This window comes from Streptomyces ardesiacus (assembly GCF_003112575.1).
In the GTDB taxonomy this organism is placed as follows: domain Bacteria; phylum Actinomycetota; class Actinomycetes; order Streptomycetales; family Streptomycetaceae; genus Streptomyces; species Streptomyces ardesiacus.
The window spans coordinates 509,595-566,356 of the sequence record NZ_BEWC01000005.1 but is presented as its reverse complement, the minus strand read 5'-3'; the positions used below and the strand labels follow the sequence as shown (position 1 = coordinate 566,356).

Here is a 56,762-nt window from a genome sequence, read left to right as displayed (position 1 = left end):
ACAGCACCGGACTCAGGTCGTCGCCCACCGCGGAGCCTCCGAGGAGGCCCCGGAGCACACCCTGGCCGCGTACCGGAAGGCGATCGAGGACGGGGCGGACGCACTCGAGTGCGATGTCCGCCTGACCGCCGACGGCCACCTCGTCTGCGTCCACGACTGGCGCGTCAACCGTACGTCGAACGGCCGCGGCGCGGTGTCCGCCCTCGAGCTCGCCGACCTCGCCGCCCTGGACTTCGGCGCCCGCCGGACCCGGGAGTTCTGGCGCACGCGCGACGAGCAGCCCGACTGGGAGCACCGGCCCGAGGACCGGGAGGAGACCTCGGTCCTGACCCTGGAACGGCTGCTCCAACTGGTCGCCGACGCGGGACGGCGCGTGGAGCTGGCCATCGAGACCAAGCACCCCACGCGCTGGGCGGGGCAGGTGGAGGAGCGGCTGCTGCTGCTCCTGAAGCGGTTCGGGCTCGATGCCCCGGCCTCGGCCGAGGAGTCCCCGGTGCGGGTGATGAGCTTCTCGGCCCGGTCGCTGCACCGGGTACGGGCCGCCTCGCCGACGCTGCCGACGGTCTATCTGATGCAGTTCATCTCGCCCCGGCTGCGCGACGGACGGTTGCCCGCCGGTGTCCGGATCGCGGGCCCGTCGATCCGGATCGTGCGCAATCACCCCGCGTACGTCGAGCGCCTGAAACAGGCCGGTCACCAGGTGCACGTGTGGACGGTGAACGAGACGGCCGACGTGGACCTCTGCGTCGGCCTGGGCGTGGACGCCGTCATCACCAACCGGCCGCGGGCCGTCCTGGACCACCTGGGCCGCTGATCCGCCGACCGCCCGGCCCGCCGGCCCGTCCGCGGCCGTCGGCCGGCAGCCCGGCCACGCTTCCGGCGACCGGCCGCCGCCCGCTTCCACCCCCCGGCCTCACCGTCCGGATCCAGCCATGCGACTACAGGGAGTGCTCCGGCGCGTTCGGTGCGTGTTCGGTCGTGTCGAATGCGTCACCGGAGGAGGATCGGCCGGTTTCCGGCTCCGAGCGAGGGGGCATCCACTCCGTGGCGTGGGGCAAAGGAGGTCTCGGGGGTGGCGTTGGTGGTGGCACAGGAGGTGCCCACGTCGTCGAGCATGGCCGTGCCCCATGGCCCTGCGGGCGTGGGGCGAGCAAGGCACCGTATGCGTGATCAGTTGCGCAGAAACGGCGTGGCGGAATCGGTCATCGACGACGCTGTACTGGTCCTGTCCGAACTGTTGAGCAATGCCTGCAAGCACGGTCGGCCGCTGGGCGACGCCCTGGCCGGGGACGGCGACGTCCGCGCCGCGTGGCAGGTGGACGCGGGCGGCCGGCTGCTCGTGGAGGTCACGGACGGCGGCGGCCCGACCCGCCCGGCTCCGGCGACCCCCTCGGTCACCGCGCACGGCGGCCGCGGGCTGAACATCATCACGGCGCTCGCCGACGACTGGGGCGTACGGGACGACGCCCGCGGAGAGGTCACGGTCTGGGTCGTCGTCCACGACGACGTGCACGACCCGGACGCCGGGCACCGGCGGGACGACTTCGCCTCCCGCATCTCGGCACCGGCGGTCTCGGAGATCCCCGGCCTGGACTTCGCGGACGCCTTCGACGACCTGGGCTGATCCCCGGGCCGCTCCGGCGGCACGCGCCCGGAGCGGGCCGGGACAGGCGGTACGACCCGGCAGCCGACGGCGAGTTGTCCACAGGCGGCCCCGTCGTCCACAGCTTCCCGTCGGCCGGGGCCGGAGCGGCTAGGCTCGCGCCCGTACGAGTAGAGCCGTAACCGGGAGACACCCACGATGGCCAAGAAGCGACCCCAGACCAAGGCCAAGCGGCCCCAGCTCGACGATGCCGAGGTCCCGGTCGTCGGCGCCCGCGAGCCCTGCCCCTGCGGCAGCGGCCGGCGGTACAAGGCCTGTCACGGCCGGAATGCCGCGCAGGCCACGACCGCGCTGGTGCAGCGCCCGTTCGAGGGGCTGGCCGGCGAGTGCGACTGGGTGGCGCTGCGGGAGCTGGTGCCGGCGGCGACGGTCGAGCTGACCCTGCGGGACGGCCTGCCCGAGGGCGTCCCCTCCGTCACGCTGGCCACGGTGCTGCCGATGGCCTGGCCTGCCCTGCGCCGCGACGACGGCTCGGTCCTGCTCGGCCTGCAGAACGACACGGCGTCGGGCGACATCAGCCGCGACCTCGCCGACACCCTCGCGCGGGCGCTGACCGCCAAGCCGGGCACCCCGGTGCAGGGGCGCCGCGCGCCGGCCGACGGGCCCCGGCTGCAGGACCTGCTCGCACCCGAGGGCGCCTTCGAGCCGGAGGTGCGCTCGGGATTCGAGTTCTGGGTGCCGGACCCGGACAACGCCACACCGGACGTCACCGCCTCCCTGGAGCGGGCCAACGCCGCGGCCATCCCGACCGTCCGGCTGCAGGGCGTCGACGCCGCCTACTGGTGCGAGACGCCGGACAAGAACCACCTGCGGTGGGTCATGCCGCACGAGGAGGAGCGCCTTCTGGACGCCCTTGCCCGGCTGCACGCCGCGGGCGGGTCGTCCCTCGGCGAGGGCACCCGTCTCGTCGGCTCGTTCCGGGCCCACGGGCTCACCGTGCCGGTGTGGGACCTGCCGAGCGGGGTCACCGCCCAGGACATCGAGAAGCCGGCCGCGGAGTTCGCCGAGCGGCTCGCCGAGGCGCTGGCCGCTGAGGCCCCGCTCACGCACGACGAGCGCCGGGCACGCGGTGGTCTGACCAACCGCCAGGTCACGCTCAGCTGACGCACGGCCCCCGGGGCCGCCGCCCCCGCTGACCGACCGGTCAGCCGGAGCGGCGGCCCCGGGCGCGTGATACCGGTCACAACTCCCCCCGAAGACAGGCCAGTCGGTGACCGGAAACAGGAGATCGAATTTGCTAACCGCCGATCTCTTGTTACCGTTCCAGTAGCCCGGTTGCTGGTGCATCCCCCGTCGCCAGCAACCGGGTCTTTCCGTGCGCCGGATCGTGCACTCACCGCAGTCGCCCGTCAACGCGCCGTTTGCACAGGTGAGTTGCTCCCGGCGCCACCGCCGCTCCCGGCCCCTCCACCGCTCCCGGCACGCAGCAGCAGCGGCCCGTACCCGGCCCGGCGCGCGAACTCCGCGACCGCCGTGTACCCCGCCAGTCCGCCCCTGGCCCCGCTCCCGGTGTCCGGCGGCGTCTCGCAGAGGTCCGGCGCGTCCTCGGCGCTCACCGCACAGCGCATCCGCACGCTGCGCCCCTCGGGACCCATGAGGCTCAGTACGGACTCGATCGGGCCGCCGGTGGCGTTGCGGTAGGAGGTACGCGCCCAGGTCTCCGCTCCCCTGGCCAGGACACAGGTCTGCGCCTCTACGCCCGCGGGGGAGGTGAGTTCCGGGCCGCAGCGCGCGGCGAGCGCGGGTCCGGGCGGCAGCGCGGACGGGGCGGGCCCGTCCTCCGCCGTGGCCGGGGACGCGGGCGCCTTGCCGTCACCGCCGCGCGCCAGGAGCGGCACGGTCTCGGGCGACGTCCCGCCCCCGTCACCCGGGGGCCCCGCGGATGCCACGGCGAACGGCAGTACGGCCGCGCACACGACGACGCCCACGAGCCCGTACAGACGGATCCGCGGACGGTCCGGCCCGGCGCGGCGCGACCGGGCGCGGCGCGGTCCGACGGCACGGTGCTCCCCCGCGTGAAGCGGCGCATGAAGCGGCATGGGGCGGACGATAACGGCGCCGAGCGGGCCCGGGCCCGGCGCGCGCCGGACGCCCCCTACAACTCGGGCGCGCTCACACCCGTACGAGTGAGGACGTCGACCACCGCGTCCACCACGGCCTCCACGTCCGGCACCCAGGGCGCGGCGGAGCCGGGCAGCGGCGCCCGCTCCCAGCGGACGGCGCCGGCACCGGTCTCGGACGGGGGCAGTGCCAGGTAGCCGCCCTCGCCGTGGAAGCGCAGGGAGCCGGGGACGAAGTCCTTGGCGTAGAGCAGCTCGCCCAACTGCTCCATGGAGTACGGCCTGACCAGCAGCGCCCAGCGGTGGGGCGAGGCGACGACCGGGCCGAGCCGCATCCCGGCGCGGTCGAGCGCGGCGAGCGCGCGGGCCGCCGGCAGGGCGGGCAGGGAGACGGCGCACGGGGCGGCGCCCCCGGTGGCCAGGACGATCGGGGCGGCCGGCCGGTTGGCCCACCACCAGCGCACCATGCGGCCGTCGGTGGTCGCCGCGAGGAGACCGGGGTCGAAGGGATGCGCGCCCGGCACCGTGCACTCGGGGTCGGGGCAGGCGCAGCGCGACCGTGCCCGCGGGTCGGCCGCCGCGCCCGGGAGTACGGGCCACTGCCATTGCGTCGCGTAGGTCAGGGCCGCGCCGATCAGCTCAGGCCGCCCGTCGTCGTGCGGGGACAGCAGCCTGCGTCGCCTTCCGAGGATCTCGCGCATGAGCGCTCGTTCCTTTCCGTTGCACGCCTGGCAACACCGTGGTCACTTCACACCATGTGTCGATCACTTCGCTGTGCGTTGCTGGTGGCGCATCACACCCCTGCCGGGAAACGCCCCCGCGGGGGGATCCCCGGGAACACCTCCGCCAAGGGCAAGGGAAACCCCTGTGGGTCGAGCACTGACTGCGTCCGTGACGGTCCGGCCACCGCGTCTGTCACAAGCATGGGAGTGGCGCGGGGGTGGCGAAGTATGGCGTTTGTCGTCGCGCGTATTTCTCTCCGCCTCCGCCACGGGAGGATGGGGCACGGTCGTCGGTGGATAGGACGCCCGGGTCCGTCGCCAGGTTCCCAGGTGGCCCCCAACCACCCCCGGCCTTCTCCGAGTACGTACCCATCACGACCGCTGTGACGCTCCGTGAAGCACCCCCAGTCGACCGCAACAAGCCGTCCTCTGGGGCAGTTTCAAGCCAATTTCGCATTTCCGCAAGAGGTCGAGGAGGAGTCCGCTCCCACCTCACGGACACCAGGAATCCCCGCAGGACAATGCTGGACATCCCCTTACGAGTGCGTGTACATGTGGAGACACTGCCGGCGGCGCAGAAGGACATGGGGGTTTGCGATGCTTTTGAGCAGTAAGCGCCGGTCGAACGGCCGGACGCCATGACCGCCCCGCACCCTGCGAAAGTGGCCGGAATCGATTCAACGGTTCCGTCCCCCGCACACACTGTCGCGTCCACCGCCGCGGACACCTCCCCGGCGACCGGACCCCCCACGACGGACGCCGCCGCCGGCGCGGACACCTCCTGCGCCCCCGGCGCCCTGCTCCAGGACCGCCTCGCCGGCTGGGTCTCGGACCTGACGACCCTGCACGAACTGACCGAACGCCTGGTCCGCACGGACACCCTCGCCGACGGCCTCCAGGAACTGCTGCGCGCCGGAGCCGCCCTGGCCGGCGCCCGGCGCGGACTCGTCGTGCTGGAACCGGCCGACGGACTCGGCCCCGACACCACCGTCGGCCTCGGCCTCGCCCGCGCCGACCTCGGCCACATCGAGACCGTGCCCCGCGGGTGCCTGCCCCACGGGCGGATCCTGGACGGACTCCCGGTCGACGAGGACGGCATCGCCGAACCCGACCTGCTCGCCGAGAAGACCCTCGACCCGCGCCACCGCGAGGTCGCCGCCCGCCTCGGCTATGCCGCCAGCTACACCCTCCCCCTCCGCGCCGAGGACACCGGGCGCCTCGGCGCCGCCGTGTGGCTCTACGACGAGCCCGCCGAACCGGGCGAGCGGCAGCGCCACCTCGCCGGGCTGTACGCCCGCCACGCCGCGCGGCACCTGACCCGCCTCCTGGAGGTCGAGCGCACCCGCGCCGCCATGGCGACGATGACCGAGGAGCTGCTGCCCTCCCGCCTCCCCCGGGTGCCCGGTGTGCAGCTCGCCGCCCGGCACCGCACCGGTCCGCGCGGCGGGGGCGACTGGTACGACGCGCTGCCGCTGCCGGACGCCGCCCTCGGTCTCGCCGTCGGCTCCGTCACCGGGTCGGGGCCCAGCGCGGTCGCCGCGATGGGCCGGCTGCGCGCCTCGCTGCGGGCGTACGCCGTGATGGAGGGCGAGGACCCGGTCGCCGTCCTGTCCGACCTGGAGCTGCTGCTGCGGCTCACCGAGCCCGCCCGCTCGGCCACCTCGCTGTTCGGCTACTGCGAGCCCGCGCTGCGCCGGATCACCCTCGCCGGTGCCGGGCACAGCCCGCCCCTGCTGATCGGGGAGCGGCGCACGGAGTTCGTCGAGACCTCCCTCTCCGCGCCGCTCGGCATGCTCGCCTGCTGGGAGGCGCCCAGCGTGGAACTGCAGGCCGACCCCGGAGAGACGGTTCTGCTCTACACCGACGGCCTGCTGCACCGCACCGGCGACCCGGCCGACCGCGCCTTCGCCAGGCTGCACGCGGCGGCGGCCGGTGTGCCCCGGGCCGCGCGCCAGGACCCGGACGCGGTCGTCGAGCACGTCCTGCGCACCGTGCTGCCCGGCGGGAAGGCGGAGGCGGACTCCGAGGAGGACGTCGTCCTGCTGGCGGTCCGGTTCGATTAACGGACGCCCCGGCGCTCCTGACGCCCCGCACGTCACGCATAACGGACGGTAGTGCGTTCGCGTAACAGGCCCTTCGCCCCTGGGCCCCCTTCCGTACGACCGTACGATGGACGTGGTCCAGTGCCGTATCTAGGAGGATGACCGTGGCGGAGGAGCTCAACCCGGCAGTATCTGATCTTGCTGCTGACGCAGCGGGCCCGGAGACCGAGACCGAGGAGCCCATCAAGCAGCGCAAGAACGGCCTGTACCCGGGCGTGTCCGACGAACTGGGCGAGAACATGAAGTCCGGCTGGGCCGACACGGAGCTGCGCGACCTGGAGCCGATCGCCCAGGCCGCCGAGACCGCCGCCCGCCGCGCCGCGCTGTCGGCCCGCTTCCCCGGCGAGCGCCTGGTGATCCCCGCGGGCAACCTGAAGACCCGCTCCAACGACACGGAGTACTCCTTCCGCGCCTCGGTCGAGTACGCCTACCTGACCGGCAACCAGACCGAGGACGGCGTCCTCGTCCTGGAGCCCCGGGGCGAGGGCCACACCGCGACGATCTACCTGCTGCCGCGCTCGAACCGCGAGAACGGCGAGTTCTGGCTGAACGGGCAGGGCGAGCTGTGGGTCGGCCGCCGCCACTCCCTCACCGAGGCCGAGAAGCTGTACGGCATCCCCGCCTCCGACGTGCGCGAACTGGCCGACGCCCTGCGCGAGGCCACCGGCCCGGTGCGTGTCGTGCGCGGCTACGACGCCGGCATCGAGGCGGCCCTGGCCGACAAGGTCACCGCCGAGCACGACGAGGAACTGCGCGTCTTCCTCTCCGAGGCCCGCCTGGTCAAGGACGATTTCGAGATCGGCGAGCTGCAGAAGGCCGTCGACTCCACCGTGCGCGGCTTCGAGGACGTCGTGAAGGTCCTCGACAAGGCCGAGGCGACCAGCGAGCGCTACATCGAGGGCACCTTCTTCCTCCGCGCGCGCGTCGAGGGCAACGACGTCGGTTACGGCTCCATCTGCGCCGCGGGACCGCACGCCTGCACCCTGCACTGGGTCCGCAACGACGGCCCGGTCCGCTCCGGCGACCTGCTGCTGCTCGACGCCGGCGTGGAGACGCACACCTACTACACCGCCGACGTCACGCGCACCCTGCCGATCAACGGCCGCTACAGCGAGCTGCAGAAGAAGATCTACGACGCCGTGTACGACGCGCAGGAGGCCGGCATCGCGGCGGTGAAGCCGGGCGCCAAGTACCGCGACTTCCACGACGCCTCCCAGCGCGTGCTGGCCGAGCGGCTCGTCGAGTGGGGTCTGGTCGAGGGTCCCGTCGAGCGCGTCCTCGAGCTGGGCCTGCAGCGGCGCTGGACGCTGCACGGCACCGGTCACATGCTCGGCATGGACGTCCACGACTGCGCCGCGGCGCGCGTGGAGTCGTACGTGGACGGCACGCTGGAGCCCGGCATGGTGCTCACCGTCGAGCCGGGGCTGTACTTCCAGGCCGACGACCTGACCGTGCCCGAGGAGTACCGGGGCATCGGCGTGCGCATCGAGGACGACATCCTCGTCACCGCCGACGGCAACCGGAACCTGTCCGCCGGCCTGCCGCGCCGCTCGGACGAGGTCGAGGAGTGGATGGCCGCGCTGAAGGGCTGACCCGTCGTACGACGGCCGGGCACCGCGTGGTGCCCGGCCGTCGGCGTTCCCGCGCGGCTGTGCCCGTCAGACCGCCACCAGCGGCGCGTTCTCGCGCCACTTGAGGATCTTGTCGAAGCTCACCACGGCACCCGCGCGCCCCGGCGCACTCCCGATGTGGACGTGGTCGGCGAGCTCCCGGATGAGACACAGACCCCGTCCGCTCTCCGCCTCCGGGGCCGCCGGACGGGCCGCCTCCTGCGGACCGCCCGGTGCGGCGGCGGGGAAACCGGGGCCCGTGTCGGCGACCTCGATACGGCACAGTTCGCCGTCGAGGTAGGCCGTGACGCGGTACGCCTCGCCGGGCCCGTCGTCCCCGCCGTGCTCGACGGCGTTGGCGCAGGCCTCGCTCAGCGCGACGGAGAGGTCGAAGGAGATGTCCGGGTCGACGCCCGCGGTCTCCATGGTGCCGATCAGCAGGCGGCGGGCCAGGGGCACGCTCGCAGCCTCGCGCCGCAAATGGAGTGACCACCAGATGCTCATGCTCCAGCCTCCCGGCCGCGGCTCGACATACCGATACGTATTGCCCCTCGCCCCCGGGTGTAAGCACACCGCGGCCGTGACACCGCTCGTCCGGCGGATGCGTCGGTGCCGCCGATCGGTGTATGCGGAGGCGGCACACGACAGAAGGTGACCTTCGGTGCCGTTCCCCACCTTCCGGTCGTACGGCATCTTGTGGACCTGCCGTACGGCGCGGGGGCCGCGGGTGCGATGATGAGCCCGCCATGACTGCCCCCCACCCGCCATCGGCGCGCTCCGGGAACGATCTCCGGATGCTGCGGGCCGCGGTGTTCGCCGCGGTCTGCGTCGTGCTGGCCGCGGCGGGGCACACCCTCGCCTCCTGCGCCAGCGTCGCGCCGTGGTCGCTGGGCGCGGGATTCCTCGGGGCGGTCCTGGTCGCCGTGCCGCTCGCCGGACGCCGGCGTTCGCTGGCCGGCATCGTGACGCTGCTGTCCCTCGGGCAGACCGCGCTGCACATCCTGTTCGGGCTGGGCCAGCACGGCAGCGCCGTCGCCGCCCCGGCCACCGCGTCCGGCGCCGGGACGGGCGCGCTGTCCGACGCCTCGCTGGTCCAGCAGGCCGCACGGCTGGTCTGCGGGACCACCGCGGCGGCGATCAGCCCGACCCAGGCCCAGCGCATCCTCTCCGACGCGCGGATCGCCCCCGACGTCACCACCGGCGCGGCGCACCACCCGGCCGACGCCCTGTCCACCGCCGGCGCCTCCGCCGCGCTGCTGCCGTCCCTGCCGATGCTGCTCGGCCACGTCCTCGCGGCCCTCGCCGCGGGCTGGCTGCTGCGCCGCGGGGACCTGGCGCTGGCCCGGCTCGTCGAACTGTCGGCGCACTCGGCCCACTGCGTGGCCGAAGCGGCGTTCGTACGCGCCCTGCGCGCCGCGCTCTTCCTGGTGCGCGCCCTGCACGCCGGGCTGGCCGGTGCCCCGGGCACGGGCCCGCGTCCGCCGCGCCCCGCTCTGTGGGTGCCGCCGCGGCCCCGGACCACCGCGCTCCAGCACACGGTCATCAGGCGTGGTCCGCCGAGCGACGCGTTCGCCCTCGCCGCCTGACACGACGCGACCACCGTTCCGCCTCGCGGGAGAGGCCGCCGTCGTGCGGCACGCGCGCGTGCGCGCATCCCTCCTGTCATCCGGCACCGGCCGAGCGCCGGTGTCCACACGAAGCGGAGTACTCCGTCCATGAAGGCTTCCCGTATCGCCGCCGCCGGCGCCGTGTCCGGCCTCGCCGTCCTCGCCCTGTCCGCCCCCGCCTTCGCCCACGTCGGCGTGCAGCCGGAGGGCGCGGCCGCCAAGGGCGGTTACGCGGTCGTCGACTTCAAGGTCCCCAACGAGCGCGACAACGCCTCCACCACCAAGCTGGAGGTCACCTTCCCCACCGACCACCCGCTGGCGTCCGTGATGCCGCAGCCGGTGCCGGGCTGGACGTCCGAGGTCACCAAGGCCAAGCCGGCCAAGCCGCTGGAGTCGCACGGCAAGCAGATCACCGAGGTCGTCACCAAGGTGACCTGGACGGCCGACGGCAAGGGTGTCGAGCCCGGCTACTTCCAGAAGTTCCCGGTCTCCCTCGGCGCGCTGCCCGAGGACGCCGACCAGCTGGTCTTCAAGGCGGTCCAGACGTACTCCAACAAGGAGGTCGTGCGCTGGATCGAGGTGCCGCAGGAGGGCCAGGAGGAGCCCGACACCCCGGCGCCCGTGCTCAAGCTGACCGCGGCCGAGGACGACGCCCACGGCGCCTCGGGCGCCTCGGACGCGAAGGCCGACGACACCGAGGCCGCCGCGAAGAACACCGCCGCCGACTCCACCTCGTCGGACTCCGGCTCCGGCACTGACACCACCGCCCGGGTCCTCGGCGTCGTCGGCATCGTCGTCGGTGCGGCGGGCGTCGGCTACGGCGTGCTGGCCGGCCGTCGGCGCACCTCCGGCGCGGCGTAACAGCGCCCGTGCCGGTGCGTCGGCGTGACCTCGCCGGCGCATCATCTCGTCCGGTGCGCGCCGGGCACCACCTCCGTCGGTCCGTCCGACGGGGCCCGGCGCGCACCGGAGCACCTCACATCTGGGACATTTTTCTATGCGCAAGAAGACGTTCGCCCTGGCCGCCGTGCTCGCCGCCGCCTGTCTGACCCTGTCCGCCTGCGGCGGCGGCGCCGACAGCGACAAGCCCGTGACCGTGGTCTCCGAGGACAGCAGCCGACAGGCCGCCACCGTCCTCGACAAGCCCTTCGAGAAGCCCGACCTGGTCCTCACCGACACCCGGGGCAAGAAGTACGACCTGCGCGAGCAGACCGCCGGCAAGCCCACCCTGATCTACTTCGGCTACACCCACTGCCCCGACGTCTGCCCGCTCACGATGAACAACGTCGCCGTGGCCAAGAAGCAGCTCTCCCAGGCGGAGCAGGACGGGCTGCGGGTCGTGTTCGTCACCACCGACCCCGAGCGCGACACCCCGGCCGCGCTCGGCAAGTGGCTCAAGGGCATCGACCCGCAGATCGTGGGCCTGACCGGCGACTTCGACACCATCCAGGCGGGCGCCCGCACCCTCGGCATCTCGATCGACCCGCCGACCAAGGACAAGGACGGCAAGGTCGTCTCGACCCACGGCACCCAGGTCGTCGCCTTCTCCCCGAAGTCCGACGCGGGCTACGTCCTGTACGGCGAGGACGCCACGGTCGACGACTACACCAAGGACCTCCCCAAGCTGATCAAGGGGGAGAACCCGTGAGGCGCCCCGTGCTCGCGGCCGTCGCGGTGGCCGGTGCCCTGGTCCTCGCGGGCTGCGGCGGCTCGGACTCGGGCTCCGCGGCCTCCGGCGCCGAACTCTCCGTCGACGCCGCCTACATACCGCAGCCCGTCTCCGACTCCATGGCGGCCGGGTTCCTCACGATCACCAACGAGGGCGACGCCGCGGACCAACTGACCTCCGTCACCAGCGAGGCCGGCGAGGTCACCGTGCACGAGACCGTCGGCGGAACCATGAAGGAGGTCGACCGTCTCGAGGTCCCCGCCCACGGCCAACTCGTGTTCAAGAGCGGCGGAAACCACCTGATGTTCGAGAAGCTGAAGCACCGGCCGAAGCAGGGACAGTCCGTCGCCGTCGAACTGCACTTCGCCCACTCCGACCCCGTCACGGTCAAGATGCCCGTGAAGGCGGCCACCTACCAGCCGACCACCGGACACTCCGGGCACACCGAAGACTCCGGACACTGAGGGAGGGACCACCTTGACGCAGACCATCGCCCCGCGCGTCCGGACCCTGGTGCTGCTGCTCCTGGCCGCGGCCTGCGCACTGCTGGCCGCCGCCGGACCGGCCTCCGCGCACGCCGCGCTGACCGGCAGCGACCCCCGGCAGGGGGCGGTGGTCGACAAGGCTCCGGCCCAGGTGTCGCTCACCTTCTCCGAGTCGGTCTCCATGGACGACGACTCGCTGCGCGTCCTCGACCCCAAGGGCAAGCGCGTCGACGACGGCAGCCCGTCCGGCACCGGCGGCACGACGTACTCCGTGAAACTCCACGCCGGGCTGCCCGACGGCACCTACACGGTGACCTACCAGGTCGTCTCCGCCGACAGCCACCCGGTCGCCGGCGCCTACACCTTCTCCGTCGGCGCCCCCTCCGAGACGTCGGTGTCCGTCTCCGCGCAGGCGGCGGGCGGCGGGTTCGTCGGCGGGCTGTACGGCGTCGGACGGTACGTGTCGTACGCCGCCTTCGCCGTCCTGGTGGGCGGCGCCGCCTTCGTGCTCGCCTGCTGGCCGCGCGGCTCCGGGGTGCGCGTCGTGCAGCGGCTCGTCGTCTCCGGCTGGCTCGCGCTGACCGCCGCCACCCTCCTGCTCCTGCTGCTGCGCGGCTCCTACACCGGCTCCGGGAAGGTCGCCGACGTCTTCGACCTGGGCCTGCTCGGCGAGGTGCTGCAGACCAAGTCCGGCGCCGCGCTGGTCTCCCGGCTGCTGCTGCTCGCGGCGGCCGCGCTGTTCATCGCCGTGCTCTTCGGCGCGTACGACAAGAGGGACGACGAGGAGAGGCGGGACCTCACCTTCGGGCTGGCGGTCGGCGGCAGTGTCGTGGCGGTGGGCCTCGCGGCGACCTGGGCCATGTCCGAGCACGCCTCCGTCGGCCTCCAGGCCGGCCTCGCCATGCCCGTCGACGTCGTCCACCTGATCGCCGTCGCGACCTGGCTCGGCGGTCTCACCGCGCTGCTCGTCGCCCTGTACCGCGGCCCGGCGGACACACCGGTGCCCACCGTCGCCGTACGCCGGTTCTCGCGGCTCGCCTTCGGAAGCGTGGTCGCGCTGGTGGCGACCGGCGCCTACCAGTCCTGGCGCCAGCTCGGCTCGTGGACGGCCTTCACCGACACCCGGTACGGGCAACTGCTCCTCGTCAAGATCGGGCTCGTGGTGGTGCTCGTCGGCGTCGCGTACTTCTCCCGGCGGTGGACGGCGCGGTTGGCGGATGCGGTGCCGGTCGTCGCCGGGCAGCGGAAGAAGGAAGCCGCGGTCCCGCCGGGCGGTGGCAAGGGCGACAAAGTGAAGGCCTCGCAGAAGAGCGGAGCCGCAGGAAAGAACGGGGCCGGGGGGAAGAACGGAGCCGGGGGCAGGACCGGGGCCGCGGGGAAGGGCGGGGCGGGAGCCGCTGAGCGGGCCGGAGCTGCGCGGCAGGCCAAGGCCGGCGGAAAGGCGTCCGGCGCGGGGAAGGGCTCCGGGGAGTCGCAGCGCGCCGCGCAGCTCGCCCGGCAGCGCGCGGCCGTGGACGCCGCCCGGCAGAAACGGCAACGGGATGCCGACCCGCACCGCTTCGGACTGCGCCGCTCCGTGCTCGCCGAGGCGGGCGTCGCCGTCGTCCTTCTCGTGGTGACCACCGTCCTGACCCAGACCGAGCCGGGCCGCACCGAGGAGGAGGCCAAGGCGGCCGGAGCGTCCTCCGCCGCCAACGCGGTCCCCGCCACCGGCGCGGTGACCCTGGACATGCCCTTCGACACCGGCGGCCAGAACGGCAAGGGCGTCGTCCGGGTCGAGCTCGACCCCGCCCGGGTCGGCGCCAACGACCTGCACCTCTACGTCGAGCGCCCGGACGGGACCGCCTTCGACATCCCCGAGGTGAAGGTGGCCCTCACCCAGAAGGCCAAGGACATCGGGCCCCTGCCCGTCGCCCCCGACCACATCACCACCGGCCACTGGTCGGCGAGCGGAGTACAGATCCCGATGGCCGGAGACTGGGAAGTCGCCGTCACCGTACGGACCTCCGACATCGACCAGGTGACCCTCTCCAAGAACGCGCAGATCGGCTGAACCGCACCATGGCTGACCACTCCACCCCGGAGGCCCACAACCCCGAGACGACCCGCGAGGGCCTCTCGCGGCGCCGGCTGCTCGGCACCGCCGGTGCCACCGGGCTCGTCCTCGGCGCGGCGGGCGCCGCCGCGGGCTACGCCGCCGCGCCCTCCGCCGCCGCCACGCCCCTCACCTCGCTCGGCAGCGAGCGGGCGATGTTTCACGGGAAACATCAGCCCGGCATCACCACGCCCCTGCAGGCCCGCGGGCACCTCGTCGCCTTCGACCTCGCGGCGGGCGCCGGCCGCAAGGAGGCAGCCGCGCTGCTGCGCCGCTGGTCGGACACGGCCCGTCGGCTGATGGCGGGCGAGCCGGCCGGGAGCCGGGACACCGACGTGGCCCGGGACGCCGGTCCCTCCTCGCTGACCGTCACCTTCGGCTTCGGCCACAGTTTCTTCGGCCGCACCGGACTGGAGAAGCAGCGCCCGGCCGCGCTCGACCCGCTCCCCGACTTCTCCTCCGACCACCTCGACAAGAACCGCAGCAACGGCGACCTGTGGGTGCAGATCGGCGCCGACGACGCCCTGGTGGCCTTCCACGCCCTGCGCGCGATCCAACGGGACGCGGGGACGGCCGCCCGTGTCCGCTGGCAGATGAACGGCTTCAACCGTTCGCCCGGCGCCACCGCCCACCCCATGACCGCCCGCAACCTCATGGGCCAGGTCGACGGCACCCGCAACCCGAAGCCCGCCGACGCCGACTTCGACGAGCGCGTCTTCGTTCCCGAGGAGTCCGGGTCCGGGAAGGGCGGGCCGGCCTGGATGGCGAACGGCTCCTACGTCGTCGTACGCCGCATCCGCATGCTCCTCGACGACTGGGAGAAGCTGTCGCTCAAGGCGCAGGAAGAGGTCATCGGGCGTCGCAAGTCCGACGGGGCGCCGCTGTCCGCAGGGAGCGACGCGACCGAGACGACCGAGATGGACCTGGAGAAGACCGACGGGTCGGGGAAGCTCGTCGTCCCGATCAACGCCCACGCCCGGATCACCCGCCCCGACCAGAACGGCGGCGCGGCGATGGTGCGCCGGCCCTTCTCGTACCACGACGGCTTCGACGCCGACGGCGTTCCGGACGCCGGCCTGCTCTTCATCTGCTGGCAGGCCGATCCGCTGCGGGGGTTCGTGCCCGTGCAGCGCAAGCTGGACCGGGGCGACGCGCTGTCGCAGTTCATCCGGCACGAGGCGAGCGGTCTGTTCGCGGTGCCGGGTGGTGCCGCGGAGGGAGAGTACGTGGGACAGCGGCTCCTGGAGGGGTGAAACCGGCGGCGCGTCACCCCGGCGAGGGGTGGTGCGAGACGCGTGGGCCCGGGTGCCCCCGGGCCCATTAGGGTGAGGACATGCCAGCCAGTTACGCGTATCTCGGCCCTGAAGGCACCTTCACCGAAGTCGCCCTGCGCACCCTCCCGGAGACGGCGACCCGGGAACTGGTCCCGTACGTCTCCGTGCAGTCCGCGCTCGACGCGGTGCGCACCGGCGAGGCGGAGGCGGCCTTCGTGCCGATCGAGAACTCCGTCGAGGGCGGCATCACCACCACCCTGGACGAGCTGGTCGCCGGCCAGCCGCTGATGATCTACCGCGAAGTGCTGCTCTCCATCACCTTCGCGCTGCTGGTCCGGCCCGGCACCAAGCTGTCGGACATCAAGACGGTCACCGCCCATCCGGCCGCCCAGCCCCAGGTGCGCAACTGGCTCAAGGCGCACCTGCCGGACGTCGCCTGGGAGTCGGCCGCCTCCAACGCGGACGGCGCCCGCCTGGTGCAGGAGGGCCGGTACGACGCGGCCTTCGCCGGTGAGTTCGCCGCGGAGCGCTACGGCCTGGAGGTGCTGGAGGCCGACATCCACGACGCGGAGAACGCCCAGACGCGCTTCGTGCTGGTGGGCAGGCCGGCCCGGCCCGCGGCACCGACCGGCGCGGACAAGACCTCCGTCGTGCTGTGGCAGCGCGACGACCACCCCGGCGGCCTGCGTGATCTGCTGGGCGAGTTCGCCACCCGGGGCATCAACCTCATGCTGCTGCAGTCCCGGCCCACCGGTGCCGGTATCGGCAACTACTGCTTCTGCATCGACGCCGAGGGGCACATCTCCGACCGGCGGGTGGCCGACGCGCTGATGGGCCTGAAGCGGACCTGCCTCCAGGTGCGCTACCTCGGGTCGTACCCGCGTGCGGAGGTCGGGCCGGCGGACCTGGACGCACTGCGGCCGGGCACGTCCGACGAGGCGTTCGTGGCGGCGGCGGACTGGGTGGCGCGCTGCCAGGACGGCCGGTTCTGACCGCCGGACCAATCGGCTTGCGGCCGCCGGACCTATCGGCTGATTTTCGCCGCCTCTCGTTGTCCACAGAAGTTATCCACAGGTCCGCTTCTCGACCTGGGGACAAGTCGACAACGAAGCGGCATTCAGTCGACAAATCACCCTACGACACCCCACTTCGCCCACAGAGGTGCAGGTCACCCTTCGTCCACCTGTTTCTTGCCCGCCATCCTCCGGAGTGACACCGGGCGTCCCCTTTCCACTCGAAAGGGGAGCCCTGGAGGGTTTGGACCGGCCACTCACAGCAATGGGGAATGATCGCTTCCGTGAGTCCACAGATCTTTCGCACACCCTGTGGATAACTTTTCCGAGCTGTGGATTGCTGTGGACGGACCCGGCCCCAAGTCCCGTTCTCCACAAGGGGATCCGGTCAACGTGATGCCCCCGAGGCGTCTCGTTCCGGGGAAGCGGGCAACGCCTCATTGACCGGTCGCGCTGAAGGCGGGGCCCCGTCCGGCAATAGTGGGTCGAGAGCCGGTACCGCGCACCGGTAGCCTTGACCGCGTGATTGACCTTCGCCTGCTCCGTGAGGACCCCGACCGTGTGCGCGCGTCGCAGCGCGCCCGTGGAGAGGACGTCGCGCTCGTCGACTCCCTCCTGTCCGCCGACGAACGGCGCAGGTCGTCCGGCGTCCGCTTCGACGAGCTGCGCGCCGAGCAGAAGGGCCTCGGCAAGCTGATCGGCAGGGCCACCGGGGACGAGAAGGCCGAGCTGCTCAAGCGGGCCGAACAGCTCAAGACCGACGTCAAGGCCGCCGACACCGAACGCGACGCGGCCGACGCCGAGACCCAGGAACTGCTCCAGCGGCTCGGCAACCTCGTCCACCCCGACGTGCCCGTCGGCGGCGAGGAGGACTTCGTCACGCTGGAGACGCACGGCACGCACCGCGACTTCGCCGCCGAGGGCTTCGAGCCCAGGGACCACCTGGAACTGGGCCAGTTGCTCGGCGCCATCGACGTGGAGCGCGGCGCCAAGGTCTCCGGCTCGCGCTTCTACTTCCTGACCGGCGTGGGCGCCCTCCTGGAGCTCGCCCTGGTCAACGCGGCGATCGCGCAGGCCACGGCGGCCGGCTTCACGCCGATGCTGACCCCGGCGCTGGTGCGCCCGCAGTCGATGGCCGGCACCGGCTTCCTCGGCCAGGCCGCCCAGGACGTCTACCACCTCGACAAGGACGACCTGTACCTGGTCGGCACGTCCGAGGTGCCGCTCGCCGCCTACCACATGGACGAGATCCTGGACGCCGAGCGCCTGCCGCTGCGCTACGCGGGCTTCTCGCCCTGCTTCCGCCGCGAGGCGGGCTCGCACGGCAAGGACACCCGGGGCATCTTCCGCGTGCACCAGTTCGACAAGGTCGAGATGTTCTCCTACGTCCTCCCCGAGGACTCGCAGGCCGAGCACCAGCGCCTGCTGGAGTGGGAGAAGCAGTGGCTGACGTCGCTGGAACTGCCGTTCCGGGTGATCGACGTGGCCTCGGCCGACCTCGGCTCCTCGGCCGCGCGCAAGTACGACTGCGAGGCGTGGATCCCGACCCAGGGCAAGTACCGCGAGCTGACCTCGACCTCGGACTGCACCGAGTTCCAGTCCCGTCGGCTGTCGATCCGCGTCCGTGAGGGCAAGAAGGTGCGTCCGCTGGCCACGCTCAACGGCACGCTGTGCGCCGTCCCGCGCACCATCGTGGCGATCCTGGAGAACCACCAGCAGGCCGACGGTTCGGTCCGCGTGCCCGAGGTGCTGCGCCCCTACCTGGGCGGCCGGGAGGTCCTGGAGCCGGTGGCCAAGTGACCGACACCGGCACCGCCGCGGTCCCCGGCACCGGCCCCGCCGGGGACTTTCCCTACCGGCTGATCGCGACCGACCTCGACGGCACGCTGCTGCGCGGCGACGACACGATCTCGCGGCGCACCCGTGACGCACTCGCCGCCGCCACCGCGGCGGGCGCGGCCCACATCGTGGTCACCGGGCGGGCGGTGCCGTGGACCCGGCACATCCTGGACGACCTCGGCTACGACGGGCTCGCCGTCTGCGGCCAGGGCGCGCAGGTCTACCACGCCGGGGAGCACAGGCTGCTGACCTCGGTCACCCTGGACCGGCAACTGGCCGGGGTGGCACTGGCCAAGATCGAGGCGGAGACCGGCCCGCTGTACCTGGCGGCGAGCCGGGACGGTCTGGACGGCGACGTCCTGGTCGGCCCGGGGTACGAGGTCGGGGGCGACCTTCCCGCGCTGCCCTTCACCGACGCCTCGGACCTGTGGTCGGCGCCGCTGAACAAGATCTACATCCAGCACCCGACCCTGTCGGACGACGAACTGGCCGAGGTGGCCCGGCAGGCCGCCGGCGGCTTCGTCACGGTGACCATGGCCGGCGCGGGCGTCGTCGAACTGCTCCCCCTCGGCCTGTCCAAGGCCACCGGCCTGTCGCTGGCGGCACGCCGGCTCGGACTGAAGGCCGCGGACACCATCGCGTTCGGCGACATGCCCAACGACGTCCCGATGTTCGGCTGGGCGGCCCGGGGCGTGGCCATGGCCAACGCCCACGAGGAGCTGAAGGCGGTCGCCGACGAGGTGACGTCCTCCAACGACGAGGACGGCATCGCGGTGGTGCTGGAGCGCCTGTCGGCCTGACCCGGGCCCCGGCCCCAGGGTCCCGGCCCGGGATCGGAAGACGGCTCGGGGGCCGGCACCTCGTCGGAACCCTGCCGCACGGTCCGGACAGCGTCGGCGTCCCCGTCGGTCGGCCCACGCGGGGCATCCCGCGTGCTCGAAGCGGCCTTCCGTTGCGCCGACGCCGTCCGGCCTCGTGCATCCCCCACAGTGCCCCGGCGGAAAGCCGGGCGCCACCGATTAAAAGGGGACGTAGGCCGCGTTACCGACGGCTCGCGTGCCACCGTGTCCGGCACGGACTCCGTGCCCAGGTCCGGGCGCCTCGCTCACTCCTCCCCGGCGAGGGTCAGGGACCGCAGCTTCTGGCCGGCGTACCAGGTGGCGAGCACGGTCACCGCGACGAGCAGCACCGTCGCGGTGGGCAGGCCGACGTCCGAGGTCACCAGGTTCCCGTCGGCGACCTTCTCGGCCACCGCCAGCGACCACTGCTGGACGCTCAGCGTGCGGGCCCCCGGCACCAGCGAGCCGAACAGGGCCTCCCACACCAGGGCGTAGACGAGCCCGAAGACCACCGCGTGCCGGGACACGGTGCCCAGCAGCAGGAACAGCGCGGCGTAGGCGATGGAGGCGACCAGCGTGGCGATCGTGTAGGCGACGGCCACCTGCTGGCCGTTGCCGTTGAGGATCAGACCGGCGAGGAGGGTGGGCACGGCGGAGAAGACCATCGTCACGGCTATGGCGACGATCAGCTTGGTGAAGATGATCGTCGGCCGCTTGATCGGCTTGGACAGCAGGTAGACCACCGAGCCGTCGTCGATCTCGGGGCCGATGGCGCCGGTGCCCGCGATGACGCCGATGATCGGCACCATGGTGGCGAGGGCGAAGCCGCCCAGCACGTCCGCGGCGGTCTGGTCGTCGGCCCCGGCCAGCGCCCGCACCGCGACGGCGATGACGAGCAGCAGCAGGGGGAGCGCGCCGAGGATGAGGGCCCGGCGGCGGCCGAGCAGGGCCCGGTAGGTGAGCCGGGCGACTGTGGGGTCGTACATTCTTCGGCCTCCTACGCCGCGACGAGATACGAGAAGACGGACTCGAGGGACTCGTCGGAGGGCGAGACCGTGAGGAGTCGGATGCCGTGGTCGCGGGCGACCTTGGGCAGCAGGGCCGTGAACCTGCCGAAGTCGACGGCCTGGATGCGCAACGCGCCCTCGGCGTGGTCGACCTCGATGCCGGACGTCGACGGGTCGGCGATCAGCGCTGCCGCGAGAGCCCGGTCGTCGCTGGAACGCACCAGGTAGCGGTGCGGCCGGTCGGTCATCAGGCGGCGGATCTTGCGGAAGTCGCCGCTGGCCGCGTGGCGTCCGGCGACGATGACCTCGATGTGCCAGGCGAGCTGCTCGACCTCTTCGAGGATGTGCGAGGAGAACAGCACGGTGCGGCCCTCGTCGCCCATGCGCCGCAGCAGGTCCATGAGCTGCATGCGCTGGCGCGGATCCATGCCGTTGAACGGCTCGTCGAGCAGGAGCAGCGACGGCTGGTGGACGAGGGCCGAGGCCATCTTCACGCGCTGGCGCATGCCCTTGGAGTAGGTGGCGATCTTCCGGTCCTGGGCATAGGCCATCTCGACCGTGGCGAGCGCCTCGTCGGCCGCCTTGGCGCCCAGGCCGTGCAGTTCGGCGTTGGCGAGGACGAACTCGCGGCCGGTGAGGAAGTCGTACATCGCCTCCCGCTCAGGGACGATGCCGATGTGCTGGTAGATGTCCTCGTTGCGCCAGACCGGCTGCCCGTCGAGGGTGACGCTGCCGGTGGAGGGGGCGAGGAAGCCGCCCATCATGTTGATGAGGGTGGACTTTCCCGCGCCGTTGGGGCCGAGCAGGCCGGTGACACCGGGGCCGATCGTCATGGTGATGTCGTTGACGGCGACCACGTTGCCGAACCAGCGGGAGACGTGGTCGATGTTCAGCGTGGTCACAGTCCCACCTTCTTGTAGCGGCGCACCAGCAGGCCGTAGGCGCCGGCGATCAGGCCGAGGGTGACGAGGACGTAGACGGCGCCCTCACCGTTGCTCGGGCCGACCCCGCCGGGGAAGGCCGAGGTGGCGCCCAGGAAGGCGGACTGCACGCCGTCGATGAGGGTGATCGGCGAGAACAGGCCTATCCAGGCGACGGCTCCGGAGCTGCCCTGGACGTCCGCGATGGCCTGGAGCGTGGAGACCGCGCCGTAGGTGATGGTCAGGACGGCGATGACGGCCGCGATGCCGAAGCCGCGGCGCGGGGTGACCGCGGCCACGACCAGGCCGAGGCCGGCGAAGAGCAGGGAGAGCAGTGCCACGGAGACCAGCCCCTGGGCGAACCCCTTGGTCTGGTCCGCGAAGTCGAGTTTGGCGAGCAGTGCGCCCACGTAGAGCACCAGCAGGGGCGCGGCGGTGAGGATGAAGAGGGCCGAGGCCAGCGACGCGTACTTGGCGCGGACGTAGTCGGAGGTCTCGATCGGCCGGGAGAAGTACAGCGGCACGGTCTTGAAGCGCAGGTCGCGCGAGACGGACTGCGGGGCCTGGGACGCGACGTACAGGCTGATCACGGCCTGCAGGACGATCGCGTAGCGCGTGTAGTCCAGGGGCAGGTCGTTGGCCTTGGTGGCGACGGCGACCGCGACCATGATGGCCGCCGGGAGGCACATCACCACGAACAGCAGCATCGGCAGCACCTTGGACTTGACCGAGCGGCCGAGTCCGTAGGCGCCGCGCAGGGACTGCGAGTACAGCGAACGGCGGGCGTAGGCGCGGCCGAGGCGGGGGCCGTCGTAGCTGCGGTAGCCGATGTTGTGGATGCGGGTCTGGTCACCCGGGACCGTGGCTGCGGGCTGTTCAACCGCCATGGCCGACCGCCTCCTTCCGTTCTGCGTCGCTGTCGGTGAAGACCTCCGAGATGTGGTGCCGGCGCTGCTCCATGCGGACCAGGCCGAGGCCGAGGTCGGCTATGACGTCCCGGACGAGGTCGTAGGTCTCCTCGCCCGCCGCGGTGAGCAGCAGGACGTGGCCGGCACCGGGCAGGCCGCTGCCGTCCTGGACGCTCACCCCGCGCGCGTCCAGCGCGTCGCGCACCGCGCGGGTGCCGTCGGGGTGTTCGTCGGTGTCGGTGACCTCGATCGCGAGGGTCGTGGTGGTCTGGGTGAAGTCCGTGGTGGAGCTGGAGCGCAGCAGCTTGCCGCCGTCCACGACGACGACGTGGTCGCAGGTGCGTTCCAGTTCGCCCAGCAGGTGGGAGGTGACCAGGACCGAGATGCCGAAGTCCGTGTGGATGCGCCGGATGAGGCCGAGCATCTCGTCGCGGCCGACCGGGTCGAGGCCGTTGGTCGGCTCGTCGAGGAAGACCAGCTGGGGGTCGTGGACGAGGGCCTGGGCGAGCTTCACGCGCTGCTTCATGCCCGTCGAGTAGCCGCCGATGGGGCGGTAGCGCTCCTCGTAGAGGCCGACGTGGCGCAGGGTGTCGGCCGTGCGCTCGCGGGCGGCGGTGGGCGGCAGGCCGGACATGCGCGCCATGTGGACGACGAACTCGGTGGCCGAGACGTCGGGTGGCAGGCAGTCGTGTTCCGGCATGTAGCCGACCCGCTCGCGGATCTCGGGGCCCTTGGTGGCGACATCGAGTCCGAGCACTTCGGCCCGGCCCTCGGTGGCGGGGGACAGACCCAGCAGGATCTTGATCAGGGTGGACTTGCCGGCGCCGTTGGCCCCGACGAGTCCGGTCACACCGGGTCCGACGTCCACGGACAGCCGGTCGAGCGCGGTCACCCGGGGGAACCGCTTGCTCAGGCTTTCGGTCGCGATCACAGTCACATCCACGACAGTAGTGACGGGCGCCACCGCGGTCGTCAGACCGCAGAGCCGTCTTCGCCTCAGACTCGAGTAGTACGCGCCCGTAGGGGATGCCGTACCTGAGAGCCACGGCACGGCTCTCGGGCCCGCTCACGTCGCCCTGCGCGCCTCCCTATTGACGATGGGTCTAACAACTGGGAGATTCGGCGGCGTCACGTTACGGACGAGTAGCAGGGGAAGCGCCTTCAGGCTGGACGACGGGCTGCCGCACGAGCGGCGCCGGGCGGAGGAGGAATGACGGTGCTGGACGGAGCGCGGGAGCGCTGGGTGCGCTCGGGCGGGGTCGATCTGTGCGTCGTGGAACTGGGCAACCCGCAACGGCCCACGGTGGTCCTGGTGCACGGCTACCCGGACAGCAAGGAGGTCTGGTCCGAGGTCGCCGCCCGCCTGGCCGGCCGGTTCCACGTGGTCCTCTACGACGTCCGCGGCCACGGCCGGTCCACCGCGCCGAGTCCGCTGCGGGGCGGGTTCACGCTGGAGAAGCTGACGGACGACTTTCTGGCCGTGGCCGACGCGGTCAGCCCGGACCGTCCGGTGCACCTGGTGGGCCACGACTGGGGCTCGGTCCAGTCCTGGGAGTTCGTCACGGTCAAGCGCACCGAGGGCCGTATCGCCTCCTTCACCTCGATGTCCGGCCCCTCCCTGGACCACTTCGGCCACTGGATCAACAAGCGCCTCAGGCGTCCCACCCCGCGCCGGGTCGGGCAGCTCCTCGGCCAGGGCGCCAAGTCCTGGTACGTCTACCTGCTGCACACGCCGGCCCTTCCCGAACTGGCCTGGCGCGGTCCCCTCGGCAAGCGCTGGCCGGGCATCCTGGAGCGCGTGGAGAAGGTGCCCGCCGGCGACTACCCGACCGCTTCCCTGCCGTCGGACGCGGCCCACGGGGCGTGGCTGTACCGGGACAACGTCCGGCCCCGGCTGCGCAGGCCCCGCGAGGACGCCTACGCGCACGTGCCCGTGCAGCTCGTCACGCCGCTCGGCGACGCGTTTCTGTCGGAGCGGCTCTACGACGGGCTCGAGCTGTGGGCGCCACGGCTCACGCGGCGCACGCTGCCCGCGCAGCACTGGGTGCCGCGCACCCGGCCGGACCGGCTGGCGGACTGGATCACGGAATTCGTCACCGCCGTCGAGGACGGCCGCTCGGAGACCTCGGCGAACGGGAAGTACGCCGACCGCTTCGCCGGGCAACTGGTTCTGGTGACCGGCGCGGGCAACGGCATCGGCCGGGCCACGGCGTTCGCCTTCGCCGAGGCGGGCGCGCGCGTCGTGGCGGTCGACCGGGACGCCGAGGCCGCCGCCCGGACCGCGGAGCTCTCCCGGCTGGTCGGCGCGCCGGCCGCCTGGGCCGAGGCCGTGGACGTCTCCGACGCGCAGGCCATGGAGCGGCTGGCCGCCAGGGTCGCCGCCGAGTACGGCGTGGTGGACGTGCTCGTGAACAACGCCGGGATCGGCCTGTCGGGCTCCTTCTTCGACACCACGCCGGAGGACTGGAAGCAGGTCCTCGACGTCAACCTGTGGGGCGTGATCCACGGTTGCCGTCTGTTCGGCCGGCAGATGACCGAACGCGGGCAGGGCGGGCACATCGTCAACACCGCGTCGGCGGCGGCCTTCCAGCCCTCCCGGGCGCTGCCCGCCTACGGAACCTCCAAAGCGGCGGTGCTGATGCTGAGCGAGTGCCTCAGGGCCGAGCTGGCCGGTCAGGGGATCGGCGTCACAGCGATCTGCCCCGGCCTGGTCAACACCGGCATCACATCCACGGCGCACTTCGCGGGCGTGGACGCGGAGGAGGAGAAGCGGCGCCGGCAGCGCGCCGCCCGGCTGTACGGAAGGCGCAACTACCCGCCGGAGAAGGTGGCCGACGCCGTCCTGGAGGCGGTCGTGCACAACAGGGCCGTGGTCCCGGTGACTCCGGAAGCGCGGGGAGCCCACCTCATGTCCCGCTTCGCACCACGGATGCTGAGGCGTCTCGCCCGGGTCGAGCCGCCTCTTTAGTTTCCACAGAAGGACCCAACCAGCCTGTGGATAACTGGACTTGACTGTGGATCAAACCTCGTCGGCGAAATCTCTTCGCGTGAGGCGCGTCTCACCAGGCAGGCTGGTGCCATGCAACAGGACCACACGGACGACGGACACGGAGACGCGCACGACGGCAGACGCACGGTGAAGGTGTCCAAGTACCTGTCGAAGCACCTGCGCCACCAGCCCGCAAGGATCGGGCTCACGCTCGACGAGGGCGGCTGGGTGGAGATCGACGCGCTGATCTCCGCTGCGGCCGCGCACGGCTTCCGCTTCACCCGCGAAGAGCTCGACCACGTGGTCGCGACCAACGACAAGCGGCGTTTCGCCGTGGAGGGCACCCGCATCCGCGCCAGCCAGGGCCACAGCATCGACGTGGACCTCGGCCTGCCTCCGGCGTCCCCGCCGCCGTACCTCTATCACGGGACCGTGTCCCGGCATCTGGAAGGCATCCGCGCCGAGGGGCTGCGTCCCATGAACCGACACGACGTCCACCTCTCGTCCGACCGGGCCACCGCGACCAGGGTCGGAGCGCGCCGCGGCTGGCCGGTCGTGCTCGCCGTGGACGCCGCCGCCATGCACCGCGACGGGCACCTCTTCCGTGTCAGCGCGAACGGGGTCTGGCTGACGCAGTCCGTGCCACCCCGCTACCTGCGTTTCCCCGCTCCGCGCTGACCCCGCATGATCGAAGGCATGGAGCACCTCCCCACCACCCAGTCCGCCGTCAACGCCCTCCGTGCCGTCGCCGGGGAGTTCGCGCTGGAGATCGAGGTCACCGACGACATCGGCGCCGACCAGACCTCCCGTCGCAGCGCCGCGGGCGTGGGAGTGACCACCGATCCCGACGGTTCCCTCCCGCACGAGGCATTCGTCGAGTTCGGCGGCGTTCCCCGGGTGAGCGTCCGGCTCTTCCCGGAGGACGATGCGCTGATCACCGTGGAGAACGTGGAGTTCCCGGACATCCCACGCGACGAGGTGCCCGCGTTCCTGCGCTCCGTCTTCGGCAACCGCGCCTTCGTCAAGGGGCGCCGCTTCCCGCCCGGGTACCAGCTGATCGTTCCGCTGCCCGGCGACCGCACCCACCGGGAGTACGTGCCGATGATCCTGCTCACTCCGTGGCTGAACAGCCGCGTTCGGTGACGCCGGAGGCCGTTTCACGTGAAACGGCGACCGGCCGCATAAGGTCGGAGGCATGAGCCTGCGCCTGAGCACCGTGATCCTTCCGTACCGTCGCTGGCACGAGGGCGGACGTTCGGCCTGGACGAGGGCCGAGCAGCTCGGCTTCCACACCGCGTACACCTACGACCACCTCTCCTGGCGCAGCTTCAGGGACGGCCCGTGGTTCGGTGCCGTCCCGACCCTCACCGCCGCCGCGGCCGTCACGGAGCGGCTGCGTCTGGGCACCCTGGTCACTTCGCCGAACTTCCGGCACCCGGTGACGCTCGCCAAGGAACTGATCTCCCTCGACGACATCTCCGGTGGCCGGATCACGCTCGGCATAGGAGCGGGCGGCACCGGTTTCGACGCCACGGCGCTGGGCCAGGAGCCATGGACTCCGCGTGAGCGGGCGGACCGCCTCGGCGAGTTCCTGCCGTTGCTGGACCGGCTGCTGACCGAGGACGCCGTGTCCTATGTGGGCGACTTCTACTCGGCCCACGAGGCGCGCAACATCCCTGGGTGCGTACAGCGGCCCCGACTGCCCTTCGCGGTGGCCGCGACCGGCCCGCGGGGCCTGGCGCTCGCCGCGCGGCACGGACAGGCGTGGGTGACCACCGGCGACCCCAAGCTGTTCGAGAACGGCACCGCCGAGCAGTCGGACCGGGCCCTGCGGCAGCAGGCGGACCGGCTGGCCGACGCCTGTGCCGCGATCGGCCGCGAGGTGGGTGAGCTGGACCGGGTCCTGCTCACCGGCTTCACCCCGGAGCGCAACCGCCCGCTGGATTCCGTGGACGCGTTCGTGGACTTCGCCGGACGTCACCGGGCCCTGGGCTTCACCGAGCTCGTCGTCCACTGGCCGATCGCGGACTCGGACTTCGCCGCGGACGAGAAGGTCTTCGAGCGGATCGCGATGGAGGCGCCGGCGCAGTTGAAGGAGTGAGATCGGAGACGGGGAGGCCGAACGTGAGAGCCGTAGCTCACATATGTGCGGACCCGCGCACGGGCGTGCACGCATATGCGTGACAATGACCGGGTGACCTCAGCGACCCGAAAGCCCGAGCCCCCGGCCGCCGCCACCCGCCCGCGCCTCATCGCCACCGACCTCGACGGCACGCTGCTGCGCGACGACAAGTCGGTCTCGCCGCGCACGGTCGCCGCGCTGGCCGCCGCGGAGAAGGCGGGCATCGAGGTCTTCTTCGTCACCGGCCGCCCCGCCCGCTGGATGGATGTCGTCAGCGCCCACGTCCACGGGCACGGCCTCGCCATCTGCGGCAACGGCGCCGCCGTGGTCGACCTGCACGGCGGCCCCGGCAGCCACCGGTTCGTGAAAGTCCGCGCACTGCCGCAGGAGAACGCGCTGGACGCCGTACGGCTGCTCCGGGAGGCGGCACCCGGCACGGTGTACGCGGTCGAGCAGACGTACGGCTTCCACCAGGAGCCGGCCTATCCGAAGCTGCACATGGAGGACCCCGACGACCTCCTGCCCGCCGAGGAGATCCTGGCTCCGGGTGGCCGCGCCGCCGCCGAACCCGTTCTCAAGATCCTTGCCTTCCACCCGGAGCTGGACCCCGACGCCTTCCTCGCGTTGGCCCGCCTCGCCATCGGCGACCGCGCCAACGTCACCCGGTCCAGCCCCAGCGCCCTGCTGGAGATCAGCGGTCCCGAGGTCTCCAAGGCCAGCACGCTCGCCCTGTGCTGCGCCGAGCGCGGCATCTCGCACGAGGAGGTCGTCGCCTTCGGCGACATGCCGAACGACGTCGAGATGCTCACCTGGGCCGGACGGTCGTACGCGATGGGCAACGCGCACCCGGACGTGGTCGCCGCGGCCTCGGGGCGGACGGTCGCCAACAACGACGACGGGGTGGCCCTGGTGATCGAGCGGATGCTCGCGGACCTGCCCTGACGTTCCGCCCCGCGGCACCTCGGACGCCGTCACGACAGCGGCACCCCACGTGCCGACAGCCACGGCACCGGGTCCAGGGCCGAGCCCGTCTCGGGCGTGACGCGCACCTCGAAGTGCAGGTGGGGGCCGGTGGAGTTGCCGGTGGTGCCGGACTGGCCGATCCACTGCCCGGCTCCGACCCGGTCGCCCTGGTCGACGGCGACGGCGGCGAGATGGGCGTACTGCGTGTAGTAGCCGCCCGCGTGCTGGACGACCACCTGGATGCCGAAGGCCCCGCCGCAGGACACCTTCAGGACCCGGCCCGCGCCGGCCGCACGCACCGGTGTCCCGACCGGCACCGCGAAGTCCTGGCCGGTGTGCCGGTTCGCCCACCGCGACCCGCCGCTGCCGAACGACGCCGACAGCTCGTAGGTCTCGACCGGTGCCACCCAGGGCCGGTCGGCGGTGATGTCCGGCTGGTCGAGACGGACCGCGCCGGGGCACGAGCCGGCCGCGACGGAGGAGTCCGCCCGCCCCTCCAGCCGTGACCGCGCCGCCTCCAGCTTGCCCTCGATCTTCTTCTTCAGCCGCGCCAGGTCGGCGTTCCGCTTCTCCAGCGTCTGCCACGCCGACCGCGCCCTGGCCTCGTCGGCGGCGAGCCGGGCCTCGGCCCGCAGGTTCTCGCCGACGGCCCGGTCGACGGCCTGATGCGCACGGGACACGGCCCGCTGGCCATGCATCATCTCCTCGGGGTCGTCGGCGAGCAGCATCCGCGCGGTGAGGGGGAGTCCGCCACCGCTGCGGTACTGGGCGCGGGCGATGCGGCCCAGGTCCTCGCGCAGGGCGCCGGTCTTCTGCCGCTGCCCGTCGAGCAGCCGCTCGTACTCGAGGGCCTTCGCCCGCTGTTCCTCGGCCGAGCGCCGCCCGTCCTCGTACTGACGGGTGGCCGTCGCCGCCTCCTCGTACAGGCGCGCCACCTGCGGACCGAGGGCGGTGCCTGGTCCGCCGTCCCCGTCCGTGCCGTCGGTGGGGCGGGCCGCGAGCACCGCGAGGGCGCACAGAAGCACCGGAACGAGCAGCGGGCGCCGGCGGGGTGAGGGCATGTCAGCGATCGTGGACCGCCACGGGGCCCCGGGTCGCGTCCGGGTCGTACGAGTGGGGGACCCGTTGCCGCGAACGGCTCAGTGAGGCTGCTGCACCCGGGGCACCACGACGCCGGAGGCGCTCAGTACGGCGCTTCCCACAGCACCGTCGTGCCCGTGCCGCCCGCCCCGATGCCCGGCCCGAGCCGACTCGTGCCGCCGAGACTCTCGGCACGGCGCTCCAGGTTGTGCAGGCCGCTGCGCCGGCCGCCCTCCGGGATGCCGACCCCGTCGTCCGCGACGGTCAGCCGGACACCCGGCCGGCCGTCCCGCAGGGTCGCCGTCGCGTCCACGACCACCTCGATCCGGCCCGCGTGGGCGTGCCGGAAAGCGTTGGACAGGGTCTCGCGCAGTGCGGCGATGAGGTTCTTGCCGGTCAGATCGCCGACGGCGGTGTCGACCGGGCCGACGAAGCGGTGCGCGGGGGTGAAGCCCAGCGGCACGGCGGCCATGGAGATCTCGCGCAGCACGCGGGTGCGCAGCCCCGACGGCGCCTCGGCCGGCTGCTGGAGCGCGAAGATCGCGGAGCGGATCTCCTGGATGGTGACGTCGAGTTCGTCGACGGCCCCGCCCACCCCGTCCCGCACTTCCGGCGCGGCCGACCTGCGCTGGGCGCTCTCCAGCATCATGCCCGTCGCGAAGAGCCGCTGGATGACGAGATCGTGCAGGTCCCGGGCGATCCGGTCCCGGTCCTCGTACACGGCGAGCCGTTCCCGGTCGCGCTGAGCCTCGGCCATGGTGAGCGCCAGCGCCGCCTGCGAGGCGAACCGGTCGCCGAGTGCGCGCTCCGTCCGCGTGAACGGGCGCTCCCCCCGGGCGCGGGGCATGACGAGGCTCCCGAGGACGTTCCCGTCCCTGCACAGCGGCAGCAGCATGACCGGTCCGTACGAGCGCGCCGGTCCGTCCTCCAGGCGGGGGTCGGTGGCGGCGTCGTCCACGAACACGGGCCGCCCGGCGAGCAGTTCCGCGACGATGCCGTTCTCCGGCGGGATGACCTCGCCGAGGGCGTCCGTGGGGTGCGGCGCGTCGACGGCCACGATCTCCAGGCCGCCCCCGTCGGCCGGCAGCAGCACGATTCCGGCGGCGGCCCCGGAGAGACGACGGGCCTGCTCGGCGACGGTCTGGAGGGCATCGTCGATGTCACCGCCGGCCAGCAGGGCGGTGGTGACGGCGACCGAACCGTCGATCCAGCGCTCCCGCTGCTGAGCGGCCTCGTGCAGGCGCGCGTTGCCGATGGCGATGCCGGCCTCCGTGGCCAGGACCCGGACCACGGCGAGGTCGTGGTCGTCGAAGGGTTCGCCCGCGTGCTTGTCGGTCAGGTACAGGTGGCCGAAGATCTCGCCCCCCACCCGGACGGGTACGCCCAGGAAGCCGCGCTTGGGCGGGTGGGGCCCGGCGAGCGCGCACGAGCGCCGCTCCTCGTCCCCGGTCCGGCCGGCCGGCCGGACCTGTCCGTCCTCGCCGACGAGGGCGCCGGGCGGGCCCGCGGAACCGTCCGGGAGGAGGCCGACGCGCCGGACGTCCGTCTCGTTGGAGCCGTGGTGCACGAAGTCGGCCGGCCCGCCGCCGTCCTCGTCGACGACACCGATGGCGGCGTACCGGGCGTGCGCCAGGTCGGCGGCCGTCTCGCAGATCCGCTGCAGCGTGGTGCGCAGTTCCAGTCCGCTGCCGACGGCCCGCATCGCGTCCAGCAGTTTCGGCACCCGTGCCAGGAGTTCGGCCGACACCTCCGCACGGGACGGCGGGGTGCCGGAGGACGGTACGGAAGCCATGCCCCGAGCCTAATGAGACCCTTTTGCTCGGGAAAGTCGGATTCCGGTGTTTCTTCGGGAACCGGGGCCGGGTCGGCCGGTCACGACGCTCCCACCAGCAGCTCCGCCGCTTCCTCACGCCGGACCAGCTCCCGCAGTGCCCCGGGCACCGCCGTCAGCTCCGCGTACGTCCCCCGCTGCACGACCCGGCCCCGGTCCAGGACGATCACCTCGTCCACGTCCCGCAGTCCCGCCAGCCGGTGCGTGATCAGCAGGGTCGTACGGCCCTCGGTGGCGGCCAGCAGATCGGCGGTGAGCGCGTCGGCGGTCGGCAGGTCGAGGTGCTCGGCGGGCTCGTCGAGCACCAGGACGGGGAAGTCGGCGAGCAGCGCCCGGGCCAGGGCCAGCCGCTGACGCTGGCCGCCGGACAGCCGGGCCGCGTGCTCACCGACCAGCGTGTCCAGGCCGTCGGGCAGGCTGTCGGCCCATTCCAGCAGCCGGGCTCGCGCAAGCGCGTCGCGCAGTTCGCCCTCGGTCGCGTCCTTCCTGGCCAGGAGCAGGTTCTCGCGGACCGAGCTGTCGAAGAGGTGCGCGTCCTGGGCGCACAGCCCGACGAGCCTGCGTACGTCGTCGCCGGCCAGGGCACGGGAGTCGACACCGGCCAGCGTGAAGGAGCCCGCGTCCAGGTCGAGGAAGCGCAGCAGCACCTGGGCCAGCGTCGTCTTGCCGGACCCGGACGGTCCGACCACGGCGATGCGGCGGCCCTCCGCCAGCGTGAGATCCAGCCCCGCCAGCGCGTCCCTGTCCTGACCGGCGTGCCGGGCGGACAGCCCCGTGAGGACCACGGGGAACGGCGAGGCGGGCGCCTGCCGAGGCGTCTCCGGCTCCCGCACCGGCTCCGGGGCGTCGAGCACCTCGTACACGCGCTCGGCGCTCCGGTGCACGCGCTGCCGGTACTGCACGGCGAGCGGCAGCCCGAGGACGGCCTCGAAGGCGGCCAGCGGGGTGAGGACGACGACGGCCACGGCCACGCCGACGAGCCGGCCGTCGGCGACCGCCTGGACTCCGACGAGGGCGGCGCCCGCGACCGTCAGGCCGGAGACGAGTGCCGTCAGTCCGTCGCCCAGCGCGGTGGCGGTGGCGGCCCGCGAGGCGATCCGGGTGAGGACACCGTCGGCCCGCCGCGCCTCGGCCGCCCGCCCGGGCAGGGCACCGGCCACGCTCAGCTCGGCGGTGCCGGTGAGCAGGTCCGTCACCCGGGTGGCGAGCGCGCCCCGGGCGGGGGCCAGCCTGCGCTCGGCGTGCCGTGCCACGGCGGCGGTCACGAGCGGGACACCGGCACCGGCCGCGAGCAGCCCGGCCGCGAGTACGGCACCCGCTTCCGGCAGCAGCCAGGCGGTGAAACCGACCGACGCGACGGAGACGACCAGCGCACCGCCGGCGGGAAGCAGCCAGCGCAGCCAGTAGTCCTGGAGGGCGTCGACGTCGGCCACGAGCCGGGACAGCAGGTCGCCCCGGCGGCTGCGGCGCAGTCCGGCGGGGGCCAGCCGCTCCAGCCTCCGGTACACGGCGACCCGCGTGTCGGCCAGCATCCGCAGCACGGCGTCGTGCGACACGAGCCGCTCCGCGTAGCGGAACACGGCCCGCCCGATGCCGAAGGCGCGCGTCGCCGTCACGGCCACCATCAGGTACAGCACCGGAGGCTGCTCGGAGGCCCGCGAGATGAGGTAACCGGAGGTCGCCATCAGGCCGACGGCGCTGCCGAGGGCCAGGCTGCCGAGCAGCAGCGCGAGGCCCAGCCGCCCGCGCCGGGCACCGGACATGGCACGCACTCGGGAGAGCACGCCGTGACCGGCCTCGGGAGCGGCGTCGGCGGGCTCCGGGGCGTCGCACGAGGCCGGAACGGGGATGCGGGGGCTCTCCTCCGTGCCGACCGGCCGGCCCTCGGCGGCGCCGGACGCGGCGACGCTCGCCGGCGCCTCCAGCCGCACCACCCGGTCGGCCACTTCCAGCAGCGCCGGACGGTGCACCACCAGCAGGACCGTCCGCCCCCGGGCCAGCCTGCGCACGGCGTCCACGACCTCGGCCTCGGTGGCCCCGTCCAGGGCCGCCGTCGGCTCGTCGAGCAGCAGCACCGGCCGGTCCGCGAGAAACGCGCGGGCCAGCGCGAGCCGCTGCCGCTGTCCGGCGGACAGACCCGTTCCGTCCTCTCCGAGGACCGTCTCCGTGCCCTCGGGCAGCGCGTCCACGAACTCCAGGGCGCCCGCGTCGCGCAGGGCGCGCCGTACGGCGGTGTCGTCGGCGTCGGGCCGGGCCAGCCGTACGTTCTCGGCGACGGTGCCGGCGTACAGGTGCGGATGCTGCGGCACCCAGGCGACGCGGGCGTGCCATGCGGCCACGTCGAGGGAGGCGAGGTCCGCTCCGCCGATCCGGACCCGTCCGGCGGCCGGGGAGACGAAGCCGAGGAGGGCGTTCAGGAGCGTCGACTTGCCCGCCCCACTGGGGCCGACGAGTGCCACGGTCTCCCCCGGCTCGACGGTGAAGTTCACGTCCGTGACGGCGTCCGCGCCGCGTCCCGGGTAGCGGACCGTCACGTCCTCGAAGGCCAGGGCACCCTCCGCCGGGACCCGGCCGGTCCCCGACGTCGGCAGGGGACGCTCCAGCACCGAGAAGATGTCCTCCGCGGCGGCGAGGCCTTCGGCCGCCGCGTGGTACTGGGCCCCCACCTGACGCAGCGGCAGATAGGCCTCGGGCGCGAGGACGAGCACGACCAGGCCGTCGTACAGCTCCATGTCTCCGTGGACCAGGCGCATGCCGATGGTGACGGCGACGAGCGCCACGGACAGCGTGGCGAGCAGTTCCAGGGCGAAGGACGACAGGAAAGCGATCCGCAGGGTCCGCATGGTCGCCTGGCGGTACTCGCCGGTGATGCGCTTGATCGACTCTGCCTGTGCCTTGGCCCGGCCGAAGACCTTCAGTGTCGGCAGCCCCGCGACCACGTCCAGGAAGTGCCCGGACAGCCTCGACAGCAACCGCCACTGCCGGTCCATCCGGGACTGGGTGGCCCAGCCGATCAGCATCATGAAGACCGGGATGAGGGGCAGGGTGCCGACGATGATGGCCGCCGAAACCCAGTCCTCGGTGACGATGCGGGCCAGTACCGCCACGGGCACGACGACCGCGAGGCCCAGTTGCGGAAGGTAGCGCGAGAAGTAGTCGTCGAGGGCGTCGACACCACGGGTGGCGAGGGCGACCAGTGATCCGGTGCGCTGGCCGCTCAGCCAGCCGGGGCCGAGGGCGGTGGCCCGCTCCAGCAGCCGGCCCCGCAGCTCCGACTTCACCGCCGCGCTCGCCCGGTGGGCGGCGAGTTCGGTGAGCCAGCCCACCAGCGCGCGGCCACAGGCCACGGCCACCAGCAGAAGGAGGGGGGTACGGAGCCCGGCGGCGGTCATGTCGTGCTGGAAGGCCCCCACCACCACCTCGGCGATGAGCATCGCCTGCGCGACGAGCAGTCCGGCGCCGACGGCCCCCAGGGCGACGACCGCCCCCAGGAAGAGCCGGGTGGCGCGGGCGTACCGCAGAAGACGTGGGTCGATGGGTTTCACGTGAAACAGGCCTCCCTGCCCGACGGGGGCGTTTCACGTGAAACGCCCCCCGTTGGACTCAGTGCGCGGCGTCGGCGAGGTGCTGAGTACCGATGCGCTTGCGGAACACCCAGTACGTCCAGCCCTGGTAGAGCAGGACGACCGGTGTGGCGATCACGGCCAGCCAGGTCATGATCTTCAGCGTGTAGGCGCTGGACGAGGCGTTGGTGACGGTGAGGCTCCAGTCCGGGTTAAGCGTGGACGGCATGACGTTCGGGAAGAGCGTCAGGAAGAGCATCGCCACGGCGGCCACGATGGTGACGCCGGACAGGGCGAACGACCAGCCCTCGCGCCCGGCCCGGTTCGCCAACAACGCGGCGACCAGGGCGGCGACGGCCACCACGAGGGCCACCAGGCTCTTGGCGTTCCCGCTGTCGGCCTGGGTCCACAGCAGGAAGGCGAGCGCCAGCACCGCCGTGACCAGACCGACGCGCAGGGCCAGGGTCCGCGCCCGCTCACGGATCTCACCGACGGTCTTGAGCGCGGTGAACACCGTTCCGTGGAAGGTGAACAGCGTCAGCGTCACCAGGCCGCCGAGGAGGGCGTACGGGTTGAGCAGGTCCCCGACCGAGCCGACGTACTCCAGGTTCCGGTCGATCTCCACACCGTGGACGATGTTGCCGAAGGCCACGCCCCACAGGAACGCGGGGATCAGTGAGGTCCAGAAGATCGCCGTCTCCCAGTTGCGCTGCCACTTCTCCTCGGGCCGCTTCACGCGGTACTCGAAGGCGACCCCCCGGACGATCAGGCAGACCAGGATGACCAGCAGGGGGAGGTAGAACCCGGAGAAGAGCGTGGCGTACCACTCCGGGAAGGCGGCGAAGGTGGCACCGCCGGCCGTGAGCAGCCACACCTCGTTGCCGTCCCACACGGGACCGATGGTGTTGATCAGCACCCGCTTCTCGGCCCGGTTCCGGGCGAGCAGCTTGGTGAGCACTCCGACGCCGAAGTCGAAGCCCTCCAGGAAGAAGTAGCCGGTCCACAGGACGGCGATCAGAACGAACCAGACGTCGTGCAGTTCCATGACTGTGCAGCTCCCTCGGCCTAGTACGAGAAGGCCATCGGCTTGTCGGCGTCACGGAGGTCGCCGCCGATCTTCGTGGGCGGGTTGAGGTCGTCCTCGGTCAGCTCCGGCGGCCCCGCCTTCACGTACTTGACCAGGAGCTTGACCTCGATGACGGCCAGGACGGCGTACAGCAGGGTGAAGACGGACATGGAGGTGATGACCTCGGCGGTGGAGACACCGGGGGAGACCGCGTCGCGGGTCTGCATCACGCCGTAGACGACCCACGGCTGCCGGCCCATCTCCGTGAAGATCCAGCCCCAGGAGTTGGCGATCAGGGGGAACGCCATCGTCCACAGCGCCAGCAGCCAGTACATGCGGGAGAGCCTCGACCCGAGCGGCTTCTTGAGCAGCACCAGATGCGGGACCTCGTCCTCCCCGGTGCGCAGGGCCGGTGGCAGCAGGAACCGCTTCCGTGTCAGCCACAGGCCCAGCAGGCCGAGCGAGAAGGACGCCATGCCGAAGCCGATCATCCAGCGGAAGCCCCAGTAGGCGACGGGGACGATGGGCTTGTAGTCACCGGGCCCGAACTGCTCCTGGAGGGCCTTGTTGGTGTCGTTGATGCCGGGGACGTAGGACTCGAAGTCGCTGTGCGCGAGGAAGGAGAGCAGTCCGGGGATCTCCAGGGCCACCTCGTTGTGCCCCTTGTCGACGTCCCCATAGGCGAACACCGAGAACGGTGCCGGCTCCTCGCCGTCCCACAGGGCCTCGGCGGCGGCCATCTTCATCGGCTGCTGCTCGTACATGACCTTGCCGAGGGTGTCGCCGCTGACCGCGGTGAGCAGGCCGCCGACCGCCAGGGTCACCAGGCCGAGCCGGAGGGAGGTCCGCATCACCGGGATGTGCTTCTTGCGCATCAGGTGGAAGGCGGCGATGCCGACCATGAAGGCGCCGCCGGTGAGAAAGGCCGCCGAGAAGCTGTGGAAGACCTGGTTGAGGGTGGTGTTCTGGGTGAGGACCTGCCAGAAGTCGGTGAGTTCGGCGCGGCCCTTCTCCTCGTTGATCCGGTAGCCGACGGGGTGCTGCATCCAGGAGTTCGCCGCGAGGATGAAGTACGCGGACAGCAGGGTGCCGATCGAGACCATCCATATGCAGGCCAGGTGGATCTTCTTGGGCAGCTTGTCCCAGCCGAAGATCCACAGGCCGATGAAGGTGGACTCGAAGAAGAAGGCGATCAGCGCCTCGAAGGCGAGCGGGGCACCGAAGACGTCGCCGACGAAACGGGAGTAGTCGGACCAGTTCATGCCGAACTGGAACTCCTGCACGATGCCGGTGACGACACCCATCGCGATGTTGATCAGGAAGAGCTTGCCCCAGAACTTGGTCGCCCTGAGGTACTTCTCCTTCTCCGTACGGACCCAGGCGGTCTGCAGTCCGGCCGTGAGGGCGGCCAGTGAGATCGTCAGCGGGACGAACAGGAAGTGGTAGACGGTCGTGATGCCGAACTGCCATCGCGCCAGCGTCTCCGGCGCCAGAGCCATGTCCACGTCTTCACTCTCCTCACAGCGCACACCACCGTGGTCAGCGGCGGTTTGAGCGCGTTTGTCACACCCAACACAGGCGCAATCGGGACACGCTTGTGAACGCGTTCACATTCACAAGCAATTATGACCTACTGCTTTTCGACACCGAAAGGGGGGTCCCCTGTGACGTCAACCCCTTCGCCGGGATCTCCACAAACTGTTGAATCCGAAGCCGCGGCAGGCGGTCCACGACCGTTCACGGCATGCCGAAACGACGACTCGCGGGACGGCAGGCGCCGTCCCGCGAGTCGTCGTGCGCGCGCCCGTGGAGGCTAGAGCTGCTTGCGGAACTCCTCCGACGCCTTCAGGAAGATGTCGTTCGCCTCGCTCTCGCCGACCGTCACGCGCACGCCCTCACCCGCGAAGGGCCGCACGACCACGCCGGCCTGCTCGCAGGCTTCGGCGAAGGCGAGCGTGCGCTCCCCCAGGCGCAGCCAGACGAAGTTGGCGTGGGTCTCCGGCACCGTCCAGCCCTGCGCGCGCAGCGCGTCGACCACACGCGTGCGCTCGCACACCAGCGAGCCGACCCGGCCGATCAGCTCGTCCTCGGCGCGCAGTGAGGCGATCGCCGCCTCCTGCGCGATCTGGCTGACTCCGAAGGGCACCGCCGTCTTGCGCAGCGCGGCAGCCACCGGCTCGTGGGCGATCGCGAACCCGACCCGCAGACCGGCCAGGCCGTAGGCCTTGGAGAAGGTCCGCAGGACGCAGACGTTGGGACGGTCACGGTAGAACTCCACGCCGTCCGGCACCTCGGCGTCGCGGATGAACTCGCGGTAGGCCTCGTCCAGGACCACCAGCACGTCGCTCGGCACCCGGTCCAGGAACCGCTCCAGCTCTGCCCGCCGCACCACCGTGCCCGTCGGGTTGTTGGGGTTGCAGACGAAGATCAGCCGGGTCCGGTCGGTGATCGCGTCCGCCATCGCGTCCAGGTCGTGCACCTCGCCCGGCGTCAGCGGGACCTGTACGGACCTCGCGCCGCTGATCTGCGTGATGATCGGGTACGCCTCGAAGGAGCGCCAGGCGTAGATCACCTCGTCGCCGGGGCCCGAGGTCGCCTGGATCAACTGCTGGGCCACACCGACCGAGCCGGTACCGGTGGCCAGGTGGGAGAGGGGCACGCCGAAGCGGTCCGACAGCTCGGCCATCAGCGACGTGCAGGCCATGTCCGGGTACCGGTTGAAGGAGGAGGCGGCGGCGGTCACCGTCTCCATCACCCCCGGCAGCGGCGGGTAGGGGTTCTCGTTGGAGGACAGCTTGTAGGCCACCGGACCGCCGGCCGCGGCGGGCTTGCCCGGCTTGTAGGTGGGAATCCCCTCCAGCTCGGCGCGCAGCTTGGGGCTCTTCTCGCTCACCGCAGTCCTCCTCATGACCACCACCGGCATCGAATACTTCTCACCTTATGAGGATTCGCCTTCGCTGCGTATAGGTGTGACCGGACCCGGCGGGGGTGCGACGATGCCTCGTCCGTCACAGTGGCATCAGGGACACCAGTACACGAAGGCGCACGATTCGGGGGGCGCGCCGCACATATATCTACGCGCCGGTGGCTCGCGCCGTGGCGCGCATCCCTCGTGCAGGTGAGTTGAGACCTCTTCGCAACATCCGCCACCCCACAGGCCCTCACTGGTCAGCACGTCAGGTAATGGGATGGAGGGGTTCAACTGGCTTGCTTTCCAAGGGCGTTAACCTCTAATGATCATGCAGAAACGTGACTGTCAACGCGTGCATATGCGTCCGCCCTACCCCACCCCATGAGCCCTACTATCGGCTCGCCATGACAGCAGCAGGGAAGCACCAGGTGAGCCGCGCGGAAACCTCACGTCGAGGCAGCCGGCCGGGTCGGGCGGGTATCAGGGACGTGGCCGCCGCCGCCGGAGTATCCATCACTACCGTCTCCGACGCCCTCAACGGCAAGGGCCGACTCCCGGATGCCACCCGGCGCCATGTGCGCGAGGTCGCGGACCGACTGGGCTACCGGCCCTCGGCCGCCGCCCGCACGCTCCGCACCGGCAAGTCCGGACTGATCGGCCTGACCGTGACGACGTACGGGGATGAACCTTTCACCTTCACCGAGTTCGCGTACTTCGCCGAGATGGCACGGGCCGCCACGTCCGCCGCGCTCGCCCGCGGCTACGCCCTCGTCATCCTCCCGGCGACGTCCCGTCACGACGTGTGGTCCAACGTCGCGCTCGACGGCACGGTCGTCATCGACCCCTCGGACCACGATCCGGTCGTCAGCGAGCTGGTGCGCCAGGGCTTACCCGTCGTGTCCGACGGCCGGCCCGTCGGCTCGCTGCCGGTGACCGCCTGGGTCGACAACGACCACGAGGCGGCCGTCCTCGGCATCCTCGACCACCTCGCCGACGCCGGAGCCCGCAGGATCGGCCTGCTCACCGGCACCACGACCGACACGTACACACACTTGTCGACCACCGCCTACCTGCGCTGGTGCGAGCGCGTCGGCCAGGACCCGGTCTACGAGGCCTACCCCGCGCACGATCCGTGCGCCGGCGCGGTCGCCGCCGACCGGCTGCTGGCCCGCCCCGACCGGCCCGACGCCGTCTACGGCCTGTTCGACCCGAACGGCACCGACCTGCTCGCCGCCGCCCGCCGCTACGGTCTGCGGGTCCCCGAGGACCTGCTGCTGGTCTGCTGCAGCGAGTCCACCGTGTACGCCAGCACCGAGCCGCCCATCACCACCCTGTCGCTCAAACCCCGGCGCATCGGCACCGCCGTGATCCAAGTCCTCATCGACGCGATCGAGGGGCTGAACTCCGACCAGCCGGTCGAGCAGGTGATACCGACCGAGCTGATCGTGCGCACCTCGTCGCAGCGACGGCCACCGCGCACGACGGTCAGCCCGCCGCGGTCGCCGGAGGGCGACTAGGGCGGCAAGGGCGCGGGACCCGGTGCGGAGCGGACCCGGGTCCCGGTCCCACGCCCGGCCGGGACCCGCCGGCGCCCGGGCGGGCGTACGCGCGAACCGGCCGCCGTACGCGCGACCCGCCCGGCGCACACCGCAGCGACGCGCCGCGCGGCGGAACAGCACACCGCGCGGTGGCGCGTTCCGGCCGGGACACGGGAAAGAACGGTGCAGAAGGACAACGCGGGGCGACGGCGAAACAGGGCGGCGCACGCCACACCCGGCACCTCCGGCACACCGGCGGGCCACGGTCACGTCCGGACGAAGCCAGGCCCAATCGGGGCGAATGCCGCGGCGAACCGCAGTCCTGTCCTGATTCACCACCCCTGGGTCATCACACAGCGCGATCCGCATTCCTATGATGGGCCCACACACCGCGGGCCGCTGCGACCAGGCAGTCCGAAGCGGTGCAGATGCGGCGCGATGGTGGAGGGGTCGATGACTCAGGGGGCCGGTCAGGGACCCGAGGTGGAGCGGACGGCGACGGTGCGCGACTTCCGGGTACCCGCGTACGTCCACGGTGCCGCTCCGTACGCTGCCCCCGGCATGCACACGGGCGAGTCGGCGCCACCCTCCGAGGAGGCCGAGGAGGCCCTGCCCGAGGGCTACACGCCCACTCAGCGCGATCTGCCCGTCATCCGTCGGGGTGACACGGTCCAGGTCACGGTCGACCCCGAGCCGGTAGCGGTGCAGCAGCAGGCCACCGGCCAGGGACCCCTCTTCGTCGTCGGCGACGTCCACGGCTACCTCGACGAGCTGCTGGCCGCCCTGCGGGAGAAGGGCCTCGTCGACGACGCCGGCCAGTGGTGCGCGGGGACCTCGCGGCTGTGGTTCCTCGGCGACTTCACCGACCGCGGCCCGGACGGCATCGGCGTCATCGACCTCGTGATGCGGCTGTCCGCGGAGGCCGCCGCGGCCGGCGGCTACTGCAAGGCGCTGATGGGCAACCACGAACTGCTGCTGCTCGGTGCCAAGCGGTTCGGCGACACCCCCGTCAACTCCGGCGCGGGCACCGCCACCTTCCAGGCCGCCTGGCTGCTGAACGGCGGCCAGAAGACCGACATGGACCGCCTCCAGGACCACCACCTGCAGTGGATGGCCCGCCTCGACGCCATGGAGGAGGTCGACGGCCACCTCCTGGTCCACTCGGACGCCACCACGTACCTCGACTACGGCCGCTCCATCGAAGAGGTCAACGACACCGTCCGCGAGACGCTCACGCGCAACGACGCGGAGGAGGTGTGGGACCTGTTCCGCAAGTTCACCAAGCGTTTCTCCTTCCGCGACGAGGGCGGCGCCGACGCCGTGCGCTCACTGCTGGACACCTACGGCGGCACCCGGATCGTTCACGGCCACAGCCCCATTCCCTACCTGCTCGGCGAAGTCGGCTCCGAGGACGGCGAGGACGACACCCGTACCGTGGTCGAGGGACCGCACGTCTACGCGGACGGCCTGGCCATCGCGATGGACGGCGGCGTGACCATGGCCGGAAAGCTGCTGGTCCAGCAACTCCCCCTGGAATCCTGACCCTTCACCGGAGGGTTTTTCCGGCGCGGTCGTCCGCACCGACGGCACCCAATTTCTGGAAACCCCCTGTCACCCTCCACCGTCACCGCTCTACCATCGGCTTATCCGTAGCAGGCTCCCCTCCGTTTCTGCCCGACGGCTCGTTGGCATGCGAGCCCCAAGCCCTACGGAGCATCGGGGGATGCACATGAACAGCGTTCCGCAGTACCTGTCGAACGAGGACCGCCAAGAGTACGAGCGGGTCCTCGACGAGGCGCTGCGCTCCGCACCACACCGACCGGAACTCGCCGCTGCCGGTCAGCGGCTCAGCTCCGAACAACTGCGCACCATGGCACTCAACGCCACCGCCCTCATCACGTCGGCGGCCACGAGCGAGTACCAGCACTACGTGAAGGTCCGCGAGGAGACGCGCCGGCCCGCGCCCTCCCACCCGTCGTCCACCACGAGCGGATCCGGCTCCCAGGAGCAGGGCACGGGCGCGGGAGGACTCGCCGCGACGATGGGCGGGATGGCCGAGGCGACCGGTGCGGGGGCCGTCGCCGTCGTCGCCGTCCTGGCACCGGTTCTGGCCGGCACCGCCGCGGCGATCTTCCTGCTGGTCGGCTACATCCTGAAGATGCTCGACCCGGAGCAGACCTTCGCCCGGACCATGCTCACCACGGGATGGGTGTTCGGCGGCTTCACCGCGGTGGCGATCCTCGTCGCCGCCGTGGGCCTGCTGCTCACCGCGCTGCGCAACCGCCCCAGCGCCGAGTCCGGCTTCTACGACGCCCGGGACGAGGAGGTGGCCCGGGCCAGGGCCGCCTGGCACGAGGCCCTGCTGGAGCGGGGCATCCTGCCCTTCCTGCGGGAGGCGCTCAGCGACCCGGGCACGGCGGCGGCGCTGCCCCGCACCGGACCGTCCCCGAACGGCAGCCGCATGCCGCACCTCGGCTACGGCCGCCCCGGGTTCACCAGCCCCGACGGCGGATCCGACGCGGGCTCGCGTCCGAGCTACTCCAGCCCGAACTACAGCAGCCCGGACTTCGGGGGCCCGGAACACCGGCCCGAATAGCCACCGGCGCGGGCGGGCAGCGACTCAGAGGATGCCCGCCCGGCCGGCGGCAGTGACCCAGGACGGGAACTCGGACAGCAGACGGTCGTACAGCTCCGGGTCCGGCACGGTCGCGATGTCGTCGACCGCGAAGAAGCCGACGTTGTCGACCCGTCGGCCCGGCAGGGTGTCGAAACGCTCCAGCACCCCGTAGTCGGCGCGCCCCAGCCCGACGAACTGCCAGAAGACGGGTTCCTCCACGGCTTCCCGCAGCTCCCGCTCGATCTCGGCGTTGCGGTAGACACCGCCGTCGGAGAAGAACAGCACCAGGGTCGGAACCGGTGCCGGGTGGTCCCGGACGAAGGCCAGGACCTCGGCGATCACCTTCTGCTCCTCGTTCTGGATGCCGACCGCCCGCATGTCGACCTGCTCGGGGTGCAGACCCTTCCTCCTGCCCCGCCGGAACAGGCTGATCTCCCCCACGCGTACGTGCAGCCGCAGCCACTCGGGCAGCTCGCCCAGGCGCAGGTCGGGCAGGCGCGCCGGGTTCGAGGCGAAGGTCCACGCCTGCATCTCCCCGTCGTCGTCCAACTGCGCGGCCACGGCGGCCATCCGCTCCACGACGTCCGCGACGAGGCCCTTGGAGTAGAGGAAGGACATGGATCCGGAAGCGTCCAGCACGAGGACGACCCGCGCGGTGACGTCGGCCGCCCCGTGCTTGCTCAGGCTCACCGCGACCTGCTCCTTGCGCAGGGACAGCCGCTTGCGCATGTCCACGGGCAGGTGTTCCTCGCCCTTGGTGAGACGGGGGCCGGCGGCCGGCGGCGCACTCGACGGTACGGGTGGCGCTACGGGCGGCACCGGGGGAACCGGCGGTGGTACGGGGGCCGCAGGCACGGGGGCAGCCGGTGGGACCGGTGCCGCCGCCGGGGCGGGGGCGGGTGCGAGGGCCGGGGCCGGTGCGAGGTCCGGGGCCGCGGGAGCCGGGGCCGGTCCGGTAGCCGTCGCCGGGGGAGCGTCGTCCACGGTGATGCCGAAGTCCGTGGCCAGTCCCGCGAGTCCGGCGGCGTACCCCTGCCCGACGGCGCGGAACCTCCACAGGCCCTGGCGCCGGTACAACTCGCCGCCCACGAGCGCCGTCTCCGGCCCGGCCGTGATGTCGAATCGCGCCACCTCGGTGCCGGTCCCGGTGTCCAGCATCCGCAACGACAGCCCCGGCACCCGGCCGAACGTCCCTCCGTCGGCCGAGGCGCACAGGACGATGCGCTCCACGGGAGCCTCCACCGCACGCAGATTCACCTCGACGGCATCGCTCGTGACGCCCGCCTCCGGCCCGGGACCGCCCTGCTTGCCCAGGTGCCGCACCGCGCCGGAGGAGTGACGGGGCTGGTTGTAGAAGACGAAGTCGCCGTCGTCCCGCACCCGTCCGGAGGAGGTGAGCAGCAGCGCCGAGGCATCGACCTCCGGGACGCCCGGTCCGTCGGCCCACACCAGTTCGACCCGCACCGCGGCGGAGTCGACCGCGACGTTGGCACCCTTGCTCAGTGAGGTGGCTGTCATGCCTCCAGTCTGCCGAGCGGGAACCCCGGCCGGGGAGAGGGCCGGCCCCGCGGCCTGTCCCCTCCCCGCGCCGCTGCGCTCAGTCCGCGATCGGCAGATAGACGCGGTTGCCCGCCGCTGCGAACTCCTTCGACTTCTGCGCCATGCCCTCCTCGATCTCGCCCCTGCTGCTCCCGTGCTCCCGGCGAATGTCCTGCGAGATCTTCATGGAGCAGAACTTGGGCCCGCACATGGAGCAGAAGTGGGCCGTCTTGGCGGGCTCGGCCGGCAGTGTCTCGTCGTGGAACTCCCGCGCGGTGTCCGGGTCGAGGGCCAGGTTGAACTGGTCCTCCCACCGGAACTCGAACCGTGCGTCCGACAGCGCGTCGTCCCACTCCTGCGCACCTGGGTGACCCTTGGCGAGGTCGGCGGCGTGGGCGGCGATCTTGTAGGTGATGACGCCGGTCTTGACGTCGTCACGGTTGGGCAGGCCCAGGTGTTCCTTGGGCGTGACGTAGCAGAGCATGGCCGTGCCCCACCAGGCGATCATCGCGGCACCGATGCCGGAGGTGATGTGGTCGTACGCCGGCGCGACGTCCGTCGTCAGCGGGCCGAGCGTATAGAACGGAGCTTCATCGCAGATCTCCTGCTGAAGGTCGATGTTCTCCTTGATCTTGTGCATCGGGACATGTCCCGGGCCTTCGATCATGGTCTGTACGTTGCAACGCTTGGCGATCCGGTTGAGTTCCCCGAGGGTGCGCAACTCGGCGAACTGCGCCTCGTCGTTGGCGTCCGCGATCGATCCGGGACGCAGGCCGTCGCCGAGGGAGTACGTGACGTCGTAGGCGGCGAGGATCTCGCAGAGTTCCTCGAAGTTCTCGTACAGGAACGACTCCTTGTGGTGCGCCAGGCACCACGCCGCCATGATGGAGCCGCCGCGCGAGACGATGCCGGTCTTGCGGTTCGCGGTCAGCGGTACGTACGGCAGGCGCACGCCCGCGTGGACCGTCATGTAGTCCACGCCCTGCTCGGCCTGCTCGATCACGGTGTCCTTGTAGATCTCCCAGGACAGTTCCTCGGCCCGGCCGTCGACCTTCTCCAGTGCCTGGTAGAGCGGCACGGTGCCGATCGGGACGGGGGAGTTGCGCAGGACCCACTCGCGCGTGGTGTGGATGTTGCGGCCGGTGGACAGGTCCATGACCGTGTCGGCGCCCCACCGGGTCGCCCAGGTCATCTTGTCGACCTCCTCCTCGATGGAGGACGTCACCGCCGAGTTGCCGATATTGGCGTTGACCTTCACCAGGAACCGCTTGCCGATGATCATCGGTTCGATCTCGGGGTGGTTGACGTTGGCGGGCAGCACGGCCCGTCCTGCCGCGATCTCCTCGCGGACCACCTCCGGCGAGACGTTCTCCCGGACGGCCACGTACTCCATCTCCGGGGTGATCTCGCCGCGCCGCGCGTACGCGAGCTGCGTCACCGCGGTGCCGTCGCGGCCCCGTCGCGGCTGACGCGGGCGCCCGGGGAAGACGGCGTCGAGGTTCCGCAGGCCGCCGCGCGGCGAGGTGTGCTTGATCCCGTCGTCCTCGGGACGGACGGGACGGCCCGCGTACTCCTCGGTGTCCCCGCGGGCGATGATCCAGTTCTCCCGCAGCGGCGCCAGCCCCCTGCGGACATCGGTGTCGACGAGTGGATCGGTGTACGGGCCCGAGGTGTCGTACAGCGTGACCGACTGCCCGTTGGTGAGGTGCACCTGACGGACCGGCACCCGCAGATCGGGACGTGAGCCCTCGATGTACGCCTTGTGCCAGCCGATGGACTTCCCGGCCTCCGTGGCTTCACCGGCCCCCGCGGCATCCGCCGAGGCGGGATTCTGCGCGGAGCCCTGTGCGGAGGCAGGCGTGCGTGCGTCCTTGATGGTCATGAGACCTACTCCCTACGCCGGCATTACCCGGTAACAGGTTCGGCGGTCGACGCAGCGGCTTCCGTCTCACGGCGCTTCGTGGGATACGTCACTCGTCTTCGGAGACGTTTCCCGTGAAACATCGCTGGAACGGAGGTCAGCGCCCTCTCAGCCCGGTGCTCCGAGCTCCCGCGTGTACAAAGGTGCCACCACGCTAGCGCCCATTCGGGCGCGGTGACCAGAGGGCCCCCCTCGTTCTTGCGATGATCGGGCGGTGACCACACCGCAGCATCCCCCCTTCCCGCCGCACCGGCCCGGCCGCGGACCGAGCGCCGAAGAGGACGACGGCCGTTCGACCGGTCCTGTCCCCGTCGTCCCTCACGGCACGCGCGACGGCAGACCGGAGGCTGACCACGGGCACACCGCGGAGCGTGCCGGCCAGGGCACGGGCGGCGGGCACGGGCACGGGCACAGTCATGGGCCCGCGGCTCCCGTCTCCCGGCACCTGCGGAAGGTCATCGCCGCGGTCCTGATCCCCTTCGCCGCGGCCGTGGTGGTCGGGCTCGCGGTTCTGTGGCCGGGCGGTGCGCCGGCCCACGAGCGCACGGGTGTCGGCTTCGACCGGCAGACACAGGAGGCCACGGTCACCAAGGTGGTCGCGTTGAGCTGCCAGTCGGCCAACCCCTCGGCCGGCACCCCGACCGGCGACACCTCCACCGCCGAGGGATCCTCCGCGGTGCAGCAGGCCGAGGGCGAGTGCAAGCGGGCCACCGTCCGCGTCGACACGGGGGACGACAAGGGTCGTACGTTCGACGAGATCGTGCAGCCGGACCAGTCACGGCAGTTGCGCGAGGGACAGAAGGTGGTGGTCGCCTACGAGCCCTCCGCGCCCAAGGACCTGCAGTACTCGGTGACCGACATCAACCGCCAATTCCCCCTGGCCCTGCTCGCCGGCATCTTCGCCCTCGCCGTCGTGGTCGTCGGACGACTGCGCGGCCTCATGGCGCTGGTCTCGCTGGCTGTCAGCTTCCTGCTGCTGAACTTCTTCATCCTGCCCGCGATCCTGCAAGGGTCGAACCCGCTGGTCGTCGCGGTGATCGGGTCCAGCGCCATCATGCTGATCGCCCTGTACCTGTGTCACGGGCTGTCGGCCAGAACCTCCGTGGCCGTGCTGGGCACCCTGATCTCGCTGCTGCTGATCGGCGTGCTCGGGTCGCTGTTCATCGGCTGGGCCGCACTCACCGGCAACACGGACGACAACACCGGCCTCATCCACGGCCTGTACCCGTCCATCGACATGAGCGGGCTGCTGCTCGCCGGGGTCATCATCGGTTCGCTCGGTGTCCTCGACGACGTGACGGTCACCCAGACCTCGGCGGTCTGGGAGCTCCACGAGGCCAACCCGGCGATGGGCTGGCGCGGCCTGTACCGCGCCGGCATCCGCATCGGCCGCGACCACATCGCCTCGGTCGTGAACACGCTCGTCCTCGCCTACGCGGGCGCCGCGCTGCCCCTGCTGCTGCTGTTCTCGATCGCGCAGAGCGGGGTGGGGACGGTCGCCAACAGCGAGCTGGTCGCGGAGGAGATCGTGCGTACGCTGGTCGGCTCGATCGGGCTGGTGGCCTCCGTGCCGGTCACCACCGCCCTCGCGGCCCTCGTCGTGTCGGCGGACCGGCCGGCGCGGGCCCCGGAGACGGCAGCCGGCGCGGGAGCGCCCGCGCGGGGAGGGCGGGGCCGCCGCCGCAAGCGCTGACCTGCCCGGCGAGGCGTCCCGCCCTCGCCGGGCGTGTGCGTGCCGGAACGGTTCAGCCCGCGCTCTGCTCCTCCGCCAGGATGCGGTCCAGTGCCTCGTCGAGATGGCTGTCGAAGTCGGCCAGCGCGCCCTCCTGGCCGAGGGGGACGAGCTTGTCGGTGCGGTCGAGGAAGGCCACGAGGGGGGCGGCCGAGGAGCGGAACAGAGCCTGGTCGCTGCCGACCTGAAGGCGGATCAGCACTTCGGCCAACGGCTCCGGATCGACCGGTGCGATGCGCACGTCGCCTTCGCCGCACGGCCGGCCCACCCCGTCGACCAGCAGCTCCCGGCCGAACGCCCAGGTCACCGGCGCGTCTCCGGGCAGATGGAAGGTCAGTCGTACGGCATAGGGATCACGTGTCTCGTACCGCAGCTCCACCGGGATGCGGAACGAGAGCTCCTCGGACACGAGAAAGCTCATCATGACCTCTGCCTGTACGGACTCGCCCATTCGCCTACCCCGTCATTCGCCGTCGACTGTCCGGGAATCAAACCTCTAACACTGGTGGCATCTTGCTCAACGTACACACCAGATCACAAGGAGTGAGTTTTCAGATACTGATAGAGAGGGCGAGCGAACCCAGACGCCGCCCCACCTCGTGCTGCAGACGCTGGGCCGCGGGCAGCAACCGGTCCGCCTGGTGGAGGGGGAGGGAGATGGCCATCGTCGCGGCCGTGGTGCCGACGGTGATCGGAATCGCCGCGCAGAGCGTCCCCAGCGCGTACTCCTGGCACTCGGTCACCGGCGTCATCCGGCGCATGCGTTCCAGCCGTTTCAGCAGGCTGTGCCCGTCACGCACCGTGTACGGCGTGATCGGCCGCACCGGGTAGCGGTGCAGGTGGTCGCGGCGGGCGTCCTCGTCCAGCTGGGACAGCAGGCACTGCCCGATGGCGTGGGCGTGCCCCGTCTCCCGGAAGTCCGCCCACTCCTCGACCGCCGGGTTGCCCGGGGTGTCGGAGACGCACATGACCTCGATCTCACCCTCCCGGTACATGGCGTAGTACACGGGGACACCGATCGCGTCGCGCCAGCGCGCCATGGTGTCGACCACCGTGCTGCGACGTTTCTGCTCGGCCCCGCTGCTGCTCAGCCGCTCGGCGGCCTCGCCGAGGAAGAACAGTCCCTTGTCGCGGCGCAGGTAACCCTCGTGCACCAGCGTGCGCAGCAGGTGGTACGCCGTGGGCAGCGCCAGTCCCGTCTCGCGGGCCAGCTGCTTGGCGGGGGCGCCGTACTCGTGCGCGGCGACGCACTCGAGCAGGCGCATCGCCCGCTGCACGGAACCGATCAGGGTCGCGGAGGGCGGATCGGCGGAGGCGGGCGCGGGGGGTGTCCGAGGCGTCGAGCAGGGCTGCACGGGCAGGGCGTGCAGACCGAATGCGGTGTCAGCCGTGGCCAAGGGTCACTCCCGGAACGCGAGGAGGCAGCCCGTGCGGAGAACACGGGTGGGGGTGTACGCCGTTCGCGAGGTCGCCCCCGCGTGGAGTTCCGGACTCTAACCGCCGGTCACCGCTCACCGACGGCCCGTCCGGGAAACTTCCCCCGCCCGAGGGAACCGGTGGTTCCTGTTACCGCCACCGGTGTCCCGCGCCTCTCACCAGTCGCTGCGCGACGAGGAGCTCGACATGAACTTGCGTACGACGTAGATCAGTCCGCCGACGAGCGCGACGAAGATCAGCAGCTTGAACAGCAGTCCGATCACGAACCCGACCACGGTGGCGATCAGCCCGCCGAACACGACCAGGGCGATGACCGGCACCGCGATCCACTTCACCCACCACGGCAGTCCCGTGAAGATCTCTCGCATCGCCCTTGCCCTTACCTTTCGGGAGTCCTGGGGAATCCTCTGATGTCCTGCACTCGATGCTAGAGCCGCGGACGCCTCGGCAGGGGCCCCGCATCCCTTGTCTCCCCCTGACCGATCCCCTAGGGAACCCGGGGACCGGCCTCAGCTCTCCGGTGGAGAGAACACCACCAGGACGCGCAGGTCCTCGCTGATGTGGTGGAACTTGTGGGCGACGCCGGCCGGCACGTAGACCACGCTGCCGCGAGCGACCTGCGTGGTCTCCATGCCCACGGTGATCGCGGCCCGCCCGCTCACCACGAAGTACACCTCGTCCTGGGCGTGCGGTTTCTGCGGGTCGGTCGTCCCCGCGTCGAGGGCGTACAGGCCGACCGACATGTTCCGCTCGCGCAGGAACTGCAGGTAGGCACCGTCGTTGGCGGCGCGCTCCGCCTCCAGTTCGTCCAGCCGGAATGCCTTCATCGCCTCGTCCGTCCCCTGCCTCACCGGTCGTTTCCGATCGTGTCTGCCACGATCAGACACATGAAGAATTTCCTAGTCAAGACGATCGCCAACGCGGGAGCCCTCGCGGTTGCCGTGTGGCTGCTCGACAAGATCACCCTGACCGGGGGAAGCACCGGGGAGAAGGCCGCCACCCTGATCGTGGTCGCCCTGGTGTTCGGCCTGGTCAACATGGTCGTGAAGCCGATCGTGCAGGTGCTGACCTTCCCGCTGTTCATCCTGACCCTCGGCCTGTTCACGCTGGTGGTGAACGCGCTGATGCTGTTGCTCACGTCGTGGGTGGCCGACAAGCTCGACCTGAGTTTCCACGTCGACGGGTTCTGGACCGCCGTCCTGGGCGGTCTGATCATCTCGATCGTCTCCTGGGCCCTCAACGCGTTCCTGCCCGACGGGGACTGAGCCCGATGACCTACCGCGTCTGTTTCGTGTGTACGGGCAACATCTGCCGCTCCCCGATGGCCGAGGCCGTCTTCCACGCGCGCGTGGCGGACGCCGGGCTCGACGACCTGGTCGAGGCCGACAGCGCCGGTACCGACGGCTGGCACGAGGGCGAGGGCGCCGACCCGCGCACCGTCGCCGTCCTGGCGGAGCACGGCTACGGCCTGGACCACACGGCCCGGCAGTTCCAGCAGTCCTGGTTCTCCCGTCTCGACCTGGTCGTCGCCCTCGACGCCGGGCATCTGAGGACCCTGCGGCGCCTCGCCCCCACGGAGCGGGACGCGGCCAAGGTGCGCCTGCTGCGGTCGTACGACCCCGCCGCCGACGGCGGCGACCTGGACGTCCCTGATCCCTACTACGGGGGCCAGGACGGCTTCGAGGACTGCCTTGAGATGGTGGAGGCGGCGAGCACCGGACTGCTCGCCGCGGTACGCGAACAAGTGGAAGGACGGGCCGCATGAGCGACTCCGCTACGAACGACGGCGACGGTGCGGCCACCGGCGGACCCGCTTCCGGCCCCGGCGAGGGCACGCGCGCGGTGCGGGCCGGGCTGCCCGAACCCGTCAAGCACGAGCCGACCCTGCCCGGCCCGGTGTTCGCCGCCCACTTCCACCTGCCGGGCGACCCGACCGGTCCGTACACCTACGGCCGCGACGAGAACCCCACCTGGACCCACCTCGAGCGCGCCATCGGCGAGCTGGAGGCACCCGGACGGACCGACGTGGAGACACTGGTCTTCGCCTCGGGCATGGCAGCGATCTCCTCCGTGCTCTTCTCGCAGCTCCGCGCCGGGGACACCGCCGTCCTCCCCGACGACGGCTACCAGGCGCTGCCGCTGGTCCGCGCGCAGTTGGAGGCGTACGGCATCGAGGTGCGCACCGCACCGACCGGCCGTGACGCCCAGCTCGACGTCCTGGACGGGGCGAAGCTGCTGTGGATCGAGACGCCGTCGAACCCGGGGCTCGACGTGTGCGACGTACAGCGGCTGGCCGAGGCGGCCCACGCGCGCGGCGCCCTGGTCGCCGTCGACAACACCCTCGCCACACCGCTCGGACAGCGTCCGCTGGAGCTCGGCGCGGACTTCTCGGTGGCGAGCGGCACCAAGCAGCTCACCGGTCACGGTGACGTCCTCCTGGGCTACGTGGCCGGCCGCGACGCCGAGGCGATGACCGCCGTACGGCGCTGGCGCAAGATCGTCGGGGCGATCCCCGGGCCCATGGAGGCCTGGCTCGCACACCGCTCGATCGCCACCCTGCAGCTCCGGGTGGACCGGCAGGACGCCACCGCGCTCAAGGTGGCCGAGGCGCTCCGGGGGCGGCCCGAGGTCACCGGTCTGCGCTATCCCGGGCTGCCCGAGGACCCGTCCCACAAGATCGCCTCGCAGCAGATGCGGCGCTACGGCTCCGTCGTCTCCTTCACGCTGCCCTCACGCGCGCGTGCCGATCGTTTCCTCGACGCCCTGCACCTGGTCGAGGGCGCCACGAGCTTCGGCGGGGTGCGCTCCACCGCGGAGCGTCGCGGGCGCTGGGGCGGCGACGCGGTGCCGGAGGGCTTCATCCGGCTCTCGGTCGGCGCGGAGGACCCCGACGACCTGGTGGCGGACCTGCTGCGCGCCCTGGACGAAACGGCGGGCTGACGCCGCCGCACCACGCCCTGCGCGCCGGACGGTCCGAGCCTCCCCCCTCGTGGCTCGGACCGTCCTCGCGGTTCGACGCGCTCGCGGTTCAACGCGCGAAGAACCGCGCGTTCCAGGCTAGTTGACTGAATGTCAGTGTCCAATCACGCAGGCGACAGCGACCTATCGACATATTTATAGTGGGGGCGCGGGCGGGGGCCGGAGAAGAACAGAAGAGGGGACAGGTTTTCCGTGGATCTGGCCTTGCTCCGAACCTTCGTCACCGTGCACCGGGCCGGTTCGTTCACGCGTGCGGCGGCCCTGCTCGGCCTCTCGCAGCCCGCCGTCACCTCGCAGATCCGTACGCTGGAGCGTCAGCTCGGCCGCCCGCTGTTCCTCCGGCAGGCCCGCGGGGTGACCCCGACGACCGTCGGTGACGAACTCGCCCACAAGGCCGCGCCGCATCTCGACGCCCTGGTGGAGGTCGCCGAGGCCGGACTGGCTGACGACTCCGCCCTGCGGACCCTGCACCTGGCCGGGCCCCCCGAGTTCACCTCCGAACGGGCGCTGCCGGCGCTGACGGAGCTCACCGCGGAGGACGGCCACGCTTTCGCCCTGCGCATCTCGTTCGGCAACGCCGAGGAAACCCTGGAGGGCTTGGCCGCGGGCCATCACGATCTGGCCATCGGCACGGCCCGTCCCCGCGGGTCGCTGCTCACGGCGACGCCGCTCTGCGACGAGGTCCACGTGCTGGTCGCCGCGCCCGTCTGGGCGGAGCGGGCCGGTGCCGAGAAGCTCAGTGCCACCGGCGCCTCGGCCCTGGGGCAGGTACCCGTGGTCGAGGTGCACGAGTCGCTGCCCTTCGTCACCCGCTACTGGGCCTCCGTCTTCGACGCCCGTCCGGCCGCCCCGGCCACCGTCGTCGCCCCCGACCTGCGTGCCGTTCTCGCCTGCACCATCGCCGGCGCGGGGCTCGCCGTGCTGCCCCGCTACCTGTGCGCCCAGGCGCTGGAGCGCGGTGACGTCGTCGCCCTGCAGGATCCGCCGATACCGCCGCTGCGGACGTACTTCCTGGTGGCGCGTACGGGCACGCTGGCACTGCCGCACATCGCCAGGGCCCACGAGGGATTGCTGCGCGCGGCCGCCGCCTGGAGCTGAACCGGCGGCTTGGTGAACCGGGCGTGCGTCACGATGTTTCACGTGGAACCAGCCGGGCCACATTTCTCCCATGACCGTCCGACCCGTGGTCAAGCGCACCGCTCGCGCCGTCCTGCTGGACGGCGACCACTTGATCCTGATCAAGCGGACCAAGCCCGGCGTCGACCCGTACTGGGTCACTCCCGGCGGCGGGGTCGAAGCGGACGACAGCACCGTGGTGGACGCCCTGCACCGCGAGGTGTACGAGGAACTGGGCGCGAAGATCAGTGATGTGGTGCCCTGCTTCGTGGACACCGTGGAGCACATCGGCGAGGACGGCGGCGCGACCGGTGTGAAGGTGCAGCACTTCTTCGTCTGCCGGCTGGAGTCCATGGATCCGTCCCTGCGGCACGGCCCCGAGGTCGACGAGCCCGCCGGTGAGTACGAGATCGTCAGAGTGCCGTTCACCCGGGTCGGAATCGCCTCGGTCCACCTCGTACCGCTGTCGCTGCGGCACTATCTGGACGGCAACATCGAGGGTGTGCGTGCCATGCACGCCCCCGACCTCGGCTGAACGGCGTGGCCGAAAGCCCGTCCTCCCACCGGAAAGAGGTGGACGCGGACGGCCGCTGTCGGACAGCCTGACCTGCGTGCCGACTCCTTTCCTCGCCTCTGCACCGATCCGCCGTCTGACGCTCCGGGATCTCACCGCCTGCGCCGACCTGTCCGAGGACCGGGGGTGGCCGCGCGAGGAGCACAAGTGGGGGTTCCTCCTCACGGCCGGACAGGGCTACGGCATCGACGATCCCGACGGCGGCCTCGTCGCCGCCTGCACCGTCACGGAATACGGCCCCCACGAGCGCCCGGCGCTCGCCGCCGTCGGCATGGTGCTGGTCGCCGAGCGGCACGCCCGCCGGGGGGTCGGACGCCGGCTGATGCGCCACCTCGTCGCTGCCCTGGGCACCGTTCCCCTCACCCTGCACGCGACGCCGTACGGCCGACCGCTCTACGAGGAGCTCGGTTTCAAGGTGACGGGCGAAGCGGAGATGGTGCGCGGCCGTTTCGTCCCCGGCGGGCCGGAACCAAAGCCGTTCACCCGCGGGGCCACCGCCGAGGACCTCCCCGCGATCCTCCGGCTCGACGAAGAGGTCTTCGGTGCGGACCGCACCCCCATCGTCACGCGTCTGCCCGCCTTCGCCGATCAGTTGCGCGTCGCCGAGGAGGACGGCCGGATCACCGGGTACGCCGCGGCCTGGCCGAACATGGACACCCATGTGGTGGGCCCGCTGATCGCCCGTGACACCGAGACGGCCAAGGCCCTGATCGGCTCGCTCGCCGCGCACACCGACCGGCCGCTGCGCACGGACATCGACGTGCGGCACGAGGAGCTCCTGGCGTGGGTGAAGGAGCACGGCCTGTCCTCGGTCGCCGCCAATGCGGTCATGAGCTACGGGATCACCGAACTGCCCGGGGACTGGACCCGTCGGTTCGCGCCGCTCACGGTGGCGGCCGGCTGAGTCGGCGATACGTCACCCCGGCACCGCGACGCCGGTTCCCGGGCAGCACGGGAACCGGCGTCGGGCGGACGGCCGCTACGAGGGGGCTGCCGTCAGGCGAGGCTCCGCACGGCGACCGAAGCGAAGCCGTGGTCCTGCTCGGGCGCGCCTCCGCCCACCCCGATCGCGCCGATCAGCCGGCCGTCTCGGTGCACGGGCACGCCGCCCGCGATGAACAGCAGCGGCCGGTCGAGTGCCGTGGGCAGGGTGTGGAAGAGGCCTCCGGGCTGCACGGCGTCGACGAGGTCGGCGGTCGGGGCGTTCAACTGGAGCGCCGTGTAGGCCTTGCGGGTGCTGGTCTCCCCGGAGATCAGCACGGCGCGGTCGTCGCGCCGGAAGGCGAGCAGATGGCCCCCGGCGTCGAGGACCGTGACGCTGACGGTCACCCCGGCCGCCTCGGCGGCCTGGCGGGCGGCGGTGACGAGGGCTTCGGCGTCCTGGGTCGTCAGCGGGGTGACGGCAGTGGTGCTCATGGTTCTTCTCCTTGGTGGTGCTGAGTGGGGTGCGGTGCCCCGGTGGTCCACGAGGCGTCAGTGGCCCATGAGGCGCGGTGCGGGGACGGCCCTGGCCCCGCAGCCCGCCCGGGGTCGTTCAGTGGTGGACGGCGGCCCGCCGCTCGGTGGGCACGGAACCCGCGACGACCGGTCCGGGAGCACTCGCACGCCGTTCCAGGCCGGCCGAGAGGACGGCGAGGACAAGCGCGGCTGCGGCGAGCACGGCGCCGACCCAGTTGGGAGCGGTGTATCCGTAACCGGCCGCGATGACGACGCCGCCGAGCCACGCGGAGAGCGCGTTGCCGAGGTTGAAGGCGCCGATGTTCACCGCGGAGGCCAGCGTCGGCGCGCCGTGCGCGTGGTCCAGGACGCGCTTTTGCAGCGGAGGGACGGTGGCGAAACCCAGGGCACCGATGAGGACGACGGTCACGGCGGACGCGATCTTGTCGTGCGCGGTGAGGGTGAACAGGGCGAGGACGACGGACAGGGCGCCGAGGGAGATGTACAGCATGGGCATCAGGGCGCGGTCGGCGAACCTGCCGCCGACGAGGTTGCCGCCGACCATGCCGAGACCGAAGAGGACCAGCAGCCAGGTGACCGAGCCGTCGGCGAAGCCCGCGACCTGGGTCATCATCGGCGCGATGTAGGTGATGGCCGCGAAGACCCCGCCGAAGCCGAGGACGGTCATGGCCATCGCGAGCAGGACCTGGGCGTTCTTGAACGCGGCCACCTCGTGCCGCAGCCGCACGCCCTCGGCCCTGGACACGTCGGGGACCAGCTTGGCGACGCCGACGAGGCCGACGACCCCGAGCGCGGCGACGACGGCGAAGGTGACACGCCAGCCGACGGACTGTCCGATCAGTGTCCCCAGCGGGACGCCGACGACATTGGCGACCGTCAGGCCCGTGAACATCATCGCGATGGCGCCGGCCTTCTTGTCCGGCGCGACCAGACCGGCCGCGACGACCGATCCGATGCCGAAGAAGGCGCCGTGCGCGAGTGAGGCGATCACGCGGCCGATCAGCATGACGGAGAAGACCGGGGCGAGGGCGGAGAGCAGGTTGCCGACGACGAACAGGCCCATCAGCAGCATCAGCATCCGCTTGCGCGGGACCTTGGTGCCGAGCACGGTCATCAGCGGGGCGCCGAACATCACGCCGAGCGCGTACCCGGTCACCAGGTAGCCGGCGGTGGGGATGGAGACCCCGTAGTCGCTCGCGACCTCGGGCAGCAAGCCCATGATCACGAACTCTGTCGTTCCGATCCCGAAGGCCCCGATCGCCAGGGCCAGAAGCGCGAGAGGCATGGAGGGGTACACCTTCCGAAGTCATTGCAGGAGCGCGTTTCAGTCGCAGACAATAGTTGCATACGCTGGCTATGTGCAAACGCAGGCAGTTGCGGACCTGGGCTACTCTGGTTTCAGCCGCTCCTGGACGGAGGAACCACATGACAGCGACGGACCCGGCGCTCACCGCCCTCTCCCAGGGGTGGTGCGCCCTTTCCCTGCTGCACGGGAGGATCGAGGCCCACATCG

The 56,762-nt window shown here is 71.8% G+C and carries 51 protein-coding genes (2 of these 51 cut by a window edge); 30 read left to right on the top strand and 21 right to left on the bottom strand.

Translation table 11 applies throughout. The annotated features are described in order from the left end of the window. The 3 genes from Sdi02f_RS19155 to Sdi02f_RS19145 form a co-directional block, all read left to right on the top strand. A protein-coding gene (locus Sdi02f_RS19155; protein WP_030403141.1) for a glycerophosphodiester phosphodiesterase crosses the window boundary here: on the top strand, positions 1-814 show its 3' portion. The gene continues 14 nt to the left of window position 1, outside the view; only the last 814 of its 828 coding nucleotides appear in the window; its start codon lies beyond the left edge, outside the window; the stop codon is at positions 812-814. A gap of 171 nt (positions 815-985) precedes the next feature. Then, positions 986-1,624 (top strand): ATP-binding protein, encoded by a 639-nt coding sequence (locus tag Sdi02f_RS19150; RefSeq protein WP_037799068.1) that lies wholly within the window; start codon positions 986-988, stop codon positions 1,622-1,624. A gap of 177 nt (positions 1,625-1,801) precedes the next feature. Then, positions 1,802-2,767 carry a DUF5926 family protein gene (locus Sdi02f_RS19145; RefSeq protein ID WP_030403139.1) on the top strand — a complete coding sequence of 322 codons (966 nt, stop codon included), beginning with the start codon at positions 1,802-1,804 and terminating at the stop codon, positions 2,765-2,767. 245 nt (positions 2,768-3,012) lie between these two features. Here the strand turns inward: Sdi02f_RS19145 and Sdi02f_RS19140 are convergent, their stop codons facing one another. Further along, positions 3,013-3,702 carry a hypothetical protein gene (locus tag Sdi02f_RS19140; protein WP_108933713.1) on the bottom strand — a complete coding sequence of 230 codons (690 nt, stop codon included), beginning with the start codon at positions 3,700-3,702 and terminating at the stop codon, positions 3,013-3,015. 56 nt (positions 3,703-3,758) lie between these two features. Beyond that, positions 3,759-4,424, bottom strand: a complete 666-nt coding sequence (locus Sdi02f_RS19135; protein WP_030403137.1) for a bifunctional DNA primase/polymerase — start codon at positions 4,422-4,424, stop codon at positions 3,759-3,761. A 659-nt stretch (positions 4,425-5,083) separates the two neighbouring features. Here Sdi02f_RS19135 and Sdi02f_RS19130 point away from each other — a divergent pair. Together Sdi02f_RS19130 and Sdi02f_RS19125 are read left to right on the top strand one after the other, a co-directional pair. Next, complete coding sequence (locus Sdi02f_RS19130) at positions 5,084-6,508, top strand: PP2C family protein-serine/threonine phosphatase (RefSeq protein WP_030403136.1); 1,425 nt, start codon at positions 5,084-5,086, stop codon at positions 6,506-6,508. 143 nt (positions 6,509-6,651) lie between these two features. After that, entirely contained in the window at positions 6,652-8,139 is a 1,488-nt protein-coding gene (locus tag Sdi02f_RS19125) for an aminopeptidase P family protein (RefSeq protein ID WP_167458202.1), read from the top strand. Between the two features lie 66 nt (positions 8,140-8,205). Here the strand turns inward: Sdi02f_RS19125 and Sdi02f_RS19120 are convergent, their stop codons facing one another. Next, the gene (locus Sdi02f_RS19120; RefSeq protein WP_030403134.1) at positions 8,206-8,661 is read right to left on the bottom strand and encodes an ATP-binding protein; all 456 of its coding nucleotides are present in this window, start codon (positions 8,659-8,661) and stop codon (positions 8,206-8,208) included. Positions 8,662-8,903: 242 nt separating this feature from the next. Between Sdi02f_RS19120 and Sdi02f_RS19115 the strand changes: the two genes are divergently transcribed. From Sdi02f_RS19115 to Sdi02f_RS19075, 9 genes are all read left to right on the top strand, one after another. Continuing rightward, positions 8,904-9,743 carry a hypothetical protein gene (locus tag Sdi02f_RS19115; RefSeq protein ID WP_053662779.1) on the top strand — a complete coding sequence of 280 codons (840 nt, stop codon included), beginning with the start codon at positions 8,904-8,906 and terminating at the stop codon, positions 9,741-9,743. 129 nt (positions 9,744-9,872) lie between these two features. Beyond that, positions 9,873-10,625, top strand: a complete 753-nt coding sequence (locus Sdi02f_RS19110; RefSeq protein ID WP_108933711.1) for a YcnI family copper-binding membrane protein — start codon at positions 9,873-9,875, stop codon at positions 10,623-10,625. A 136-nt stretch (positions 10,626-10,761) separates the two neighbouring features. Continuing rightward, positions 10,762-11,412 (top strand): SCO family protein, encoded by a 651-nt coding sequence (locus tag Sdi02f_RS19105; protein WP_030403131.1) that lies wholly within the window; start codon positions 10,762-10,764, stop codon positions 11,410-11,412. After that, positions 11,409-11,897 carry a copper chaperone PCu(A)C gene (locus Sdi02f_RS19100; protein WP_108933710.1) on the top strand — a complete coding sequence of 163 codons (489 nt, stop codon included), beginning with the start codon at positions 11,409-11,411 and terminating at the stop codon, positions 11,895-11,897. The genes Sdi02f_RS19105 and Sdi02f_RS19100 overlap by 4 nt, the downstream gene beginning before the upstream one ends. A gap of 13 nt (positions 11,898-11,910) precedes the next feature. Continuing rightward, positions 11,911-13,971, top strand: a complete 2,061-nt coding sequence (locus Sdi02f_RS19095; protein WP_108933709.1) for a copper resistance CopC/CopD family protein — start codon at positions 11,911-11,913, stop codon at positions 13,969-13,971. Between the two features lie 8 nt (positions 13,972-13,979). Then, entirely contained in the window at positions 13,980-15,266 is a 1,287-nt protein-coding gene (efeB, locus tag Sdi02f_RS19090; RefSeq protein WP_108933708.1) for an iron uptake transporter deferrochelatase/peroxidase subunit, read from the top strand. Between the two features lie 80 nt (positions 15,267-15,346). Continuing rightward, positions 15,347-16,279 carry a prephenate dehydratase gene (gene pheA, locus Sdi02f_RS19085; RefSeq protein ID WP_030403127.1) on the top strand — a complete coding sequence of 311 codons (933 nt, stop codon included), beginning with the start codon at positions 15,347-15,349 and terminating at the stop codon, positions 16,277-16,279. Positions 16,280-16,822: 543 nt separating this feature from the next. Next, on the top strand, positions 16,823-18,100 hold the full coding sequence (gene serS, locus Sdi02f_RS19080; protein WP_037799070.1) for a serine--tRNA ligase: 1,278 nt from the start codon (positions 16,823-16,825) through the stop codon (positions 18,098-18,100). Then, on the top strand, positions 18,097-18,939 hold the full coding sequence (locus Sdi02f_RS19075; protein WP_108933707.1) for an HAD family hydrolase: 843 nt from the start codon (positions 18,097-18,099) through the stop codon (positions 18,937-18,939). The genes serS and Sdi02f_RS19075 overlap by 4 nt, the downstream gene beginning before the upstream one ends. Positions 18,940-19,244: 305 nt before the next feature. Here the strand turns inward: Sdi02f_RS19075 and Sdi02f_RS19070 are convergent, their stop codons facing one another. Genes Sdi02f_RS19070 through Sdi02f_RS19055 form a run of 4 tightly spaced genes read right to left on the bottom strand, consistent with a single transcriptional unit; the run spans position 19,245 to position 22,744 of the window. Next, positions 19,245-19,964, bottom strand: a complete 720-nt coding sequence (locus Sdi02f_RS19070) for an ABC transporter permease (RefSeq protein ID WP_030403124.1) — start codon at positions 19,962-19,964, stop codon at positions 19,245-19,247. An 11-nt stretch (positions 19,965-19,975) separates the two neighbouring features. After that, positions 19,976-20,887, bottom strand: a complete 912-nt coding sequence (locus Sdi02f_RS19065) for an ABC transporter ATP-binding protein (protein WP_030403123.1) — start codon at positions 20,885-20,887, stop codon at positions 19,976-19,978. Next, positions 20,884-21,792, bottom strand: a complete 909-nt coding sequence (locus tag Sdi02f_RS19060) for an ABC transporter permease (RefSeq protein ID WP_030403122.1) — start codon at positions 21,790-21,792, stop codon at positions 20,884-20,886. Before Sdi02f_RS19060 ends, Sdi02f_RS19065 begins: the two co-directional genes overlap by 4 nt. Continuing rightward, positions 21,782-22,744, bottom strand: coding sequence for an ABC transporter ATP-binding protein (locus Sdi02f_RS19055; protein WP_030403121.1), 963 nt, complete (start codon positions 22,742-22,744; stop codon positions 21,782-21,784). Before Sdi02f_RS19055 ends, Sdi02f_RS19060 begins: the two co-directional genes overlap by 11 nt. A gap of 279 nt (positions 22,745-23,023) precedes the next feature. Here Sdi02f_RS19055 and Sdi02f_RS19045 point away from each other — a divergent pair, with 279 nt between their 5' ends. From Sdi02f_RS19045 to Sdi02f_RS19025, 5 genes are all read left to right on the top strand, one after another. Continuing rightward, positions 23,024-24,781, top strand: a complete 1,758-nt coding sequence (locus Sdi02f_RS19045; protein ID WP_108933706.1) for an SDR family oxidoreductase — start codon at positions 23,024-23,026, stop codon at positions 24,779-24,781. Between the two features lie 111 nt (positions 24,782-24,892). After that, positions 24,893-25,480, top strand: coding sequence for an RNA 2'-phosphotransferase (locus tag Sdi02f_RS19040; RefSeq protein ID WP_108933705.1), 588 nt, complete (start codon positions 24,893-24,895; stop codon positions 25,478-25,480). A gap of 6 nt (positions 25,481-25,486) precedes the next feature. Continuing rightward, positions 25,487-25,945 carry a hypothetical protein gene (locus Sdi02f_RS19035; RefSeq protein ID WP_030403118.1) on the top strand — a complete coding sequence of 153 codons (459 nt, stop codon included), beginning with the start codon at positions 25,487-25,489 and terminating at the stop codon, positions 25,943-25,945. 52 nt (positions 25,946-25,997) lie between these two features. Next, a complete protein-coding gene (locus Sdi02f_RS19030) occupies positions 25,998-26,903 on the top strand; it encodes an LLM class flavin-dependent oxidoreductase (RefSeq protein WP_031084717.1) in 906 nt (301 codons plus the stop codon). A gap of 75 nt (positions 26,904-26,978) precedes the next feature. Then, positions 26,979-27,866: a Cof-type HAD-IIB family hydrolase gene (locus Sdi02f_RS19025; RefSeq protein WP_030403116.1), complete on the top strand. Its 888-nt coding sequence runs from the start codon at positions 26,979-26,981 to the stop codon at positions 27,864-27,866. Positions 27,867-27,895: 29 nt separating this feature from the next. Here Sdi02f_RS19025 and Sdi02f_RS19020 read toward each other — a convergent pair whose 3' ends face one another. The 6 genes from Sdi02f_RS19020 to hisC all read right to left on the bottom strand — a co-directional run bounded on the left by Sdi02f_RS19020 (position 27,896) and on the right by hisC (position 38,320). Next, positions 27,896-28,948 (bottom strand): M23 family metallopeptidase, encoded by a 1,053-nt coding sequence (locus Sdi02f_RS19020; RefSeq protein ID WP_108933704.1) that lies wholly within the window; start codon positions 28,946-28,948, stop codon positions 27,896-27,898. Between the two features lie 122 nt (positions 28,949-29,070). Continuing rightward, positions 29,071-30,759, bottom strand: a complete 1,689-nt coding sequence (locus Sdi02f_RS19015) for a sensor histidine kinase (protein ID WP_108933703.1) — start codon at positions 30,757-30,759, stop codon at positions 29,071-29,073. Between the two features lie 80 nt (positions 30,760-30,839). After that, entirely contained in the window at positions 30,840-34,343 is a 3,504-nt protein-coding gene (gene cydD, locus Sdi02f_RS19010; RefSeq protein ID WP_108933702.1) for a thiol reductant ABC exporter subunit CydD, read from the bottom strand. Positions 34,344-34,401: 58 nt separating this feature from the next. Then, positions 34,402-35,406, bottom strand: a complete 1,005-nt coding sequence (gene cydB, locus Sdi02f_RS19005) for a cytochrome d ubiquinol oxidase subunit II (protein WP_030403112.1) — start codon at positions 35,404-35,406, stop codon at positions 34,402-34,404. A 20-nt stretch (positions 35,407-35,426) separates the two neighbouring features. Next, a complete protein-coding gene (locus Sdi02f_RS19000) occupies positions 35,427-36,932 on the bottom strand; it encodes a cytochrome ubiquinol oxidase subunit I (protein ID WP_030403111.1) in 1,506 nt (501 codons plus the stop codon). A 308-nt stretch (positions 36,933-37,240) separates the two neighbouring features. Further along, complete coding sequence (gene hisC / locus Sdi02f_RS18995) at positions 37,241-38,320, bottom strand: histidinol-phosphate transaminase (protein ID WP_030403110.1); 1,080 nt, start codon at positions 38,318-38,320, stop codon at positions 37,241-37,243. A gap of 422 nt (positions 38,321-38,742) precedes the next feature. Between hisC and Sdi02f_RS18990 the strand changes: the two genes are divergently transcribed. The 3 genes from Sdi02f_RS18990 to Sdi02f_RS18975 all read left to right on the top strand — a co-directional run bounded on the left by Sdi02f_RS18990 (position 38,743) and on the right by Sdi02f_RS18975 (position 42,472). After that, positions 38,743-39,855 carry a LacI family DNA-binding transcriptional regulator gene (locus Sdi02f_RS18990; protein WP_063788239.1) on the top strand — a complete coding sequence of 371 codons (1,113 nt, stop codon included), beginning with the start codon at positions 38,743-38,745 and terminating at the stop codon, positions 39,853-39,855. 459 nt (positions 39,856-40,314) lie between these two features. Then, positions 40,315-41,418 carry a Ser/Thr/Tyr protein phosphatase SppA gene (gene sppA, locus Sdi02f_RS18980; protein WP_107049702.1) on the top strand — a complete coding sequence of 368 codons (1,104 nt, stop codon included), beginning with the start codon at positions 40,315-40,317 and terminating at the stop codon, positions 41,416-41,418. 181 nt (positions 41,419-41,599) lie between these two features. Beyond that, positions 41,600-42,472, top strand: a complete 873-nt coding sequence (locus tag Sdi02f_RS18975; protein WP_108933701.1) for a hypothetical protein — start codon at positions 41,600-41,602, stop codon at positions 42,470-42,472. A 24-nt stretch (positions 42,473-42,496) separates the two neighbouring features. On the opposite strand, the gene Sdi02f_RS18970 is transcribed toward Sdi02f_RS18975, so the two are convergent. After that, entirely contained in the window at positions 42,497-44,011 is a 1,515-nt protein-coding gene (locus Sdi02f_RS18970) for a VWA domain-containing protein (RefSeq protein ID WP_108933700.1), read from the bottom strand. A 79-nt stretch (positions 44,012-44,090) separates the two neighbouring features. Beyond that, positions 44,091-45,914, bottom strand: coding sequence for a phosphomethylpyrimidine synthase ThiC (thiC, locus tag Sdi02f_RS18965; RefSeq protein WP_031084698.1), 1,824 nt, complete (start codon positions 45,912-45,914; stop codon positions 44,091-44,093). A gap of 253 nt (positions 45,915-46,167) precedes the next feature. Between thiC and Sdi02f_RS18960 the strand changes: the two genes are divergently transcribed. Further along, positions 46,168-47,646 (top strand): YibE/F family protein, encoded by a 1,479-nt coding sequence (locus tag Sdi02f_RS18960; protein ID WP_031084697.1) that lies wholly within the window; start codon positions 46,168-46,170, stop codon positions 47,644-47,646. A 52-nt stretch (positions 47,647-47,698) separates the two neighbouring features. Here Sdi02f_RS18960 and Sdi02f_RS18955 read toward each other — a convergent pair whose 3' ends face one another. From Sdi02f_RS18955 to Sdi02f_RS18940, 4 genes are all read right to left on the bottom strand, one after another. Then, positions 47,699-48,136, bottom strand: a complete 438-nt coding sequence (locus tag Sdi02f_RS18955; RefSeq protein ID WP_030403103.1) for an SsgA family sporulation/cell division regulator — start codon at positions 48,134-48,136, stop codon at positions 47,699-47,701. 100 nt (positions 48,137-48,236) lie between these two features. Next, positions 48,237-48,950, bottom strand: coding sequence for an IclR family transcriptional regulator (locus Sdi02f_RS18950; RefSeq protein WP_234319821.1), 714 nt, complete (start codon positions 48,948-48,950; stop codon positions 48,237-48,239). Between the two features lie 327 nt (positions 48,951-49,277). After that, entirely contained in the window at positions 49,278-49,490 is a 213-nt protein-coding gene (locus Sdi02f_RS18945; protein WP_030403101.1) for a DUF5326 family protein, read from the bottom strand. Positions 49,491-49,631: 141 nt separating this feature from the next. After that, positions 49,632-49,949 carry a cupin domain-containing protein gene (locus tag Sdi02f_RS18940; protein ID WP_003975009.1) on the bottom strand — a complete coding sequence of 106 codons (318 nt, stop codon included), beginning with the start codon at positions 49,947-49,949 and terminating at the stop codon, positions 49,632-49,634. A gap of 60 nt (positions 49,950-50,009) precedes the next feature. Here Sdi02f_RS18940 and Sdi02f_RS18935 point away from each other — a divergent pair, with 60 nt between their 5' ends. The 6 genes from Sdi02f_RS18935 (at position 50,010) to Sdi02f_RS18910 (ending at position 54,695) form a co-directional block, all read left to right on the top strand. Further along, positions 50,010-50,387 carry a phage holin family protein gene (locus Sdi02f_RS18935; RefSeq protein ID WP_030403100.1) on the top strand — a complete coding sequence of 126 codons (378 nt, stop codon included), beginning with the start codon at positions 50,010-50,012 and terminating at the stop codon, positions 50,385-50,387. Between the two features lie 5 nt (positions 50,388-50,392). Continuing rightward, positions 50,393-50,887, top strand: a complete 495-nt coding sequence (locus tag Sdi02f_RS18930) for a low molecular weight protein-tyrosine-phosphatase (protein ID WP_030403099.1) — start codon at positions 50,393-50,395, stop codon at positions 50,885-50,887. Beyond that, positions 50,884-52,062 carry a cystathionine gamma-lyase gene (locus Sdi02f_RS18925; protein ID WP_031084695.1) on the top strand — a complete coding sequence of 393 codons (1,179 nt, stop codon included), beginning with the start codon at positions 50,884-50,886 and terminating at the stop codon, positions 52,060-52,062. The genes Sdi02f_RS18930 and Sdi02f_RS18925 overlap by 4 nt, the downstream gene beginning before the upstream one ends. Before the next feature lie 231 nt (positions 52,063-52,293). Then, positions 52,294-53,199: a LysR family transcriptional regulator gene (locus tag Sdi02f_RS18920; RefSeq protein WP_031084693.1), complete on the top strand. Its 906-nt coding sequence runs from the start codon at positions 52,294-52,296 to the stop codon at positions 53,197-53,199. 70 nt (positions 53,200-53,269) lie between these two features. Then, positions 53,270-53,752, top strand: a complete 483-nt coding sequence (locus tag Sdi02f_RS18915) for an NUDIX domain-containing protein (protein ID WP_031084691.1) — start codon at positions 53,270-53,272, stop codon at positions 53,750-53,752. 76 nt (positions 53,753-53,828) lie between these two features. After that, on the top strand, positions 53,829-54,695 hold the full coding sequence (locus tag Sdi02f_RS18910) for a GNAT family N-acetyltransferase (RefSeq protein ID WP_053637805.1): 867 nt from the start codon (positions 53,829-53,831) through the stop codon (positions 54,693-54,695). Positions 54,696-54,787: 92 nt separating this feature from the next. Here Sdi02f_RS18910 and Sdi02f_RS18905 read toward each other — a convergent pair whose 3' ends face one another. Together Sdi02f_RS18905 and Sdi02f_RS18900 are read right to left on the bottom strand one after the other, a co-directional pair. Beyond that, complete coding sequence (locus Sdi02f_RS18905) at positions 54,788-55,207, bottom strand: GlcG/HbpS family heme-binding protein (RefSeq protein ID WP_053637804.1); 420 nt, start codon at positions 55,205-55,207, stop codon at positions 54,788-54,790. 118 nt (positions 55,208-55,325) lie between these two features. After that, on the bottom strand, positions 55,326-56,534 hold the full coding sequence (locus Sdi02f_RS18900; RefSeq protein ID WP_108933699.1) for an MFS transporter: 1,209 nt from the start codon (positions 56,532-56,534) through the stop codon (positions 55,326-55,328). A gap of 140 nt (positions 56,535-56,674) precedes the next feature. Here Sdi02f_RS18900 and Sdi02f_RS18895 point away from each other — a divergent pair, with 140 nt between their 5' ends. Next, positions 56,675-56,762, top strand: partial view of a MarR family winged helix-turn-helix transcriptional regulator gene (locus tag Sdi02f_RS18895; protein ID WP_030403092.1) — the start only. It continues 377 nt past the right edge of the window; the window shows 88 of its 465 coding nt (coding positions 1-88); it begins with the start codon at positions 56,675-56,677; its stop codon lies beyond the right edge, outside the window.

Bases quoted from the DNA above. Each gene is read 5' to 3' on its own strand.
- Sdi02f_RS19150 (WP_037799068.1), top strand. From the start codon at position 986: ATGCGTCACCGGAGGAGGATCGGCCGGTTTCCGGCTCCGAGCGAGGGG.
- Sdi02f_RS19145 (WP_030403139.1), top strand. From the start codon at position 1,802: ATGGCCAAGAAGCGACCCCAGACCAAGGCCAAGCGGCCCCAGCTCGAC.
- Sdi02f_RS19140 (WP_108933713.1), bottom strand. From the start codon at position 3,702: ATGCCGCTTCATGCGCCGCTTCACGCGGGGGAGCACCGTGCCGTCGGA.
- Sdi02f_RS19135 (WP_030403137.1), bottom strand. From the start codon at position 4,424: ATGCGCGAGATCCTCGGAAGGCGACGCAGGCTGCTGTCCCCGCACGAC.
- Sdi02f_RS19130 (WP_030403136.1), top strand. From the start codon at position 5,084: ATGACCGCCCCGCACCCTGCGAAAGTGGCCGGAATCGATTCAACGGTT.
- Sdi02f_RS19120 (WP_030403134.1), bottom strand. From the start codon at position 8,661: ATGAGCATCTGGTGGTCACTCCATTTGCGGCGCGAGGCTGCGAGCGTG.
- Sdi02f_RS19115 (WP_053662779.1), top strand. From the start codon at position 8,904: ATGACTGCCCCCCACCCGCCATCGGCGCGCTCCGGGAACGATCTCCGG.
- Sdi02f_RS19110 (WP_108933711.1), top strand. From the start codon at position 9,873: ATGAAGGCTTCCCGTATCGCCGCCGCCGGCGCCGTGTCCGGCCTCGCC.
- Sdi02f_RS19105 (WP_030403131.1), top strand. From the start codon at position 10,762: ATGCGCAAGAAGACGTTCGCCCTGGCCGCCGTGCTCGCCGCCGCCTGT.
- efeB (WP_108933708.1), top strand. From the start codon at position 13,980: ATGGCTGACCACTCCACCCCGGAGGCCCACAACCCCGAGACGACCCGC.
- pheA (WP_030403127.1), top strand. From the start codon at position 15,347: ATGCCAGCCAGTTACGCGTATCTCGGCCCTGAAGGCACCTTCACCGAA.
- Sdi02f_RS19070 (WP_030403124.1), bottom strand. From the start codon at position 19,964: ATGTACGACCCCACAGTCGCCCGGCTCACCTACCGGGCCCTGCTCGGC.
- Sdi02f_RS19060 (WP_030403122.1), bottom strand. From the start codon at position 21,792: ATGGCGGTTGAACAGCCCGCAGCCACGGTCCCGGGTGACCAGACCCGC.
- Sdi02f_RS19045 (WP_108933706.1), top strand. From the start codon at position 23,024: ATGACGGTGCTGGACGGAGCGCGGGAGCGCTGGGTGCGCTCGGGCGGG.
- Sdi02f_RS19040 (WP_108933705.1), top strand. From the start codon at position 24,893: ATGCAACAGGACCACACGGACGACGGACACGGAGACGCGCACGACGGC.
- Sdi02f_RS19035 (WP_030403118.1), top strand. From the start codon at position 25,487: ATGATCGAAGGCATGGAGCACCTCCCCACCACCCAGTCCGCCGTCAAC.
- Sdi02f_RS19030 (WP_031084717.1), top strand. From the start codon at position 25,998: ATGAGCCTGCGCCTGAGCACCGTGATCCTTCCGTACCGTCGCTGGCAC.
- Sdi02f_RS19025 (WP_030403116.1), top strand. From the start codon at position 26,979: ATGCGTGACAATGACCGGGTGACCTCAGCGACCCGAAAGCCCGAGCCC.
- Sdi02f_RS19020 (WP_108933704.1), bottom strand. From the start codon at position 28,948: ATGCCCTCACCCCGCCGGCGCCCGCTGCTCGTTCCGGTGCTTCTGTGC.
- Sdi02f_RS19015 (WP_108933703.1), bottom strand. From the start codon at position 30,759: ATGGCTTCCGTACCGTCCTCCGGCACCCCGCCGTCCCGTGCGGAGGTG.
- cydB (WP_030403112.1), bottom strand. From the start codon at position 35,406: ATGGAACTGCACGACGTCTGGTTCGTTCTGATCGCCGTCCTGTGGACC.
- Sdi02f_RS18990 (WP_063788239.1), top strand. From the start codon at position 38,743: ATGACAGCAGCAGGGAAGCACCAGGTGAGCCGCGCGGAAACCTCACGT.
- sppA (WP_107049702.1), top strand. From the start codon at position 40,315: ATGGTGGAGGGGTCGATGACTCAGGGGGCCGGTCAGGGACCCGAGGTG.
- Sdi02f_RS18975 (WP_108933701.1), top strand. From the start codon at position 41,600: ATGCACATGAACAGCGTTCCGCAGTACCTGTCGAACGAGGACCGCCAA.
- Sdi02f_RS18970 (WP_108933700.1), bottom strand. From the start codon at position 44,011: ATGACAGCCACCTCACTGAGCAAGGGTGCCAACGTCGCGGTCGACTCC.
- thiC (WP_031084698.1), bottom strand. From the start codon at position 45,914: ATGACCATCAAGGACGCACGCACGCCTGCCTCCGCACAGGGCTCCGCG.
- Sdi02f_RS18955 (WP_030403103.1), bottom strand. From the start codon at position 48,136: ATGGGCGAGTCCGTACAGGCAGAGGTCATGATGAGCTTTCTCGTGTCC.
- Sdi02f_RS18950 (WP_234319821.1), bottom strand. From the start codon at position 48,950: ATGCGCCTGCTCGAGTGCGTCGCCGCGCACGAGTACGGCGCCCCCGCC.
- Sdi02f_RS18945 (WP_030403101.1), bottom strand. From the start codon at position 49,490: ATGCGAGAGATCTTCACGGGACTGCCGTGGTGGGTGAAGTGGATCGCG.
- Sdi02f_RS18940 (WP_003975009.1), bottom strand. From the start codon at position 49,949: ATGAAGGCATTCCGGCTGGACGAACTGGAGGCGGAGCGCGCCGCCAAC.
- Sdi02f_RS18935 (WP_030403100.1), top strand. From the start codon at position 50,010: ATGAAGAATTTCCTAGTCAAGACGATCGCCAACGCGGGAGCCCTCGCG.
- Sdi02f_RS18930 (WP_030403099.1), top strand. From the start codon at position 50,393: ATGACCTACCGCGTCTGTTTCGTGTGTACGGGCAACATCTGCCGCTCC.
- Sdi02f_RS18925 (WP_031084695.1), top strand. From the start codon at position 50,884: ATGAGCGACTCCGCTACGAACGACGGCGACGGTGCGGCCACCGGCGGA.
- Sdi02f_RS18915 (WP_031084691.1), top strand. From the start codon at position 53,270: ATGACCGTCCGACCCGTGGTCAAGCGCACCGCTCGCGCCGTCCTGCTG.
- Sdi02f_RS18905 (WP_053637804.1), bottom strand. From the start codon at position 55,207: ATGAGCACCACTGCCGTCACCCCGCTGACGACCCAGGACGCCGAAGCC.
- Sdi02f_RS18900 (WP_108933699.1), bottom strand. From the start codon at position 56,534: ATGCCTCTCGCGCTTCTGGCCCTGGCGATCGGGGCCTTCGGGATCGGA.